The organism is Nocardia sp. CS682, from assembly GCF_004634405.1.
In the GTDB taxonomy this organism is placed as follows: Bacteria; Actinomycetota; Actinomycetes; order Mycobacteriales; family Mycobacteriaceae; genus Nocardia; species Nocardia ninae.
This window is the reverse complement of record NZ_CP029710.1, coordinates 5,151,170-5,206,473: the sequence shown is the minus strand read 5'-3', so window position 1 is coordinate 5,206,473 and position 55,304 is coordinate 5,151,170. Positions and strand designations below refer to the sequence as shown.

The window sequence follows — 55,304 nt, the reverse complement described above, 5'->3', positions numbered from 1 at the left end:
GTGGCGGTGAAGCGGCGTGCGAGGGTGGCTCGGGAGACGCCCGCGACGCCGCTGAGATCGGGGACGGTCCAGGACCGGGCGGGCTCCTCGTGCACGGCACGCAATGCTGCGGCTACCGCCGGGTCGGCGAAAGCGCCTGCCCAGCCGGTGGATCGGTCGTTGGACTGTTCGTCCAGCCAAGCACGCAGGATGAAGAGCAGCAGTGTTTCGAGTAGCGCCGGAACGGCGGCGTCGCTGCCCGGGCGCGGTTCAGCGATCTCGGCAGCGAGCAGATCGACGGCGCCGCGTAGGGCCGGATGCCTGCCGGGGCGGGCAGGCAGGTGGATGAACTCGGGCAGTTCGTCGAGCAGGGGGTGGCTGCGCTTCTTGCCGAGTTCGTATGCGCCGCACAGCAATGCGGTGCGCACCCCAGGCCCGGTGAGCTCCCTCGGCTCGCCCACCTGTGCCAGCTCGGTGACCGGACTGTCGAGACTGTCCACCAGGTCGTGGTCGGCACCGCGGGGCATGAACACGACGTCGCCGACGCCGAGTGCCAGCGGCGCGCCGGTCGGCGGCACCAGCCAGCACGAACCTTGCAGCACGACATGGAAACCGGCGCCGGGCACCACGGGGTAGCGGCGGCCCCACGGGGCGTGCCGGATGAACAGCCCGGAGGTCGGGCTGCCGGTGCGGATGGCCGCGATGGTTTCGCTGAGGATGTCCACTCGAACACCATAGCGCTTCTTGTGTGAGCGTTTGAGATATATCAGCGAGCAATACGGCCATTGGTTTACTCATCGCTGGATCATAAGTTTGTGTCATGACATCGACGAACAGCACCGAGACCATCGCCGTCTACGGCGCCACCGGCACCACCGGCGGCTACGTCCTCACCGAGCTGCGCAGGCGCGGCCTCACCCCGATCCTGGTGGGCCGCAACGCGGCTCGGATCCAGGCCGCCGCGGCGGCGGCGGACCTGCCGGACGCGCAGATCCGGGTCGCCGAGCTCACCGACCACGACGCGCTGGTGACCGCGTTCACCGGGGCCGACGTGGTGATCAGCAGCCTGCCCGCCTACGTGACACACGGGCCCGCGGTGCTGGCGGCGGCGATCGACGCCGGGGCGCACTACACCGATATGTCCGGCGAGCAGCTGTTCCTGAAGCAGGTGTTCGACGAGTTCGGACCGCGGGCCGAAGCAGCCGGGGTGACCCTGGTTTCCGGCGTCACCGACAGCAATCTGCCCGGCGACCTGCTCGGTTACCTGACCACCCGCCGGGTGGCAGGCCCGGCCGAGGTGGTGCTCAGCCATCTGAGCAAGAGCGGCGGCAACGGCTCCAAGGGCAGCGCGAAGACGGTGTTCGCCAGCCTGGACTGGTTCCGCAGCGGCGGCTGGAACTACGCGGACGGCGAATTGCGCACCGGCGCAACGGCTCGGCACGCCGAGATGACCTTCCCGGGTGACACCCAGCCGACCGCCGTCGCGAAATTCCCGCAGCCGCCGGTACTTACGATCCCGCGCCATTCGGATGTCTCCTACGTCGAGGGCGTGCTCGCCACCTCGATTCTGGACACGCTGAGCGGGTTCACCGAGGAGATCATCGACACGCTGCCCGACGCACCCAGCGCGAATCTGCGCTACGACCTGGTGGTCGACGCGTTCGGCGCGGACGGTCGCACGGCCCGCGGCGTGGTGAGTGGTGTGCACTCCTACCGTGATTCGGCGCTGATGGCGGTGGAGGTCGCCGTCCGGCTGGCCGACGGCACCGCAAAGCCGGGAGCGCTGGCGGTGGCCGAGGCCTTCGATGCCGCCGAATTCCTCGACACGCTCGCGCCTTTCGGCATCACCTGGCGCATCGAGGAGCGCTGATCCCGCTGTACGGAAGGTGCCGCAAGGGCGCCTTTTTCGGGCGAGTGACGGGGCTTGAACGCGGGACCTCCTGGACCACAACCAGGCGCTCTGCCGACTGAGCTACACCCACCGTGGTGTTCGGCTACGGTAGCGCGGCGGTCCGCCTCCGGTCACCTGATTTTCACCGCGGCCGTCCGGCGCCATCGGCTACAAATCAGGCATAGTCGAACGATGACCGACAATCGTCCCCCGCTCGCCGCAGCCCTCGATCTGGCGCCACACCCGGAGGGTGGTTGGTTCCGCGAAACCTGGCGCAGCGCCGTGGAATTCGAGCCGAAGGGCTATGAGGGTGCGCGCGCCAGCGCCACCGCGATCCACTTCCTGCTGATGCCGGGCGAGCAATCGGCGCCGCACACGGTCCGCTCCGACGAGCTGTGGCTCTGGCACCGCGGCGGACCGCTGGTGCTGAATATCGGCGGCGAGGAGGTCGTGCTCGGGCCCGATGTGGAGCACGGTCAGGTGCTACAGGCGGTGGTGCCGGGCGGGGTCAGCCAAGCCGCCCGACCGGCCGGCGACGAATACGTGCTGGTGAGCTGCTTCGTCTCCCCGGGTTTCGACTTTGCCGACTTCCAGATGGACTGAACGCCGCACGAGTTCGGCGACGCGGGCGGTCCGTGAGTTCAGCGACGCCGAACACGTCGGTGCCGTCGGACGCGGCGTGCCCGCCCGCTCGAAATCTGCGACTAGTCGGGAACCGGGACGACACCCTCGTCCACAGCCCACTTGATCGTCTTCTCCAGCTGCGGGCACGAGTCCGGCCGACCCGGACCGTGCCCCTTCTCGCTGAGCTCCGCGAACACCGGGCAGTGCGTCTGCGGCGGCTCGGTCCACTGCACCGAGGTCTGGTGCGAGCTGCTCTTGCGCACCAGCACCTGACTCTGGCAGGCCTGACACCGCAGCGGTGTCAGGCCCTGCTCCAGATACCGTTCCTTGTCGACCACGGTCTGGGCGCGCACTTCGGCCTGCCGCGCAGGCTGGTCGGCAAAGTCGGGTGCTTTCGCCCAGGTAGCCATCAGACTCCGGCCTCCGCTTGGTCGGTGGCGGCCTCGTCGGCCTCCCGCTTGCGCCGCAGGTTCTCGGCGACCTCGGCCTCCCACACCTCGTTGGCCTTGGTGGTGTCCACCTCGAACTCGAAGCGCTGGGTCATCTTCTCGGTGACGTCGGCGAGGTCGACGTAGAACTGGTCGTACCAGCGACGCAGCTGATAGACCGGGCCGTCTTCTTCACACAGCAGCGGGTTCTCGACTTTGGACTTGTGCTTCCAGATCTCGACGTCCTGCAGGAAGCCGACGCTGATGCCCTCGGTCATCTTCGCGGCCAGCTTGTCCGCCATCTCGCCGTCGACGCCCTGCGGCTTCTCCAAGGTGATGCCCCACTGCAGCACGAAGGAGTCCTGGGTCACCGGGTAGTGGCAGTTGATCAGGACGCTCTTGACCTCGTGGCCGCTGTAGATGTTGACCAGCGGATTGATCATGTAGGACGGCCCGAAGTAGGACGCCTCCGAGCTCAGCGTGGTGTCGCCGCCGTACTTGGACGCCATCCCGATATCCGGCCTGCCCTTGGTCTCCAGGAACTGGGTGGCGATATGCCCCTCGAAGACGTTCTTGAAGTAGGTCGGGAAGGCGAAGTGGATGTAGAAGAAGTGCGCCATGTCGACCACGTTGTCGATGATCTCGCGGCAGTTCGCGCCCTCGATCAGCATGGAGTTCCAGGTCCAGTCGGTCCAGCCGCTGTCGAGCTGCTCGCTCGGGTTGCCGTCCGCGTCGGTGTAAGGCCCCTTGATGTGCGGAATGGTCACTTCGGGCGGGGGCTGACTGCCCTCGACGTCGTGCCAGACGAACAGCTGACCGTTGCGCTCGAGCGTGGTCCACTTCCGGGTACGCGCCAGCGGCGGCACCCGCCGGCCATAGGGAATCGCGGTGCATTTACCGCTCGTGCCGGACCAGCGCCAGTCGTGGAACGGGCAGGCGATGTCGTCACCCTTGACCTCACCCATACTGAGATCGCCACCCATGTGCCTGCAGTAGGCGTCGAGTACGCGCAGCTCGTCGTTGCTATCGGCCCAGATCACGAGTTTGGTGCCGAACACATTCACCGCGTGCGGCTTGCCGTCGCGGAACGACTTGGCCAGACCGAGGCAATGCCATCCCCTCGCATAGCGGGTGGGTACGGTGCCGACGTCTAGCTCCCGGACCTTCGCACCGCTCCCCTGTGGGGTAACTGCCATCGCGAATCCTCCTCCTTCTGTACTAGAACACGTTACAAAAATGTCGCGTTCCACGCCAGCGATTCACGCCACTTCCTGCACATGTCCGTCTATGGCCACGGATAGACACCCGTTCTCGACAGAAATAGGAACCTGTTCTAGTCTCAGAGGCAAATGACTACCGGTTATCCAATTGACCAGGCAGGAGCAGGTCCCGAGATGACGCAAGAAGTGACCGAACGGGTCGACGCGCTGTTGCCGATGCTGCGCGAGCGCGCGCAGGAGGCCGAGGACCTGCGGCGCATCCCCGACGAAACCATGAAGGCCTTGCAGGAGACCGGATTCTTCCGGCTCCTACAGCCCAAGCAGTGGGGCGGCCACGCGGGTGACCCGGTCGTCTTCTACGACACCGTGCGCAAGCTGGCCAGCGCCTGCGGATCTACCGGCTGGGTGGCAGGCATTGTCGGCGTACACAATTGGCACCTGGCGCTGTTCGCGCAGCAGGCCCAGGAAGACGTCTGGGGCGAGGACACCGAGGTGCGGATCTCCTCGTCCTACGCGCCGATGGGCGCGGGCACGGTGGTCGAGGGCGGTTACCTCGTCAACGGCGCCTGGGCCTGGTCCTCGGGTTGCGACCACGCCACCTGGGCGGTGCTCGGCGGTCCGGTGATCAAGGACGGCAAGCCGGTCGACTTCGGCAGCTTCCTCATTCCGCGCGACGACTACCGCATCGACGACGTCTGGAACGTCGTCGGCCTGCGCGGGACCGGGTCCAACACCGTTGCGGTGAAAGACGTTTTCGTGCCGTCGCACCGGTTCCTGAGCTTCCGCAAGATGAGCGAGCAGAAATCACCCGGCCTCGAGCAGAACACCGATCCGGTGTACAAGATGCCGTGGGGCACTATCCATCCCACCACCATCGCGACGCCCATCGTCGGCATGGCCTACGGCGCATACGCGGCGCACGTCGAGCATCAGGGCAAGCGGGTGCGCGCGGCCTACGCGGGCGAGAAGGCGAAGGACGATCCGTTCGCCAAGGTGCGCATCGCGGAGGCGTCCAGCGATATCGACGCGGGCTGGCGTCAGCTTTCGGGCAATGTCGCCGAGGAATACGCATTGCTGGCCGCGGGCAAAGAGATCCCGTTCGACCTGCGGGTGCGGGCCCGGCGCGATCAGGTGCGCGCCACCGGACGGTCGATCGCCGCCATCGACAAGCTGTTCGAGAGCTCCGGCGCCACCGCGTTGGCGAACGGCACACCGCTGCAACGCTTCTGGCGCGACGCCCACGCCGGCCGGGTGCACGCGGCGAACGATCCCGAACGGGCATACCAGATGTACGGCCAGCACGAGTTCGGGCTGCCCGTCACCGACGCGATGGTGTAGGAGCTGCTGTGAGTGAGCGTCAGCGAATGAACCGAAATCACAGCGCCCCGGAGGGCACGGCGGAGCCGAGCGTCAGCGAGGTGGAGCTGTGAGTGAGCGTCAGCGAATGAACCGAAATCTCAGCGCCCCGGAGGGCACGGCGGAGCCGAGCGTCAGCGAGGTGGAGCTGTGAGTGAGCGTCAGCGAATGAACCGAAATCACAGCGCCCCGGAGGGCACGGCGGAGCCGAGCGTCAGCGAGGTGGAGCTGTGACCTCTACGGTGGAGATCACCGCCGAATCGACCTCCCGCTACGCGCAGGTGCGCCCGGATCTGCGGCTGCACTACCACGAGGCGGGTGTCGGCAACGGGCCGACGATCGTGCTGCTGCACGGCGGCGGGCCCGGCGCGTCCTCCTGGTCGAACTTCGGCCGCAATATCCCGGTGCTGGCGCAGAACTTTCACGTGCTCGCCGTGGATCAGCCCGGCTACGGACAGTCGGACAAGCCGACCGAGCATCCGCAGTACTTCGTGCACAGCTCCTCGGCGCTGCACGACCTGCTCGCGCACCTGGAGATCAGCGGTCGGGTGCACCTGCTCGGCAACTCGCTCGGCGGCGGCGCGGCCGTCCGGTTCGCGCTGGACTACCCGGATCGGGCCGGGAAGCTGGTGCTGATGGGTCCGGGCGGATTGAGCACCAACCTGTTCGCGCCCGACCCGACCGAGGGCGTGAAGCTGCTCGGCAAGTTCAACTACCAGCCGACCAGGGAAAACCTGGAGGCGTTCCTGCGGATCATGGTCTTCGACCAGTCGCTGATCACCGACGAGCTGATCGACAAGCGGTTCGCCGCAGCCAGTACGCCGGAGTCGCTCGCCGCGGCGCGGGCGATGGGGAAGTCCTTCGCCAGTGCGGATTTCGAGAAGGGCATGCTCTGGCGCGACGCCTATAAGCTGCGTCAGCCGGTGCTGCTGATCTGGGGGCGGGAAGACCGCGTCAACCCGCTCGACGGCGCACTGGTCGCGACCAAGCTGATCCCGCGCGCACAATTGCATGTGTTCGGCGGCTGCGGACACTGGGCGCAGCTGGAGAAGTTCCACGAATTCAACCGGCTGGCAATTGATTTCCTCGCCGGTTCCAAGGAGAAGTGATGGGAATTCGATCACTGGCGTACCTGCGCATCGAGGCGACCGACATGGCTGCCTGGCGCGAGTACGGGCTCAAGGTGCTCGGCATGATCGAAGGCAAGGGCGGGAATCCGGACGCGCTGTATCTGCGGATGGACGAATTCCCGGCCCGGCTGGTGATCTCGCCCGGCGAGCAGGACCGGCTGCAGATCTCGGGCTGGGAGACCGCCAATGCCCAAGAGCTGCAAGACATCCGGAGTCGGCTGGAAGCCGCGGGCGTGCCCTACAAGGAGGGCACCGCCGCGGAACTGGCCGATCGGCGGGTACACGAACTGATCCGTTTCGACGATCCCTCCGGCAACACCCTGGAGGCGTTTCACGGTGCGGCACTGGAACATCGGCGGGTGGTGAGCCCGTACGGGCATCGCTTCGTCACCGAGGAGCAGGGGCTCGGGCACGTCGTGCTCAGCACCAAGGACGACCAGGCCGCGCTGGAGTTCTACCGGGATGTGCTCGGCTTCCGGCTGCGTGACTCGATGCGGCTGCCGCCACAGATGGTCGGGCGCCCGGCCGACGGTGAACCCGCCTGGCTGCGCTTCTTCGGCTGCAACCCGCGGCATCACTCGCTGGCCTTCCTGCCCATGCCGACCCCGAGCGGCATCGTGCACTTGATGCTCGAGGTGGAGGCGGCCGACGATGTCGGGTTGTGCCTGGATCGCGCGCTGCGCAAGAAGGTGCCCATGTCGGCGACGCTCGGCAGGCATGTCAACGACAAGATGCTCTCCTTCTACATGAAGACGCCGGGCGGGTTCGATGTCGAATTCGGCTGCGAGGGGCTCGAAGTCGACGACAATGATTGGATTGCGCGCGAGTCGACCGCCGTGAGCCTGTGGGGTCACGACTTCAGCATCGGGCAGCGCCGGCAGTGAGTGAGAGGGCGAGCGAAACGATGACCCACCCTGAGATCGATGCGCGGGCCTTCCGTAACGTGCTCGGCCAGTTCTGCACCGGCATCACCGTCATCACCACCTTCGACGATGCCGCGGCGCCGGTCGGTTTCGCCTGCCAGTCTTTCGCCGCCCTCTCCCTCGACCCACCCTTGATCCTGTTCTGCCCCACCAAGACCTCTCGTTCCTGGGCGGCCATCGAGCAATCCGGCCGCTTCTGCGTCAACGTCCTCGCCGAAGAGCAGCGAGAACTCTGCGCCCGCTTCGGTTCCCGCGAACCCGACAAATTCGCGGGCGCCCCCTGGCACACCTCTCCGCTCACCCTCCCCGTCCTCGACGACGCTCTGGCCACCATCGAATGCACGGTGGACAGCGTCGTAGACGGCGGCGACCACTACATAGTCATCGGCCGAGTCCAGGCCCTCACCGAATCCACCACCACCGGCCGCCCCCTCCTCTTCTACCGCGGCCAATACACCGCCATAGAACCCGACAAAACCACCCCCGCCCCCTGGCGCGCCGACCTCGACCACTTCCTCACCACCACCACCCTCGACACCTGGCTGTAGCCATCCCCTACGGGCCTTGCCCTGCGGTGAACCGCAGGTCAGGGCCCGCTGGCGTCCCGCCCACGCTCCCGTATCCGAGTGCGTCTCGACCCGTCCGGTTTCGGATGGGGGGATGGGGGAATCGCGGTGGAGGGGCGATTTGTAGGAGGTGTCTGTGGCTGAGGACAAGAGGGCTGGGCCGGAGCGGGTCGTGATTGTCGGTAGCGGGTTTGCCGGGTTCACCTGTGCCAAGCGGTTGTGCAAGGTGTTGGGGCGGGCGGGGCGGGACGTGGAGGTCCTGCTGGTTACGCCCAACGACTACATGCTGTACACGCCGTTGTTGCCGGATGTGGCCGGCGGGGTGATCGATCCGCGGTTCGTCGCTGTTTCGCTGGCCGACGCGCTGCCGCGGGTGCGGTTGGTGATCGGTAAGGCCGAGACCGTCGATCTGGACAACAAGACGGTCAGGGTGCGCAGTGAGCATCAGCCCGATCGCGAATTGTCCTGGGATCGCCTGGTTCTGACGCCGGGTTCGGTGACGCGGCTGTTCGATGTGCCGGGCGTCGCCGAGCATGCGCACGGACTCAAGACGGTGGCCGAAGCGCTGTATCTGCGCGAGCAGTTGTTGCGGCAACTGGAGTTGGCCGACTTCGAGGATGATCCGGAGATGCGTAAGGCGCGCCGGACCGTGGTGGTCGTCGGCGCTTCCTATGCGGGAACCGAGCTGATCGCGCAGTTGCGGGCGTTGGCCGATGCGTATGCGGCCCGGCGCGGGTTCGATCCGGCCGAGGTTCGCTTCGTCCTGCTGGACACGGCCGAGCGGGTGATGCCGGAGGTCGGCGACCGGCTCAGCGACAAGGTGCTGGGCGTGCTTCGCGAACGGGGCATCGACATTCGGTTGCAGACCTCGCTGAAGGAACTCACGCAACGGCAGGCGGTGCTCACCGACGGGACCGTGGTGCCGACCCACACGGTCGCCTGGGTGACCGGTGTGACCGGCGCACCCATGTTGGAGTCGTTGGGCTTGCCGATGGAACGCGGACGCTTGGTGGTCGACGCGAACCTGACCGTGCCCGGTCATCCCGATGTTTTCGCCGGTGGTGACGCGGCGGCGGTGCCGGATCTCACCAAACCCGGCAAGATCACCCCGCCGACCGCCCAGCATGCCTCCCGGCAGGGTAAGGCGCTGGCCCGGAATGTGGCCGCCAGTCTCGGCATCGGCGGCGCCGCGCCGTACAAGCACCGCGATATGGGTTTGGTGGTCGACCTCGGACCGCACTTCGCGGTGGCGAATCCGTTGGGCGTCAACCTGTCCGGCTTCCCGGCCAAGGCCGTCACACGGGCATATCACACCATCGCCGTGCCACGACCGGTCAACCGCTGGGCGATCACGCTGGGCTATCTGACCAATTCGATTACCCCACGGCCGCTTTCGCTACTGGGGCTGGTGAGTCCCGAGGAAGCGAGCTTCGACAGCAGCGAAGGGATCCCGGCCCGGCGATAGGTAGCGGGCCGCGAACGGTATCCGTTCGCGGCCCGACCTACTCAGACGGAGACTGCCGCCTGCTCCCGCTGCAATTCCAGGGCGATGTCGATGAGCTGATCTTCCTGCCCGCCGACGAGTTTGCGCTTACCCGCGCGGACCAGCATCTCGGCGGCGGACACGCCGTACCGTTCGGCCTGCCGCTCTGCATGCTTGAGGAAGCTGGAGTAGACCCCCGCGTAACCCATCATCAGCGACGACCGGTCGAGCAGGCACTCCTGCGGCATCGCGGGACGGACCACGTCCTCGGCGGCATCGGCGATGGCGTAGAAGTCGATGCCCGTGGTGATGTCGAGCTTGTCGCAGACACCGACCAAAGCCTCGACCGGCGTATTGCCCGCACCCGCACCGAACCGGCGTGCGCTGCCGTCGATTTGGGTGGCCCCGGCACGGATGGCGTAGACGGAGTTGGCGACCGCCAGGTCGAGGTTTTCGTGACCGTGGAAGCCGACCTGGGCATCGGCGCCCAGCTCGGCGACGAGGGCGGCGACCCGATCGGTGACCTGGTCCAGCACGAGCGCACCGGCCGAGTCGACGACATAGACGCACTGGCAGCCCGCATCGGCCATGATCCGAGCCTGCTTGGCCAGCACCTCCGGCGGCTGCGAGTGCGACATCATCAGGAAGCCAACGGTTTCCAGCCCGAGTTCGCGGGCCAGGCCGAAGTGCTGGATGGAGACGTCGGCCTCGGTGCAGTGGGTGGCGATGCGGCAGATCGAGGCGCCGTTGTCCTGGGAGATCTTGATGTCTTCCTTGACGCCGACACCCGGCAGCATCAGCACCGCGATCTTGGCCTGGGTCGCCGTCTCCGCGGCGATCTTGATCAGTTCCTGCTCAGGGGTTTTGGAGAAGCCGTAGTTGAACGACGACCCGCCGAGGCCGTCACCGTGGGTGACCTCGATGACCGGCACCTTCGCGCCGTCGAGGGCGGCGACGATATCGCGGACCTCGGTGGCGGTGAACTGGTGGCGCTTGTGATGGGATCCGTCGCGCAACGAGGTGTCGGTGACGCGGATGTCGAGTTCTGCTGAGTAAGCCATGTTGTCGCTCCCTTACACCCGTGCCGCTGTGTCTGTTTGGTCGCCTCGCTGGGCTCCGCTCCGGATTTGCCCGGCGATGACCTCGCCGACTTGCGTTGCGGCAGCGGTCATGATGTCGAGGTTGCCCGCGTACGGCGGCAGGAAGTCGCCCGCCCCTTCGACCTCGACGAACACCGAAACCTTCGCCATCCCACCGGCGATCACCGACGGCGGGTCGAACTGCGGGTCGTTGAGCAGGCGATAGCCGGGCACGTACTGCTGGATGTCGGCCACCATCCGGTGGATGGAGTCGGTGATCGCCGCGGTGTCGGCGTCCTCGGGGATCGCACAGAAGATGGTGTCGCGCATGATCATCGGCGGCTCGGCCGGGTTCAGGATGATGATCGCCTTGCCACGCTGCGCACCGCCGATGGTTTCGACGCCGCGGCTGGTGGTCTTGGTGAACTCGTCGATGTTCGCCCTGGTACCGGGGCCGGCCGAGACCGAGGACACCGAGGCGACGATCTCCGCGTAAGCGACCGGCACCACCCGGGATACGGCGGCCACGATCGGGATGGTGGCCTGCCCACCGCAGGTGATCATGTTGACGTTCGGCGCATCGAGATTCGCGCCGAGGTTGACCGGCGGCACCACGGCGGGGCCGACGGCGGCGGGCGTGAGGTCGACCGCGCGGATGCCCGCTTCGGCGTACTTCGGCGCGGCCGCACGATGCACGTACGCCGAGGTCGCCTCGAAAACCAGTTCGGGCAACTCGGATTGGGCCAGCAGCCAGTCCACCCCTTCGGCGGAGGTCTCCAGCCCGAGCCCGCGGGCGCGCTTCAAACCCTCACTGTCGGGGTCGATCCCGATCATCCACCTGGGCTCGATACTCGCCGAGCGCAGCAGTTTGTAGAGCAGATCGGTACTGATATTGCCGGACCCGACGATCGCGGCGGTGACGGTCCCGTTGTCGGACACCACATGCCTCCTAGATGAATTGCAAACGGACAGAACCGAGCCCGGCGAACTCGGCATGGAACGCGTCGCCCGGACGGGCGTCGATGGCGCGGGTGCACGAGCCGGGCAGCACGATGTCGCCCGCCTTCAGCCGCACGCCGAAACTCGCGACCTTGCGGGCCAGCCAAGCCACCGCGATCACCGGATCGCCGAGCACGGCGTCGCTGCGCCCCTCGGCAACCACCTCGCCGTTGCGGGTGAGCACCGCGTCGATCGCCTTGATGTCGATGTCCTTCGGCGCCACCCGCTCCGGGCCGAGCACGAAGCCGGCGGAGGACGCGTTGTCGGAGATGGTGTCGGTCAGCCCGATCTTCCAGTCCTTGATCCGCGAGTCGATCAGCTCGATGGCGGGGGCGAAAGCGACTGTCGCGGCGAGCACGTCGTCCTCGGTGCAGTCCGCGCCGGGTAGGTCGGCGCCGAGCACGAAGCCGACTTCCACCTCGACACGGGGAAACAGATAGCGACCCGCCTCGACCGGGACGTCCTCGTAGACCTCCATTTCCGCGAGCAGATGCCCGTAATCGGGTTCGTCCACGCCCATCATCTGCTGCATGGCCTTGGATGACAGGCCGACCTTGTGCCCGACCACCCTGGCGCCGCTGTCGAGCCTGCGCCGGATATTGATCAGCTGGATCTCGTAGGCATCGACCACATCGATGTCCGGATACCGGGCCACCAGCGGATCGATCGCCACCCGATCCCGTTCGGCGAGCTCGAGCTCGTCGGCCAATTCGATTCGTACCGCGTCGGACAGCACGCTAGTTTCCTTCCACTTTTGCTTGATCGAGCGCCCCGAGCTGTTCGGACAGCACCGGCACCGTGCCCGCCGCGGCCCGACCGGCCCGGCGGCCGGAGAAGATGCAGTCCGACAGCGAGAGCCCGCTGACGTAGGACTCCGAGCAGATACCGACGGCCGTCCTGCCTGCGGCGAACAGCCCCGGAATGTCGCTCCCAGCAGTCGATTTCACCGCGCCGGTATCCTCGTCCACCACCACGCCGCCGAGGGTGAGCATCGGGCACGGGTTGGCCAGGCTCGGTCTGATGCCGACATCCAACAGCCAGAACGGCCCGGTATGCAGCAGTCTGGTGAACTCGGCCGGCTTGCCGACCGGGTCCGGCGTGCCGTGCTCGATCGCGGCGTTGTGCGCGTCCACCGTCGCCCGCAGCCCGGCCACGTCGATGCCGGCCCGTGCCGCGACGGCTTCGAGGGTGGCGCCGCGAATCGCGGAGCGCCGCATCGCCTCGAACTGGCCGCGCTGGAACCAGGCGCCCTGTTTGCCGATCTGGTCGATCGCGGTGCGCATCAGCTCGTCGTCGGCGAGCAGCCAGCCCTTGCCGCCGTGCTCGGTGATCAGCGCGTGCCCGACGGCCGCGCCGTACCTGGTCTCGTCGATGACCCGGCGGCCCGCCGCGTCGACCAGCACCGCGCCGGTAAACGCGCTGGGCGGCAACAGGAAACGCCACGCGGAGACATTGCCCATCCGGTCGGTGACCGCACCGGCCCGCTGCGCGAGCAGGATGCCGCTGCCGTCGTCGCCGGTGGTGCCGAGCGCGAGGCCGCCGCGATAGTCCGGCGCGTATTCGCGCAGCATCGCGCGGTTGGCGATGAAGCCGCCGGCGCTCAACACCACCCCGCGGCGGGATAGTACGCGAATTGTCTTGCCGTACTGGCGATCCAGCCGAACGAGGCGCTTCTCCAGCGCGGCGCGCAGCGGCGGATAGTAGATGCCGGGTTTGGCGGCGACCTTCGCCAAGCGGGTGTATCTATCTCGGACCCGGCCCGGTGCGTCGCGCAGCGTCCGGCACTCGACACCGATCACCGTGCCCGTCTCGTCGGTGATGAGTTCGGTTGCCTGCGTGAGCGTTTCGACCCATACGCCGAGCCGGGAAGCTGCGGCCGCGAGCGGGCCGGTCAGCTGCTTGCCGGAGGTACCCTTGCCCTTGACCCGATGCCCTCGCTGCGCCGCCGGAATATCCCGGAACGCACCGGAGATCTCGCTGCCCGAGTAGTACAGGTAGTAGCTGTCGTTCGGGTACGACGTCTTGTACGGGCACAGCGACGCCTCGAACGGAACGCCATGGCCCTTCAGCCACTCGATCATCGCCGGGCTGCCGTCCACGAAACGGCGCAGCGTCGCGGGCGACACCGCGCCGCCGACCTCGCGCTCCAGATACGCGAGCATCGCCTCGGGCGTATCCGCGACGCCGGCCTCCTGCTGCACCGACGTCCCGCCACCGGCGTAGATGATGCCGCCAGACAGCGCCGATGCCCCGCCACCGGCGAACCGCTCCAACGCGAGCACCTGCGCGCCGTCGGCCGCCGCTTCCAGCGCGGCGGCGGCACCGGCCGCGCCGAAACCGACAACGACCACGTCGGCGACCAGGTCCCAATCGAACCCCATGTAGTTCACTCCGGTCTGAAACTGAAACGAGTTTCTCGGTAGATGAGAAGCCGAGTAAGTCTTCTGCCACACAACATAGACCAATGGCCGCATCATTCTATAACGTGTTCTACATGATTGATCGGGAATACGATGTGGTGGTGGTCGGCAGCGGCGCTGCGGGCATGACCGCCGCCCTCACCGCCGCCCATCACGGGCTCAGCGTGGTGCTCATCGAGAAGGCCGCGCACTACGGCGGGTCCACCGCCCGCTCCGGCGGTGGTGTCTGGATCCCCGGCAACAAGGCGCTGCGCGCCTCCGGCCGACCGGACGACCGCGAGGCAGCGCGCACCTACCTGCACAGCATCATCGGCGACGTGGTGCCCAAGGACCGGATCGATACCTACATCGACCGGGGTGCGGAAGCCTTCGACTTCGTGCTCGACCACACCCCGCTGAAGATGAAATGGGTGCCGGGCTACTCCGACTACTACCCCGAGGCGCCCGGCGGTCTCGGCGCGGGCCGTTCCTGCGAGCCCACCCCGTTCAACGCCAAGGTGCTCGGCGCGGAGCTGGCCAACCTGGAGCCGCCGTACGCCAAGGCGCCGCTGAACGTGGTGGTCATGCAGGCCGATTTCGTCCGGCTCAACCTGATCCGCAGGCACCCGAAGGGCATCATGCGCGCGCTGCGGGTCGGGGCGCGCACCTACTGGGCCAAGCTCACCGGCAAACACATCCTCGGCATGGGCCAGGCGATCATCGCCGCGATGCGCAAGGGGCTGCTCGACGCGAATGTGCCGGTCCTGCTGAACACTGCGCTGACCGGCCTGGTGGTGCAGAACGGCGTGGTCACCGGGGTCGAGGCGGAGCACGAGGGCGAGCAGGTCACCTTCACGGCACGCTACGGCGTGGTGCTTGGCAGCGGCGGTTTCGAGCACAACGCCGAGCTGCGCACCAAGTACCAGCGCCAGCCCATCACCACCGAGTGGACCACCGGCGCGGCCGCCAATACCGGCGACGGCATCTTGGCGGGCATGGCAGCGGGCGGCGACGTCGGCTTCATGGAGGACGCCTGGTGGGGACCGACGGTGTTCAAGGGCGGGCGGCCGTGGTTCGCGCTGGCCGAGCGCAACCTGCCGGGCACCATCATGGTCAACGCCGAGGGCAAGCGGTTCGGCAACGAGTCCGCGCCCTACGTCGAGGCCGTGCACACCATGTACGGCGGCGAGTACGGCCAGGGCGAGGGACCGGGCGCCAACATTCCGGCCTGGCTGGTCTTCGACCAGCGCTACCGCAACCGCTACATCTTCGCCGGATTGCAGCCGGGCCAGCGCTTTCCCAAGCGCTGGATGGAGAACGACAACATCGTGCAGACCGACACCCTGGACGAGCTGGCCGACAAGATCGGCGTCCCGGCGGCCAACCTCGCCGCCACCGTCGCCAGGTTCAACACCTTCGCCGAGACCGGCAAGGACGCGGACTTCGGCCGCGGCGACAGCCATTACGACCGGTACTACGGCGATCCGACGGTGAAGCCGAACCCGTGCCTGGCCGCGCTGGTGCAAGGCCCGTTCTATGCCGCGAAGATCGTGCCCGGCGATCTCGGCACCAAGGGCGGTCTGGTCGCCGACACGGCGGGCCGGGTGCTGCGCGAGGACGGCAGCCCGATCGAGGGCCTGTACGCCTCGGGCAACTGCTCTACCCCGGTGATGGGTCACACCTACGCGGGCCCCGGCGCCACCATCGGACCCGCGCTCACCTTCGGATACCTGGCCGTGCTCGATATCGTCGAGAAGAAGGCCGCGCAGCCGACCCGCCCGCTGCCGAGCAAGGAGTCCTGATGCCGATCGATCCGAAAATCGCACTCTGGGCCGAACTTCCGAGCCGCGAGTTCTCCTGGACGCCCTCCGACGTCCAGCTGTACCAGCTGGGACTCGGTGCGGGCACGCGCTGGACCGAGCCCGCCGAGCTGCGGTACCTCGACGACCGCATACCCCAGGTGCTACCGACGTTCGCGACCGTGGCGCCGACCCTGCACGAGACCGAGCCGCCGCGAGTCAGCTTCCCCGGCATCGACATCGACCTGGCGAAGGTGGTGCACGGCCATCAGGAGGTCGAGGTGCACCGCCCGATTCCCGCCGCGGGTAAGGCCACGAGCACCGGCCGGATCAGCGAGCTGTGGGACAAGGGCTCCGCGGCGGTGGTGGTCCAGGAGCAGACCGTCACCGGTTCCGACGGCGCACCGCTGTGGACCGCGCGTTCCTCGATCTTCGCCCGTGGCGAGGGCGGCTTCGGCGGTGAGCGCGGACCGAGCACCAAAACCGAACTGCCGGATCGGGCCCCGGATTTCGACGTGACCACGCCGACCCTGCCGCAGCAGGCGCTGCTCTACCGCATGTGCGGCGACCGCAATCCGCTGCACTCGGATCCCGAATTCGCCCGCGCCGCCGGGTTTCCCGCACCCATCCTGCACGGGCTGTGCACGTACGGCATCGTCTGCAAGACGGCTACCGACACGGTGCTCGGCTCGGATGCGAGCCGGGTCACCGGTTTCCGTGCTCGCTTCGCCGGTGTGCTCTACCCGGGCGAGACGATCCGGACCCGGATCTGGCGGCAGGACGACGAATTGACCATCGCCGCAACGGTGGTCGAACGCGCGGACGCTCCGGTGCTCGGCGACGTCACCCTACGGTTCAGCGCCGCCTGACGCTCCTTCGGTCTGCCGCAGGTGGTTCGCTATGCGGCAGATCCGGGGGTGTTCGGCTGCGTTTGTGTGGCACCCGACGGGCCGGGCCCGGTGCGGCCCCGACGGACGGCGGCGCCCTGGACTATCAACGCGTACAACACCAGCACCAGAATCGGGGCGGCGAGCGGCGCCCAGGCCAGGCGCAGCGGGAGCAGCGCGGCCCCGACGGCCACGGCGGCGAAGCCGACCGCACCCGCCACCGAGGGGACGGTGGTGGGTACGACGCCGTGCGGCGCGGTGACGGTGGCGGCGTTCAGCAGGTAGGTGGTGGCGACCAAACCCATTGCCGCGGCGGCGAGTACGCCGGGATTCGCGACGGCGAGCACCCCGACGGCCAGTAGGACGGCGAGCACCGCGCACGGGCGGAACCACCAGCCGAGGGCGACCACGACCAGCGCGGGGACGGCGGCCCACGGTTCCAGCAGCGCGACCGAGGTCACCAGGAGTACGCCCGAGAGGACGGCCAGGAATCGGGTCATCGGCGCACCCGGACGGTGCGGCGGTGTTCGGGCAGCACGCGCATGATCTGGTCGAGCCGGGTTTCCGCGGGCCAGGCCACGATGTCGACGCCGACGGTGCCCATGTCGCGATACATCGAGGCACGCTCCAGCTGCCACATCTTGGCCAGCGTCGGATCGAGATCGTCGCGGAACGGCGTGCCGCGCAGAACATCCACCACCACCACGACGTGTCCGCGCTTGCGCAGATCGATCAGCGCGAGCGCGAACTGAGTGTCCAGCAGCGTGGAGAAGGCGACCACGATGGCGCCGAGCGGGACCGCCGAGTGCGGCGCCAGGGTCCCGGTGGTCGGGATGTACTCGTCGCCGACGTCGAGCACCGTGTCGACGATCCGATAGAACTGACGGCGGCCGATATCCGGGCGCAGCCAGCGCGGCTGCTGCCCGAGGCAGACGACGGCGGTGCGGTCGCCTGCTTGCAGGGTGGACTGCACCACCTGCGCCGCGCCGCGCACGGACAGTTCCAGGGAGTCGGTGGCGGGCCCCGGCGCCTGCTGCGAGGTATCCACCAGCACAACGACGTCCGCGGAACGGTTGGTCAGCCGCTCGGTGACGTAGAGCCTGCCGCGGCGCGCACTCACCGGCCAGTTCACGATGCGCAGCTGATCGCCCGGCGCGTAGGCGCGGATGTCGGCGTATTCGACGCCGGGGCCGTGTCTACGGGTCAGATGGGTGCCGAGCCGTTCGGGTAGTTCGGTGCGCGGCAACCGCATTCGCTGTGGATCGGTGATCGGGTAGACGAACAGTTGCCCGGCGGGCAGTACCGCGGTGGCGACGGCGAGCCCCGCCGGACTGAGCGCGGAAACCCGCACCGACACCGGGTAGCGACCCCACCGATCCGCGGACAAGGCCAGCCGCAGACCGGCGGGTGCGCTGCCGGAATCGTTGGCCTCCTCGACCTCGATAGCCAGTGCCGCAACCGGTTCCGGCGTCAACCGCAGCAGCGCGTGCCCCTGCTCGACGAAGGCGGCGACGGTCAGCACCACCTCTTCGGACTCGAAACACCGCAGCGTGCCGCCGCCGTCGACCTGGATCTTGGTCGCGGACTGCTGCCACCGCGCGGTCGCCAGCACGCCGAGCAGTGGTGCGGCGAAGACCACCAGCTGCCACCGCCCGAGCACGATCGCGACCACCAGCGCCACCCCGGCGCAGATCGCCAGCATGAAGACCAACGGAGCAGGGCGCCACCGCAGTTCGGCCTCGACCGCGGTGCTCGCGTCGCGGTGTCTCATGATTTCGCCTCGCCGGTGCTCGGCTCCGTCATGGACACGGCCCGCCGGCACCCGATTCGCTCGCCGCGTTCATTCATGTCACGGTGGCGCGCGGCACGGGCAGGCGGCGCAGCAGTTCGGTGATCACGTCCTCACCGCGGATCCGGCGCACCCACATCTCCGGGCGCAGCGTGATCCGGTGCGCCATGGCCGGAATCGCCAGGGCCTTCACGTCTTCCGGAATCACGTAGTCGCGCCCGAGCAGCAGCGCCCTGGCCCGCGACATCTGCACCAGGTCCAGCTCCGCGCGCGGACTCGCGCCGACCTCCACCTGCGGGTGCGCCCGGGTGGCCGAGGCGAGCGCGACCACGTAGCTCACGACATCCGGATGCACCGTGACGTACTCGACCGATTGGCGCATCTCCAGCAGTCCGTTCGCGTCCACCACCTGGTTGACCTGCGGGGTCGTCGAACCGCGCTCCAGCCTGCGCCGGATCATCTGCTTCTCGTCGTGTTCGGACAGGTAGCCGAGCCTGAGCTGGATCGCGAACCGGTCCAGCTGCGCCTCCGGCAGCGGGTAGGTGCCCTCGTACTCGATCGGGTTGTCGGTCGCGAGCACGATGAAAGGCTGTGGCAGCTGGAAGGTTTCGCCGTCGATGCTGACCTGGCCCTCGGCCATCGACTCCAGCAGCGCGGCCTGCGTTTTCGGCGGTGTCCGATTGATCTCGTCGGCGAGCAGCACATTGGTGAAGACCGGGCCGCGACGGAAAGTGAAGCGGCCCGAGGACATGTCGTAGATGGTGGACCCGAGTAGATCGGCGGGTAGCAGGTCGGGCGTGAACTGCACGCGGGTGAACTGCAAGCCAAGCGCCGCGGCGAACGATCGGGCGATCAACGTCTTACCCAGGCCGGGGAGATCCTCGATCAGCACGTGTCCGCCGGCCAGCACCGCGATCATGATCAATCGCATCTCTTCCTGCTTGCCGACGATCACCCGGGATAGCTCCCTGAGCACGGCGTCGCTGCGCTGGACCGTGACATCCATCGGCATCGTCATGTATGTACCCGCACTTGCCTCAACCCATTTCACATTCTCTGCAGGCGGCTCAGGATTTCGTCCAGCGCCGCCCGTCCCGGTGCCCTAGTGGTCTGATCACGCAATGCCGAGTTGGCCGGGTCCACCCAGCGCCACAGTTCCGGCCCGAACAGATGAATACCGGCGGCCTCGGTCGCCTTGCGGTTCTTCGCGACCCGCTGCCCGCTGGACAGCTCGAACTCCTTGGCCAGCAAGGGGCGCAGGTGCCGGTCCCAGTCGGCGCGGGTGCCCTCGGCGCGGTCGGCGAGCATCTGCGCCCTGGCGTGCCAGCGGCGCAGCATCTCGGCGGGGCCGTTCTCGATCTCGTCGATATCCTGGTAGGCCCTCGGTTCGGCGCGGTCGCGCAGCGACCAGACCAGCCAGGCCAGGGCCACCGCCACCGGGACCGCCGCGACGAGCAACAGCACCCCGCGCGCCCGGTCGAGGGTGACGAGCTCGATCAGCGCGACGACGGTCGCGGCGCCGAGGACGATGGCCGTTCGGTTCAAGCCGCCGCCTCTCCCTGCAGGTCCGCCAGGACGATCCGCAGCAGCTGCTCGGCCCGCATCCGCTGCCACGCGAGCATCGCGTGCGGGCTGAACCTGGCCTCCTCGAACAGCGCGACCAGCTCCCTGGCGGACGCGTCGTGCAGCGCGCCGCGTTCGAAGGCGCGCGCGAGCACCTCCATCGGGGTGTCCGAAATCAGCGGTGCGGCAGCGCGATCGAAGGCGAGTCCGCGTTCCATCGCGACATAGCAGGCGATGATCGCGGTGCGCGGGTCCTGACCGGGCACATTCATTGCCGCCAAACCCATTTCGGCCGCCCTGGCGAGTGAGTCCACCGCGGTCGGTGGGACCGGGACCAGCGGCGCCTGCGCCGGTGCAGGCTTGCGGCGGGCGGCCACCGCGACCACGACGAGGCCGGCGATGGCCACCGCGATCAGCGCGAGCGCGGCGATGGCGGTCAACAGTAAGGCGGTGCCGGTCAATTCGGCCGGGGTGGTGCCGGGATCAGGCGTCGCGGTGGCGAAGTCGTCGACCGGCTGGCCGGTGGCGGGCGCAGATGCCGGTGGCGGAGGCGCACTTTCGCGTCCGACACCGACGAAGAACACCGCCGAGGCGGCCGCCAGCACCAGGGCGAGCACCGCGAGCCCGGCCAGCACCAGCAGGCCGACGCGGCCGAGGCGCCACTGCTGCCGGTCGGTGTCGCGGTCGGGTTCGGGCATGGCCAGCGGGAGGCGGTGCTGGCTGGCGATCACGCCCGCGATGAGGATGACCATGGACACCATGAGCAGCACCGGCATGAGCGCCACCGACAGCGCCGACGGCGCCGGGCGGCTGTCCCCTCGCGATTCGGTCACGCCGGGCAGGTAGCCGCGCAACGCGATCGCGGCAGCGGCGAGCAGCGTGATCAGCACGATCACGCGCAATATCGGCGCTCGCGCCCCAGCCACTGATTACCACCAAATCTGAGTACTGCACAAAACAGCCACATAGTTACATGCCGGATGGTCCGCTCGGGAGGGAATCGAATACTTCGGAATACATCCTCTTTAACAGCGTGCGGTGCCGCTTCGGTGCAGGTCGCCGACTTGTTGCACAACTATCCGATGCGCGACGGTACCAATTGGGATAGTTCACAAAGGCGGCTGGCGAGTCGCGCAATATCGAGGACGCCGCGGACGCCGTCGACCAAGTCCGCCAACGGGACCCGGGCGCGCACGGTGAGTTCGCGATCGGCGTCGTAGAGCACATCGACCACGTTGACGAAACGCATCGCCCAGTCCGGTGGCACATCGCGTAACGGCGGGACGTCGCAGATGATCCAGCGCCGGAAGCGTCGGGAAAGTTCGACATAGTCGGCGGCGGCGGTGGATGTGCCGCAGAGTGCGGCGAATTCGATGGTGAGTGTGGTGTCGTCGGCGGATAGGGCGGTCAGCCGACGGGTGCCGATTTGCACCGATACCGAGTCGGCAGTCAATTTTTCGCTGCTCGGATGTTCGACCGGTAGCGGTGGGGTGTCGTGCGGCAGTTCCGTGGAAACAATTCGGTATGCACCGGCGGCGAAACCCGTACTGCGGGTGATTGTTCGGTCTGCCCGAGTGCGATAGTCCACCGGACCGTCCACCGAGACGACCGCCAGGTTGGCGGCGATACGGGCGATCGTCGGCAGGAACCTATCGTGAAACAGCGGATTCGGCAGTAGCTGCTCCGGTGGATAATTCGACGTCACCACCAGCGTCACCCGGCGCGCGAACAATGCGTCGAGCATTCGCGCGATCAGCATCGCATCGCCGATGTCGTGCACATGGAATTCGTCGAAGCAGACCAGCCGAGCATCACCGAGCAACGCCGCGACAGCCGCGTCGATCGAACCGGTCGCATGCGCGGCTTCGTGCAACCGGACAAAGAACTGATGAAAGTGAAAGCGCCGCTTACGATCCGACCCCACCCCGGCGAAGAACCGATCCATCACCATCGTCTTCCCCCGCCCCGGCCGCCCCCACAGATAAACCCCCCGCCGCCCCTTGACCGGCCGCCCCCGCCGATCCACCAACTCCCCCAACCGCCCCACTGCCCGCACCTGCTCCGCGTCCAGGACGACCTTCGATGCCGCGTCGCTGTCCATGAGACCTCCTTGTCCTCTACATTTGTAGAGGACAAGGTCAGGCCGAGCCAGGAAAGGTGAGCATGTCCACAACCGACCGGCGCGAACTCATCGTCGATGCCGCCATCGAACTGATTGCCACCCAGGGGATCCGATCACTGACCCACCGCGGCATCGATGCCGCGCTCGGTCTACCCGCAGGTTCTGCCTCGTACTACTTCCGCACGAAACGCGCCCTCATCGAGGCCATCGTGGACCGGATCACCGACCGCTCCCGCGCGGACTTCATCGCGGCCCAGCTCGGCCCGCCCGGACCCGCGGATCCCGAGGGCACCGCGCGCGGAATCGCCAGCTGGTTGGATCGCCTACTCAGTGAACGCCGCAGTCACCTGATCGCTCGGCACACCCTGATCCTCGAATTGTTGTCGGACCCCGACCTGCACGCCCGCCTGGCCCGCAGCCTTTTCTCCACCGAACGCGCCCGAGACTTGTTCCACGCCATGGACTGCGCCGACCCCGCGACCACAGCCGCCGACTTCGTCGCCCTCCTCGAAGGCGCGGTCTTCGATCGATTCGCGGGCGGCCGGGCCGATCTCGCGCCGGGCACCCCCGACAGCGTCCGCCAGCTCAGCACCCTGCTGGGGAGCTTCCTCCGCGGCGTCAGTCCTCAGGCAGGCCAACCGCGTTCGCTGTAGGGGGCGCCGGTGAAGTGGGCTCGGATGCCTGCGGCGGAGTAGGGGATGATGTCGGTGGGGAGGGCGTCGAGGGGGAACCAGCGGAGTTCGTGGGATTTGTCGGGTTCGCGGTTGGTGGGGGTGCCGGTCCAGTGCTGGGTTTCGAAGAAGAGGCCGAGGCGGGGGTCGCGGCCGGAGCCGACTACGTGAGCGGTGTGGATGTGGCGCAGGTCGGCGGGGTCGATGTGCACGCCGGTTTCTTCGTTCGCCTCGCGGGTCGCGGCGGCGGTGGCGGATTCGCCCGCTTCCAGTTTGCCCGCGGGCAGGTGCCAGCGGCCGTCGAATTCGTCGTCGCTGCGGCGCTTGCTGAGCAGCAGTCGGCCGTCGCGGATGAGCAGGATGTGCACATCGACCAGGTGCCGGGCGGTCATGCGGCCGCTCCCGTGCCGAGCTCGCGAGCGACTGCGCCGCTGACCAATTCGCGGGCACGCGCTAGTTCGAGCGTGCCGCTGAGCCAACGCATGCTCACGCCTTCGATGAGCGCGGTGAGGCGTTCGGCGGCGTCGGCGGGTGCGACATCGGCGGGCACGGTGCCCTGCTCCTGGGCACCGCGGATGAGCCAACTCAAATAGTCGGTCCAGCGGACGGTGGCCTCGCGAAGTTGTTCGCGCAGCTCCGGCTGGAAGATCGCGGACGCGCAGAACTCGCCCCACGCGATGCTGTTCTCGATGACCAGCGGGGTGTCCTGGAGTTCGAGCAGCAGCAGTTGCTCGAGGTGGGCGACCGGGTCGACGGCGGGGTCGATCTCGGTTTCGGTGTAGCGCTCGGCCCGGGTGCTGATGAAGTCCAGCGTCTGCTCGAGCAGGCCGGCGCGGTCCTTGAAGTGGTAGTAGATCAGCGAGGTGGACACACCGGCCGCCTCGGCCAGCTCCTCCACCCGCAGACCACGGACACCGCGCTGGGCGACCACGCGGGCGGCCGACTCCAGGATCGAATCACGACGAGACATGCGGTCAATGGTACCGTGAAATCCTGACTGAAATTTCAGTCAGGATCATTCAGCAGAATCATCGACTCCCGGAGCCCGTGATGGAGACCCACTTGTCCCGCCGATCCGCCTTCAGCGTCCTCGCCGGCCTGCTCGCCGCGGGCGTCTCGGCATGCGGGTCAGCCGACCCGTCCCGACCCGGGCAAACGGGGCCCGGCGGCCGGTTCGGCGCCGAGTGGGAGAGCCATGCGCGTACCTACATGGCGTGGCCCGCGCAGGATGCGGTCTGGGGGCCGTACCTCGACGACGTGCGTAAGGACATCGCCGGGCTGGCCCGGGCGATCGCCGAGTACGAGCAGGTGGTGCTGCTCGCACGGGACAGTCAGCGCGACGCGGCGCAGCGGGCGTGCGGCAGCGGTGTCGAGGTGATTTCGCTTGCGGTGGACGACCTTTGGGCCCGGGACACCATCCCCGTCTTCGTGGAACAGCACGGCAAGGTCGTCGGCGTCGACCTGAACTTCAGCGGTTGGGGCAACAAGCAACCGCACGACAATGACGGTCCACTAGGCCGGAAACTGCTGTCGCGCTACGGCATTCCCCGTTACCAAGCCCCTTTCGTGGCCGAGGGCGGCGCCCTGGAGACCGACGGCCAGGGCACCCTGCTGGTCACCGAGAGCTCGATCGTCAACGACAACCGCAATCCCGGCAAGAGCCGCGACCAGCTCGAAGCCGAACTGCGGCAGACCCTCGGCGTCGAGAAGGTGATCTGGTGCGCGGGCGTGCGCGGCGAGGACATCACCGATGCCCACATCGACTGCCTGGCCCGCTATGTCGCGCCCGGAGTCGTCTTGCTGGACACCGCGTTTCCCGGATCGCCCGCCGACTCGTGGTCGCGGTCGAGCGAGCAGGCCCGCCGGGTGCTCGCCGAGGCCACCGACGCGCGCGGTCGCAAGCTGGAGGTCGTCGACCTGCCGCAGCCCGACCCCGATCGGATCACCGGCTACGGCGACCAGTTCGTGTCCAGCTACGCGAACTTCTACATCGCCAACGGCGCGGTGATCGTGCCGGAGTTCGGCGACCGGCAGGCCGATGACCGCGCGCAGGGCATCCTGCGGGACCACCTGCCCGGCCGCGACGTGGTCCCGGTGCCGATCGATGAGATCGCCGCGGGCGGCGGTGGCATCCACTGCGCGACGCACGATCAGCCGGGCACACCGCCGCGTTAGCCCACCGGTTCAGTTGGCGCTGAGCACCAAGCCCGAGGTCGGTACGCCGGTACCCGCCGTGACCACGATGTTCTCCAGGCCGTCCACCGGGTTCACCGAGGTGCCGCGAATCTGGCGGACCGCCTCGGCGATGCCGTTCATGCCGTGGATGTACGCCTCGCCGAGCTGCCCGCCGTGGGTGTTCAGCGGGAGCCTGCCACCGACCTCGATGGCACCGTCTGCGATGAAGTCCTTGGCCTCGCCACGACCACAGAAGCCGAGCTCCTCCAGCTGCATGAGGACGAACGGAGTGAAGTGGTCGTAGAGGATGGCGGCCTGCATATCCTCGGGCCGCAAACCACTCTGCGCCCAGAGCTGGTCGCCGACCAGGCCCATCTCCGGCAGGCCGGACATCGCGTCGCGGTAGTAGCTGGTCATCACGTACTGGTCGGCGCCGGACCCCTGTGCGGCGGCGGTAATCACCGCCGGACGCTGCGGTAGGTCCCGCGCCCGTTCGGCACTGGTGACCACGATGGCGACACCGCCGTCGGACTCCTGGCAGCAGTCGAGCAGGTGCAGCGGTTCGGCGATCCACCGCGAATTCTGGTGATCCTCCAGCGTGATCGGCTTGCCGTAGAAAAAAGCGTCCGGGTTCACCGCCGCGTGCTTGCGGTCGGCCACCGCTACCGCGCCGAAATCCGCACTGGTGGCGCCGTATACGTGCATGTAGCGCCTGGCCACCATGGCAACCTGCGCGGCCGGGGTACCCAGACCCTGCGGGTAGGACCAGCCCGCGTCGATCCCCGACGAGGTGGGCGCGGACGCCAAAGCCGTGGAGAACTGGCCGAATCGGGACACCGAGCGCTCGTTGAAGGCGCGGTAGGCCACCACCACATCGGCGACGCCGGTGGCCACCGCCATCGCGGCCTGCTGGATGGTGGCGCAGGCCGCGCCGCCGCCGTAACCGATGTGGCTGAAGAACTTCAGCTGCGGAATACCCACGGCGCGGGCCACGGCGGCCTGGGTATTGGTGTCCATGGTGAAGGTGGTCAGGCCGTCGACGTCGGCCGGCGTCAAACCCGCGTCGGCCAGCGCAGCGGTGACCGCCTCGGCGGCCAGGCGCAGTTCGCTGCGGCCGGAATCCTTGGAGAAGTCCGTCGCGCCGATGCCGACGATGGCCGCCCGGCCCGAGATACTCGGCATCGCGGAGCGATTCGCTGAGGGGTGGTGGCCGAGGGACGGGTGGGCTCTCTCACTCATGCGAACTCCGGTAAGCGATAACGGCTTTCGCCGTGATGTGGTCGCCGAGGCTGTCCTTGCCGACCACGTCGATGTGGATGTCGTCGCCGTCGATGGCGGCCACGGTGCCGGTCAACGTCAGGGTGTCCCCGGCGTACAGCGGCACCCCGAGGCGCAGCGCGATCGACTTCACCACCGCGCGCGGCCCGGCCCAGTCGGTGACGAAACGCTGCACCAGCCCGGTGTCGGTGAGGATATTGACGAAGATGTCTTTGGAACCGCGGGCCACCGCCTTGTCCCTGTCGTGGTGCACATCTTGAAAGTCCCTGGTGGCCAACGCGGTACTGATCACGAAGGTCGGATCGGCGGTGATCACCAGCTCGGGCAGCACGGTACCGACCTGCACCGACGTCGGCTCGACGGTCGCAGTCATGCCATCACCTGCCAGTACGGCAGCGTCGCTTCGTCATCGAGCTTCTCGAACGCCACCTGGACGGGCAGACCTACCTGCACCTCGGCGGGTTCGATGCCGCGTAGTTCGCCGAGCATCCGCACCCCTTCCTCCAATTCGACCAGCGCGACGACGAAGGGCAGTTGCCGCCCCGGCACTTTCGGCGCGTGGTGCACGACATAGCTGAATACGGTGCCGCGCCCCGCGGCGACGACGTAGTCGGTCTGCTCCGACTTGTCCTTCCACAGGGCCGGGATCGGCGGATGGCGCAGCGAACCGTCGGGCAGCTTTTGGATGCGCAGCTCGCCCGCTTTGGCGCCCTCCCAGAAGAATTCGGTATCCCAGGAGACCAACGGCTTGACCCGTTCTCCCGCAGGAGCTTTCGGCGCGGCACCGGTGCCGGGCGCGAATTTCAGCAATCGGAACAGCATTTCGGCGACCAGTTCGTCGCCGACGTGCCAGCTGGTCTGGAAGGTGACGAACCAGCCCTCCCCCAGCGCCGTCCGCTTCGGACCGCGAATCTCGGACAACCTGCTGGTCACCGACACCTGCTCGCCGACATTCAGATACCGGTGATAGGTCTGCTGGCAATCGGTGGCGACGACCGAGGTGTACCCCGCCGCATCGAGCAGCTCGGTCGCCTTGCCCAGCGGATCGTCGGACGGCCGGAAGCCGTTGAGCCCGAACATGGTCCACACCTGAGCCATGGCGGGCGGGGCGACGATGCCCGGGTGCCCCGCCGCCTTGGCGGCCGCCTCGTCGACGTAGATGGGATTGGTGTCGCCCAGCGCCTCGACCCAGTTGTTGATCATCGGCTGGTTCACCGGATCCCGCCCGAGGCGGGGCGCGCAATCACCGGCCGCCTTGATCTGTTCGGCCTCGGCGACTATCGCCTCCGGACTCATGGTTTCCGGCACGCGCGGCTCCTTCTCGACTAGCAATGTCTGGGGCTATCTGGGTACTCGCGGCAGCTTCAGCCCGGCCGTGGCGACCAGCTCGCGCATCACCTCGTTGACGCCGCCGCCGAAGGTCACCACCAGGTTCTGCTTGGTCCGCCGGTCCAGCCAGGTGAGCAGCTCCGCGGTGCCGGGCTCGGCGGGATCGCCGTAGCGGCCGACGATCTCCTCCGCCAATCTGCCCGCCTCCTGCAATGATTCGGTGGAGAACACCTTGGTGGCCGACGCGTCGGCGATCACCCCGGCCTGGTCGCCGTCCACGGTGGCGGCAACCTGCCAGTTCAACAGCTCGTTCAACCGGACCATGGCGTGGATGCGGCCGAGCGAGCGCCGCACATCGGTCTCGCCGAGCACACCGCGCGGCTGCGCCCAATCGCGCACCCGGTCGTAGAGCTGCTCGATCTTGCCGGACGGACCGAGGCTGACCCGCTCGTGGTTGAGCTGGGTGGTGATCAGTCGCCAGCCCGCGTTCTCCTCGCCGACCAGCATGTCCGCGGGCACCCGCACGTCGTCGAAGTAGGTCGCGTTGGTGTGATGCGCACCGTCGCAGGTGATGATCGGCGTCCAGGAGTAGCCGGGATCGGTGGTGTCCACGATCAGGATGGTGATACCCCGGTGCCGCGACTCGACCGAGCCGGTGCGGCAGGCCAGCCAGACGAAGTCGGCTTCGTGTGCGCCGGTGGTGAAGATCTTCTGCCCATTGACAACCCAGTCACCGGAGTCGTCCCGCACGGCCGAGGTACGCAGCGACGCGAGGTCCGTGCCCGCCTCGGGCTCGGAGTAGCCGATGGCGAAATGGATGTCGCCGGACAGGATTCCGGGGAGGAACTTCTTCTTCTGCGCGTCGGTGCCGAACTGTTGCAGCGTCGGGCCGACCGTCAGCAGGGTGACCAGCGGCAGCGGCACATCCGCCCGCACCGCCTCATTGAAGAAGATCTGCTGTTCGACGGGGCCGAAACCCTGCCCGCCGTACTGCTTGGGCCAGCCGACGCCGAGCCAGCCGTCGCGGCCCATCCGGCGCACCACATCGCGGTAGGCGTCGCCGTGCCGGTTCACCGCCATCGCGGCTTCCTCGTCGGGCGTCACGAGACTTGCGAAGTACGAACGTAATTCGTCGCGCAGCCGGCGTTGCTCGGTGGTCAGGTCGATGAACATCTGGCCCCCAATCGATCGAGTCGGAACGATGCGCCGCCGAGCCAGCGTGCGATGTCCTTGGCCTGTGAGTAGTAGCGGTGCATCGGGTGGGTGATGTCCACGCCGAGACCGCCGTGCAGGTGGTGACACTTCTGCATGGCGGCGGGGAGGTCGGCGGCCACGCTGTAGGCGAGGACGTCGAGATCGTCGTCGATCCGGGCCTGATGTTGCGGGCTGGAATCGTCTTGCGCCAGCGCCCAATTCGCCGAGACCGCGGCCACGTGCAGGGTGCGCGAGACCACGTACAGGTCGGCGATCTGCTGGGCGACGGCCTGGAACTCGGCCAGCGGCCTGCCGAATTGGCGCCGGGTACGCAGGTGTTCGGCGGTGAGCACGAGTGCGCCCTTCAGCAGTCCGTCCGCGACGGCGCCGATCGACGCGAGGGCTAGTCGGTGCAGCTCCGCGAGCCCGCCGGGCAACAGTTGCTCGGCCGGAATCAAGACCCGGTCCAGCCGCACGGTGCACTCGGGGATGCCGCCGGAGACCGGCGACGGTACCCGGATCAGCCCCTTGGCATCCGAATCGATCAGCGCGATACCGGAATTCGTCGGGACCAGCAGCCAGCGGGCCTCCTCGCCGTAGGGCACGGCGACCTTGTGGCCGGTGACCCGCACCGAGTCGCCGTCGACAACGGCGGCCGTCTCCGGCTTGACCGCGAACGGGGCGGCCGGCTCGCTGAGCGCCGCGGTGAGCACCGCGCCCTTGGCCACCTCCGGGTACACCCGCTCGGCGAGACTGTCCGGCAGCAGCGACAACAGCGGCAGCAGGCCGAAGCCGAGCGTGGGCAGGGCGGGCACCGCCACCGCGTCCATCGCCAGCTCGGTCAGCAGCACCGATACCTCGGGCAGGCCCATACCGTCGCCGCCGAATCGCTCCGGCAGTGCGACCGAGAGTAGACCGCTCTCCACCAGGCTCGGCCACAACGCGTAGTCACGGGCCGGTTCCCGCTCCAATAAACTCACGACGACCTCGGCCACCGCGTCCTGGCCTTCGTCTCTGGTGAAATCCACAATTACTCCAGTCGATTCAGTATCGCTCCGCGATTCGATGGGGGGCGGCGGGCGGGCTAGTCGCTAGCTGTCTGTGTCGCGGGGTAGTCCGAGAATTCGCTCACCGGCCACGGTCAGCAAGATCTGTTCGGTACCACCGGCGATCGATAAACAGCGTGTGAGCAGGAATTCTTTTACCACTTCGGAGTCCTGCGCACCGGCGGGACCTGCCGTCTCCGCGGCGAATTCCGCGACCGCCTGGCGATGCCGCACGCCGACCAGTTTGCGCACGCTGCTCTGCGCGCCGGGGTCGGCGCCCGCCAGCATCTTGACGGCGGCGCGCTGCTCCAGCAACAGGCCCCCGATCGCCTCCGCGACGAATCCGCCCAACCGGTCGTTCACCAGTTCCGCGCCAGGCCCGGTGGCGGGCGACTTCGCGATCAGCTCTTCGAGCACCGGACCGATCCCGTTGCCGCCCATCGCCACTCGCTCGGTCGACAGCGTCGAACGGGCGATCTTCCAGCCGTTGTTCAGCGCGCCGACCACGTGGTCGTCCGGGACGAAGACGTCATCGAGGAACACCTCGCTGAACCGCGCCTCGCCGGTGATCTGCACCAGCGGACGCACCTGCAGGCCAGCGCCGGCCATGTCGACAAGGAAGTAGCCGATGCCGCGATGCTTCGGCGCGTCAGGATCGGTGCGGGCCAGGCAGATCCCCCAGTTCGCCCGATCACCGAGCGAGGTCCACACCTTCTGCCCGCGCAGCACCCAGCCGCCGTCCACCTTCTTGGCGGTGGTGCGCAACGCGGCCAGATCCGACCCGGCCTCCGGCTCGCTGAACAGCTGACACCAGACCACCTCGCCGCGCAGCGTCGGCCAGGCGAAGCGATCGATCTGCTCCTGGGTGCCGTGCTGCAACAGCGTGGGGACGGCCCAGCCGCCGATCGCCAAGTCGGGCGCGGCGAGTCCGGCCCGCCGCAGTTCTTCCGAGATCAACAGGCCCGTCATCGGATCCGCGCCGCGACCGTACGGGCGCGGCCAGTGCGGCATGACCAGGCCCGCCTCGACCATGGCACCGCGCTGCTGGTCGGCGGGCAGCGCGGCGATCCGAGCCACCTCCGCCGCCAACTCGCCTGCGCTGTCGCCGTCCACCGCCGCAACGCCTTCGGCCGCGAAGACCCGGTCGGCGCCGGTGGTGCGCCGCTGACCCGCGCGGGTCAGCTCGGTGACCCTGGCCCGCCAGCGCGCCGCCCCACCGAGCAACTGGCGCAACGCCACCGCCCGGCGCAGGTACAGATGCGCGTCGTGCTCCCAGGTGAAGCCGATGCCACCCAGCACCTGGATGCAGTCCTTCGCGGTATCGACCGCGGCGTCCAGCGCGGTGGCCGCGGCGATCGCGGCGGCGATGGGCAGCTCCGCGCCGCCCTCGTCCACGGCGGCCGCGGCGTCGGCCGCGACGGCTCGGATCAGTTCGGTCCGGCAGAGCATCCAGGCGCAGATGTGCTTGACGGCCTGGAACGAGCCGATCTTGCGACCGAATTGCTGACGGACCTTCGCGTATTCGACCGCGGTCGTCAGGCACCAGCCGGCCAGGCCGGCCAGTTCGGCGGCCGCCAGGACCACGAGCAGATCCTGCACCGCGTGCGGTGACACGAACACCTGATCGGCCGGTACCCGCACGTCGGCGCAGTGCACCCGGGCCAGCGGCGTGCTCAAGTCGAGCGGCGAAAGCGGTTCCACCCGAAGCCCTTCGGCCTCCGGCGGCAGCAGCACCCAGCGCTGCCCGTCCGGCGTGGAAACCGGAAGCAGCACGGCGGTTTCCGGCGCCGCACCGAGCACCGAATCCCAGGAACCCGTGAGCAACAGTTCATCGGCTGCGGCGGGTACGCTGACCTCCGCGCCGACAACGAAGTCGAGCGCAACCCCGCACGGCATCTGCTCGTCGAGCCGCCCGGCGGTGATCACATTGGCCAATGCTGTTGCCAGCACGGGCCCGCCGACCAGATCGTGCGCGGCCTGCTCGACCAGCACGGCGAGATCGGCCACCGAACCGCCCGCGCCGCCGGAATCCTCGGCGACGGCGACCCGGAAGATGCCGAGATCGGCAAGGCCCGGCCAGTATGCGCGCCAGAAGGTGCTCGGATCGGTTCGCATTGTTGCAATTGGACGCACCGAACCGGCCCATCCGCGCATCGACTCCTGGACGGCTTTATGCTCGTCAGTGGTGGCGATGGTCACACTCCGTACCGCCTTCCCGGCGTGACTCCCACACCTAGAACATGTTCTAATATCCTAGCTGTGCGGAAGTCAAGAGACGACCGCCGAGCCGATACTCGGGCCAGATCCACGAACGACGTTTCCGGAAAGGACTCTCACCAATGGCCAGTCCCTCCCGATCGCAGCCGGCCGATTCCAACGCGGCACCGGCTACCGCGACGGTCACGACACTCAGCGAGGACGAGCTGAGTTCGGCCGCGCAGCGGGAACGGCGTAAGCGCATCCTGGACGCGACGCTGGCGCTGGCCTCGAAGGGCGGATACGACGCGGTGCAGATGCGCGCCGTGGCCGAACGCGCCGATGTCGCAGTCGGGACGCTATATCGGTATTTCCCCTCGAAGGTGCACCTTTTGGTGTCGGCGCTGTCCCGCGAATTCGAGCAGATCGAGGGCAAGCGCAAGCCGCTTGCCGGCCAGTCGCCGCAGGAGCGCATGCACCTGCTGCTCACCCAGATCACCCGGATGATGCAGCGCGACCCGTTGCTCACCGAGGCGATGACGCGTGCGTTCATGTTCGCCGACGCGTCCGCGGCCGCCGAGGTCGATCGGGTCGGCAAGGTGATGGATCGGGTCTTCGCCCGCGCCATGAACGACGGCGAACCCACCGAGCGTCAGTTGGCCATCGCGAGGGTGATAAGCGATGTGTGGCTGTCGAACCTGGTCGCCTGGCTGACCCGGCGCGCCTCCGCGACCGACGTGACCGAGCGCCTCGAACTGACCGTCGACCTTCTGCTCGGCGACCGCAGCTAGCACTCGGACAGCCAGCGCATTCCCGGCAAATCGGGGTCGCGCGCCGCATTCGTGCGGAAAATCACATTCACGTCGAGAGTCGGGCGGGCGCACCGAATTCGCGCCCGCCCGGTCTGCTCGGCCAGGGCGGGTAGCGCGGGTTTTGCGCGCACCACCGGGGACCCGTAGCGCTTCGGCATGATCGCAGCGCACGCGTCGAACCGAGCTCTCCGGGCCGCTCGGACCCGAGTTCGCGTGCTCGGCACCCACGCCGGGTCGATGTCGCGGAAAATCGGATACAGCGCACGCACAGCGGCGGGCGTCGGTGCGGCAAATTAAACCCAGTATTGTTCTGCCCGCCCATGAAAAAACTCCTCCGATCACTAGGTTGGATGCGTGAGCGCACAGGATCTGCCACTGGAACTTCGTCGTGCACTGTCGACGGTCGCGCGAGTGCCAAGACTGTTGGTCGCATCGGACTATGACGGGACGCTTGCGCCCATCGTGTCCGACCCGGCGAAGGCCTTTCCGCACCGGGAATCGGTGAGCGCATTACGCGCGCTCGCCGGGCTGACCGGCACTACCGCCGCGGTCATCTCCGGCCGCGCGCTGCGAGACCTCGCCGCGTTGTCGAGACTTCCGGTCGAGGTGCAACTGATCGGTAGCCACGGCTCGGAATTCGACGTCGGCTTCGTGCACGCCATCGACAACGACGCCAAACAACTGCTCCAAGAGGTGCAGACCGCGCTGACCCAGGTCGCCGCGGAGAACCCGGGCGTCACCGTCGAGATCAAACCGGCCAGCGTCGCGCTGCACGTGCGCAACGCCAGCCCGGAGATCGGGCACCGGGCCTTGATGCAGGTCCGGCAGGGCCCGGCGTGCTGGTTCGGCGTGCAGGTGACCGAGGGCAAGGCCGTCATCGAACTGGCCGTGGTGCAGACCGACAAGGGCACCGCGCTCGACACCATCCGGCATCAGGCCGCCGCCTCGGCCGCGGTGTTCTTCGGTGACGACGTGACCGACGAGAAGGCCTTCCGCGTGCTGTCGGGCCCCGACCTCGGCATCAAGGTCGGCGACGGCGAGAGCCAGGCCAAGCACCGGGTCGACAGCACCGAGGACGTGTCCTGCGCGCTGGCCTACCTGCTCGAAGAGCGGCGCACCTGGCTGGCCGGCGCGAGCGCGCCCCGGATCGAGCGGCTGACCATGCTGGCCAGCCCGCGCTCGGTGGCGCTGCTGACCCCCGACGCGACGGTCACCTGGTTCTGTCATCCGGAACCGGATTCGGCCGCGGTGTTCGCGCATCTGCTCGGCGGACCGCAGGCCGGGCACTTCACCATCGAGCCGGAGCGCCCCGGCCTGCCGCTCTCGCAGCGCTACATCGACAGCACCATGACGGTCGAAACCCGTTGGGCCAAGCTGCAAGTGGTGGACTACCTGCCCCACGATGTGGCCGCCACCCGCACCGACCTGACCCGGGTGATCACCGGTGACGCCAAGGCCGTCGTGACCTTCGCACCGCGCCCGGAATTCGGTCAGGTGCCGGTGAGCATCGAGGCCTCGGAGAACGGCCTGCGGGTGCTGGGCACCAACGATCCGATGGTGCTGCGCTCCCCCGGCCTGACCTGGGAGATCCTCAGCGACGGCACACACGACTCGGCGCGCGCCGTGGTGGACCCGTCGAAGGGTCCGATCGTGCTGGAAATGCGTTGCGGCACCTCCGATCTCACGCCGGCCAAGACCGACGAGCTGGAGCGGCGGCGGGCGGCGGAGAGCTACTGGTCGCAGTGGGCCGGTACGTTGCAGCTGCCGTCGCTGAAGCCGGACCTGATGAAGCGCTCGGCGCTGACCCTGCGCGGGCTGGTGCACGCGCCGTCCGGCTCCATCCTGGCCGCGGCCACCACGTCGCTGCCGGAAGACATCGGCGGCGTGCGTAACTGGGACTACCGGTACTGCTGGTTGCGCGACGCGTCGCTGACCGCGCAGGCGCTGGTGTCGCTCGGCTCGCTCGGTGAGGCCGAGGACTTCCTCGGCTGGGTGCACCGGGTGCTGGAGACGCTGCCCGGCCCCGAGCGCCTGCACCCGCTGTACACGCTGTACGGCGAGACACTGCCGCCGGAAGCCGTGATCGACCAGCTGCCCGGTTACGCGGGTTCGCGCCCGGTCCGGGTCGGCAACGCGGCCAACATGCAGGTGCAGCTGGACGTGTTCGGCCCGATCGTCGATCTCATCGCGAGCCTGTCGCACGCGCGGGAGGTGCAGGGCATCACCGATCCGGCCCAGGCCCTGCCGGACGCGGACTGGGAACTGGTGCGCGCCATGGTCTCCGCGGTGCAGCGGCGCTGGCAGGAACCCGACCACGGCATCTGGGAGATCCGCGGCAACCCGCGCCACCACGTGTACTCGAAGGTGATGGGCTGGCTGACCGTCGACCGGGCGCTCACGCTGGCGCAGAAGTTCGCCCGCGAGGTCGACCCGGCCTGGACGGTGCTGCGCGACACCATCGCCGAGGAGGTGAAGTCCAAGGGCTGGAACGACGAGGTCCAGTCGTTCACCGCGGCCTACGACGGCACCGATCTGGACGCGGCGACCCTGCACATCGGGTTGAGCGGGCTGATCGATCCGTCCGATCCGCGCTTCGCCGCGACCGTCGTCGCGACCGAGGCCGAATTGCGCAGTGGCTCAACGGTCTACCGGTACCACCACGACGACGGCCTGCCCGGCGGCGAGGGTGGTTTCCACCTCTGCGCGGCCTGGCTGGTCGAGGCGTACCTGCTGATCGGTAAGCGTTCGGACGCCGAGGCGCTGTTCGCTCAGCTGGTCGACGTGGCGGGGCCGACCGGTCTGCTCAGCGAGGAGTACGACCCGGTTGCCGAGCGCTCGCTCGGCAACCACCCGCAGGCCTACAGCCACCTCGGCCTGCTGCGCTGCGCCCAGTTGCTCGGCCAGCCGGTGGAGGCGCTCGTCTGAGCCGATTTCCACCCGTTTTTCCCGGACCGGGCCCGCCGACGATCGACGTGTCGGCGGGTCCGGCTCGTGTCGGCGGCGCGCGGTTGCTAAAGTGAAACAGAAACCATTTCCATTAAGCTGCGTCGTGTCACCGCTCGAGTGCGTCACCAGCTGTTGAGCGTCACAGGAGTACCCCAGCATGCAGACAAGCCTTGCCAGACGGTTCGCCGTCGTCGCTGTCGGGGTAACCGCCACGCTCGCGCTCACCGCCTGCGGCAGCGACGCGAAGGATTCGGGTAAGCCGACCGTCATCGCCTCCACCGACGTCTGGGGCAATATCGCGGCCACCATCGCCGGACCGGACGCCTCGGTCGAGTCGATCATCACCGACCCCGCCGCCGACCCGCACTCGCACGAGACCTCCGCCGTCGAGTCCGCCAAGCTGCGCGACGCCGACCTGGTCGTCTACAACGGCGGCGGCTACGACGAGTTCGCCGAGAAGGCGGTAGCCGGTCGCGACAAGCGCACCGTCGACGCGTTCGCATCCCGGCCGAACAAGGCCGATGAGAACGAGCACGTCTTCTACGACCTGAACACGGTCGCCGCGGTCGCCGACCAGATCGCCACCAGCCTCGGCGAACTGGCCCCCGGTGCCGCGAGCGCGTTCACCGAGCGCGCGGCCACCTTCAAGAGCGGACTGGCCGGGATCACCGCCCTCGCGACCAAGTTCGCCGCCGAACACCCGCAGACGCCGGTACTGCAGACCGAGCCGCTCGCGCACTACCTGCTGCTCGCCGCCGGTGTGACGGATCGGACGCCGCACGAGTTCCAGGAGGCGATCGAGCAGGAGACCGATCCCGCCCCCGCCGCGGTCGCCGCGACCCGGGAGCTGTTGACCGGCAAGCAGGTTCGCGCGCTGGTCTACAACGTGCAAACGCAGGACAAGATCACCAAGGAGCTGCGCTCGGTCGCGCAGTCGAACGGTCTGCCGATCGTCGAGGTGACCGAAACCCTGCCCGCAGGCACCGATTACCTGCAATGGCAGACCAAGAACGCTCAGGCACTGACCGCGGCATTGAGTTGAGCGGTAACGGACCGACCAAGGGGGCCGCGCTGACCGAATACACGCAACGGCAGGCACTGTCGAACGGCGCCTCGGCGGTCCGGCTCGACGGTGCCCGGTTGTCCTTCGGCGACCGCACACTCTGGCAGGACCTGGCGCTCGACGTGGCGCCCGGGGAATTCGTCGCGGTCCTCGGACCCAACGGATCCGGCAAGACCTCGCTGCTGAAGGTGCTGCTCGGCCAGCTCGGGCTCAGCGCGGGCACCGCCGAGATCGCGGGCGCGCCCGCACGCACCGGCAATCCCGATATCGGCTATGTGCCGCAACAGAAGACGATCGACGCCGGGGTGCAGCTGCGCGGCGTCGACCTGGTCGGCCTCGGCTACGACGGTCACCGCTGGGGGCTCGGGCTGCGGGCGCGGGCCGACCGCAAGCGCGCGGTCGCGGCCGCCATCGCCGATGTCGGCGCGCAGCGGTTCGCGCACGCGCCGCTGGAGACCATGTCCGGCGGTGAACAGCAGCGACTGCGGGTGGCGCAGGCGCTGGTCGGCGATCCGAAGGTGCTGCTCTGCGACGAACCGCTGCTCAGCCTGGATCTGGCCAACCAGCGTCTGGTGGCGGATCTGATCGACCAGCGCAGGCGGACGCATGACACCGCAGTGCTTTTCGTGACGCACGAGATCAATCCGATTCTGCCGCTGGTGGATCGGGTGCTGTACCTGGTGGACGGCAAGTTCCGGATCGGCACGCCAGATGAGGTGATGACCTCGGCCGTGCTGTCGGAGCTGTACCAGACCGAGGTCGATGTGCTGCGGGTGCGCGGCCGACTTGTGGTCGTCGGAACCGGCGACACGATGGATGCGCTCGGCACGGCGGGGGCGCACTGCCACGGTGCCGCAGGCGACGGCTTCCGTGCCGAAGCGCCGGAAATCGTCGGCGCCGAACGGGATTCGCGTGAGGTCCGCTCGTGATCGACAAGCTGTCCGGTGTGCTCGGCAAGATGTTCGACTTCAGTACCACCGCGAACCTGCTCTCCTACGACTTCGTACAGCAGGCTGTCCTCGCCGCCGCGCTGCTCGGGCTGCTGTCCGGGGTGATCGGCCCGCTGATCATCAGCAGGCAGATGTCGTTCGCCGTGCACGGCACCAGCGAGCTGTCGCTGACCGGTGCGGCCGCGGCGCTGCTCGCCGGCATCGGGGTGGGCGTCGGCGCCATCGCCGGGTCGGTGGTCGCGGCGGTGTTGTTCGGCCTGCTGGGAACGCGTGCCCGCGAACGTGATTCGGTGATCGCGGTGGTGCTGTCGTTCGGGCTCGGTTTGTCCGTGCTGTTCCTGTGGCTCGGGCCGGACCGGGCGGGATCGAAGTTCTCACTGCTGACCGGGCAGGTCGTCAGCGTGGGCAACGGCGGGATCACCCTGCTCGCCGCCTGCACCGTCGGCGTGCTGGCCGTGCTCGCGATCGTCTACCGGCCGTTGCTGTTCGCCAGCTCGGACCCGGAAGTGGCGGTGGCGCGCGGCGTTCCGGTGCGCGCCCTCTCGATCGTGTTCGCGGTGCTGCTCGGCATCACGGCCGCCTTCGGCGTGCAGATCGTCGGAGCGCTGCTCGTGCTCGCCCTGCTGATCACGCCCGCCGCGGCGGCCGCGCAACTGACGGCGGATCCGGTGCGGGCCACCGTGCTCGCCGTGGTCTTCGCCGAGATCGCCGCGGTAGGCGGCATTCTGCTGTCGCTGGCGCCCGGCGTCCCGGTGTCGACGTTCGTCACCACGATCTCGTTCCTGCTCTACCTCGGCTGCCGGGTAGTGGGTACCCGGCGTCGTCAGGCCGCCCGCGCCCGCTGAGCGTGCGCCGCCAACGGCATCCGCCCCGTTCGTAACGCCTCTCGGGATCCACACCCCCTCGGAGGTCCCCGAGGAGTGCAGGTCCAGAGAGCCGGTGCGGGTCTCGGCTGGGTGGCGCGCAGACAGGCCGAAACATGGCCGCAGATCTCTACGCATCTGCGGCACGGGGTGCATAACGTTCGGGTAACGGGCCGGGCGAGCGGCTGCCGTTCCATTGAGGGCGGGTGCCTTCAGTCGCTCGACCGGGGTTTCGTATGCTCGACCCAAGCACCCCCGAACGATTGGTGACCAACGATGATCGACTTCTCGATACCCGCCGAGCTCGCCGCCGAACGCGATCGAGTGCGCCGGTTCGTCATCGACAAGATCGTGCCGTTCGAGCGGGATCCCCGGCTCACCGCGCACGGGCCGACCGATGAGCTGCGGCAGGAACTGGTGGAGCTGGCGCGCGAGGAGAAGCTGCTCACCGTGCAGGCGCCGGAAGCGCTCGGCGGGCGCGGGCTCTCGCACCTCGAGCAGGCGGTGCTCTACGAGGCGGCGGGCTGGTCCACCCTCGGGCCGATCGCGATGAACTGCGCGGCGCCCGACGAGGGCAACATGTTCCTGCTGTCGAAGGTGGCGAACCCGGAACAGATCGAGCGCCACCTCGCGCCGATGATCGCCGGACAGCACCGCTCGGTGTTCGCCATGACCGAACCCGACGGCGCGGGCTCGGACCCGGCGCAGCTGGCCACCACCGCCACCTTCGACGGCGAGAACTTCACCGTCAACGGCCGCAAGTGGCTGATCACCGGGGCCAACGGCGCCAAGACGTGGATCATCATGGCGCGCCTCGGGGAGAACCCGCACCTGCCCGCGGGGCCGACGCTGTTCCTCACCGACGGCGATCAGCCGGGCATCGTCATCGAACGCACCATGAACACCATGGACCGCAATTACGTTGCCGGACACGGCGTTGTCCGCTTCGACAACCTCACCCTGCCGCAGTCCGCGCTGCTCGGCGACGCCGGTCAGGCGTTGCGCTACGCCCAGCTGCGGCTGGCCCCGGCCCGGCTCACCCACTGCATGCGCTGGCTCGGTGCGGCCGAGCGCGCGCAGAGCATCGCCGTCGAGCACGCACGCACCCGCACCGCCTTCGGCAAGCCGATCGGCGAGCACGAGGGCGTGTCGTTCATGTTGGCGGACAACGAGATCGCGCTGCATCAGTGCAGGCTCACCATCTGGCACGCCTGCTGGCTGATGGATCAGGGCGAGAAGGCGCGGCACGAGAGCTCGATCGCGAAGTCCTACGTCTCCGAGGAGCTGTTCAAGGTGGCCGACCGGTGCGTGCAGGTGCTCGGCGGCATCGGCATCAGCGACGAGACGGTGGTCGAGATGATCTTCCGCGACATCCGCGCCTTCCGCCTGTACGACGGCCCGACCGAGGTGCACAAGTACGCCATCGGCCGCAAAGTACTGCGTGGCTGAGTGAGGTTTTTCCGGGCCGGGTCGGTCCGGGCCAGGCTCGACTAACATCGCTGGCATGAGTTCGGAACTGCACGTCGATGTCTCCGCGGGCATCGCCGTGCTCACGCTCAATCGGCCCGCTCAGCAGAACGCCTTCACCCCGACGATGGCCGCCGAACTGGGTGCCGCACTGCGCCGCTGCGATGCGGAAGACGCCATCCGGGCCGTCGTCATCACCGGCACACCGCCCGCGTTCTGCGCGGGCGCGGATCTATCGAGCCGGGTCGGCGATGTCAGCGCCACCATCGAGCCAGCGCCGTGGCGGGTGCGCAAACCGGTGATCGCCGCGGTGAACGGGCACGCGGTGGGCATCGGGCTCGCCCTCGCACTGCAGTGCGACCTGCGGTACATGGCGCGCGACGCGGTCTACGGACTCAATCAGATTCGCCGTGGCGTGCTCGCCGACGGCTACTCGCACTGGACGCTGCCCCGGTTGGTCGGCATGGCCAACGCCGCCGACATCATGCTCACCGGCCGCACCTTCGACGGTGACGAGGCCAAGGCGATGGGCCTGGCCAACGGCTGCCTGCCCGGCGGCGAGGTACTGCCGATGGCACTGGCCGTCGCGCACGACATCGCCAACGGGTCCGCGCCGCTGCCGGTGGCGATGTCCAAGCGCCTGCTGTGGGAGGGGCTCGGCATGAGCCCGACCATGGTCGGGCAGTTGGAGACCGACCTGAACGAGCACGTCGGCAAGAGCATCGACGGCGGCGAGGCGATGGCGGCGTTCAAGGAACGCAGGCAACCCCAGTGGACCGGCAGCGTCAGCGAGGAATGGCCGGCCTGGGACGACAAGGACGAACGGCCGAGCCTCGATTAGGCGTTGCCGCCCAGCAGGATCATCAGATAGAGCAGCGCGAAGATGATCATGAAGACGGTGCCGATGATGCCGAGGATGTACCCGACCACCACCTGAACGCGGCCACCGTAGGCGCCGTTGGATTCCTCGATCTGATCCAGCGCGCGTTTGCCCATCGCCCATGCCACCGGCCCGAGCACGCCACAGCAGAGCACACTCGCGACGCCGAGCCACAGCACCGCCGTCGCGTTCGGGTGCTCGACCGGACTCCCGATGGGCTGATTGGGTATGACCACACGCCGAATTCTACGGGGGTGTAGTCCATTTGCCGCCCAATGCCGTGGCCCGACTTCGCGTCGACCGGCCGACGTCCATGACGCGACCGATCGGCCCGACTGCGGATTTCGAGCGGAGCGGGACCGGGCGTCGCCGTTCCCGCGGCGGATCAGACCCTGCGCTGCCGGGCGATCTCGGCGAGGACGACGCCCGCGGCGACCGAGGCGTTGAGGGATTCGACCGGGCCTGCCATCGGGATGCCGAGGATCGAGTCGCAGTTCTCGCGCACCAGACGGGACAGGCCCTTGCCCTCCGAACCGACCACGATGACGGTGGGTTCGCGGCCGTCGAAGTCGTCGAGGGTGGTGTCGCCGCCGGCGTCGAGGCCGACGATCTGGATGCCCTGCGAGGCCCAATCCTTCAGCGTGCGAGTCAGATTCGTGGCCCGCGCGACGGGCAGCCTGGCGGCGGCACCGGCGCTGGTGCGCCAGGCGACCGCGCTGACACTGGCGCTGCGGCGCTGCGGGATCAGCACGCCATGGCCACCGAAGGCGGCCACCGAGCGGATCACGGCACCGAGGTTGCGCGGATCGGTGATGTTGTCCAGCGCCACCAGCAGGGCGGGCTCCGGCGTATTGCGGACCTCGGCGAGCAGGTCGTCCGGGTGGGCGTAGCGGTACGGCGGCACCTGCAGGGCGACGCCCTGGTGCAAACCGTTGGCGCTCAACCGATCCAGGTCACCGCGCGGCACCTCGAGAATGGAGATGCCCGTGTCGGCGGCCAACTTCACGCTCTCGGTCAGCCGCTCGTCGTTCTCGGCGCCCAGGGCCACGTACAGAGCCGAGGCGGGCACGCCGGCGCGCAAGCATTCGACCACCGGGTTGCGACCGAGCACCATCTCCGGGCTGTCGTCGTCCTTGCGACCGGCCGCCCGACCCGCGCTACCCCGGGGACCACCGCCACCTTTGGCCGCGGCCTTGGCGGCAGCGGCGGCCCGCTTGGCGGCGGGATGCTTGGTGCGCGCCTCGGCAGGCGGGGTCGCGCCGCGGCCTTCGAGCCCGCGCCTGCGCTTACCGCCGGAGCCGACGACGGCACCCTTCTTGGTGCCGCCCTTACGAATCGCACCACGACGCTGCGAATTGCCTGCCATTACCCGGCCTTTCCAGATTGTGACGCGTCCGGCCCCGTGTGCGGCGCAGCGCCAAGGGCCCATTCCGGCCCATTTTGCGTGTCGGTGACCTCGATTCCGGCTGCCTGCAATCGATCGCGGGCGGCGTCGGCGCTCGCCCAATCCTTGTCTGCTCGCGCCTGTTGACGGCGGTCGAGCTCGGCGCGCACCAGCACGTCGAGCGCGCCGAGTGCCGCCGACGAGTCGCGTGGGGTGAACCAGTGCGGATCCAGCGGGTCGACACCGAGGATACCGAGCATGGCGCGGACCTGTCCGGCCAGGCCCCGTGCGCTGTCGATCGCGCCCGCTTCGAGCGCCTTGTTGCCCTCGTGCACGACGCGATGGATCTCGGCCAGCGCCTTCGGCACGGCGAGGTCGTCGTCGATGGCCGCGGCGAACGCGTCGGTCCACTTGCCGACCGGCACCTCGCCCGCGCGATCCACGGTGCGGTGCACGAACGCCTCGATACGCTGATAGGACTGGGCGGCATCGTGCAGCGCCTTGTCCGAGTACTCCAGCTTCGAGCGGTAGTGCGCGCTGCCGAGGTAGAACCGAAGTTCCACGGCGCGAACGTGTTTGAGCACGTTGGGTACCGAGAGCACGTTGCCGAGCGACTTGGACATCTTCTCGCCGCCCATGGTCACCCAGCCGTTGTGCAGCCAGTAGCCGGCGAAACCGTCACCGGCGCACTTGGATTGGGCGATCTCGTTCTCGTGGTGCGGGAACACCAGATCCATACCGCCGCAATGGATATCGAATTCGGGGCCGAGATAGAACTCGGCCATCGCGGAGCATTCCAGGTGCCAGCCCGGCCTGCCCGGCCCCCACGGCGACGGCCAGATGGGCTCGCCCGGCTTGGCGGCCTTCCACAGGGTGAAGTCGCGCGGGTCGCGCTTGCCTTCGCCCGCGCTCTCGCCCTGGGCCACGTCCTCGAGCCGATGCCCGGACAACCTGCCGTAGTCGGGGTAGCTCAGCACGTCGAAGTAGACGTTGCCCTCGGACGGGTATGCGTGCCCGCGGTCGATCAGCCGCTGCATCATCTCGATCATCTGGGTGATGTGGCCGGTGGCCCGCGGTTGCGCGGACGGCGGCAGCACACCGAGCGTCTCGTAGGCGTTGTCGAAGGCGCGCTCGAAGGTGGCCGCCCACTCCCACCACGGCCTGCCCGCCTCGGCGGCCTTGATCAGGATCTTGTCTTCGATGTCGGTGACATTGCGGATGAACCACACGTCGTAGTCGTGCGCGAGCAGCCAGCGGCGCAGCACGTCGAAGGCGACGCCGCTGCGCACATGGCCGATGTGCGGCGCGCCCTGCACGGTGGCGCCACACAGGTACACCGACGCGCGGCCGGGGACCAGGGGCGCGAAGTCGCGCATGGTCCGCGTATCGGTGTCAAAGAGGCGCAATGTCACGGCGTTCGATCCTAGCTGGTAGATAGGCCTGTATCCGGACCCGGTTCAGATCCGTCGGAGCTGGGTCAGCGACAGGCTTGGAGAAGGGCGGTCGCTATCGCGGCGACGCCCTCGCCGCGGCCGGTGAGGCCGAGGCCGTCGGTGGTGGTGCCGGAGACCGAGACCGGCGCGTCGAGCAGTTCGCCGAGCACCTGCTGGGCTTCGCCGCGGCGCGGTCCGATCTTGGGGCGGTTGCCGATCACCTGGACCGCCGCGTTGACGATCTCGAAACCGGCCTCGTCGAGCAGCCTGCGCACTTCCTTCAGCATGGCGGCGCCGGAGACGCCCGCCCACTCCGGACGGCCGGTGCCGAACACCGCGCCGACGTCGCCGAGCCCGGCCGCCGACAGCAGCGCGTCGCAGAGGGCGTGCGCGGCGACGTCGCCGTCGGAGTGTCCGGCGCAGCCGTCGTCACCGTCGAAGAGCAGGCCCGCCATCCAGCAGGGGCGGCCCGCTTCGATCGGGTGCACATCGCTGCCGATGCCGACTCGCATGGTCACGACTCCGCCTCGCTGACGCTCGGCTCCGTCGTGGCCATGGCCAGGCTGGGTCTCTTGTTCGCTCGCTGACGCTCGCTCACTGGGCCACCGCCCGCCGGGAGTCGGCGCCGTCGAGCACCGCGTGCGCGAGCACCAGGTCGAGCGGGGTGGTGATCTTGAAAGCCAGGGGGTCGCCCGGAATGGTGTGCACCTGGGTGCCGAGCAGTTCGACGAGCCCGGCGTCGTCGGTGGCCTGGACGCCCTCGGACAGATAGGCCGAGCGCAGCAGTTCGGCGGCGAAGCCCTGCGGAGTCTGGATGGCGCGCAGTTGCGCGCGGTCCGGGGTGCCGGTGACCGCGCCTGCCGCGTCGACGGACTTGATGGTGTCGGTGACCGGCAGCGCGGGGACCACGGCGAGATGTCCGGCGCGCAGCTCGGCGGCGACCCGGGCGATGAGCTCGGGTGGCGTCAGGGCGCGCGCCGCATCGTGTACGAGGTAGAAGGCGGCCTCGGGTGCGGCGGCGATGCCTGCCCGCACCGAGTCGATGCGTTCGGCGCCGCCGACGACCACGTGTACCGAATCCGAGGGCGGCAGCAGGGCAACGGCGCTCTCGACGAATTCGGCGGGAACCATAACGATGATCCGGTCGACCGCGCCGGAGGCGATCAAGCCTTCGACGGCGAGCCGGACCATAGGGCTGCCGCCGACCGGGACGAACGCCTTGGGTGTGGCTTCACCCAGGCGCACGCCACGACCGGCGGCAGGCACCAAAGCAACGACGGTTCCGTCGGTGAGACGAGCACCGTTGTCGAGTTTGTTCACGGTCAGGAAGCCGCGGCGAGGACCTCGTCCAGCAGCGTCTCGGCCTTGCCGTCATCGGTGCCTTCGGCGAGCGCGAGCTCACCGACGAGGATCTGACGGGCCTTGGCGAGCATCCGCTTCTCGCCGGCGGACAGGCCGCGATCCTGCTCACGACGCCACAGGTCGCGGACGACCTCAGCCACCTTGTTCACATCGCCGGAGGCGAGCTTCTCCAGGTTGGCCTTGTAACGGCGGGACCAGTTGGTCGGCTCCTCCGTGTGCGGCGCGCGCAGGACCTGGAAGACTCGATCGAGACCCTCCTGGCCGACGACGTCACGTACGCCGACGTATTCGGCGTTCTCAGCGGGAACCCGAACAGTCAGATCGCCCTGGGCGACCTTCAGGACCAGATACTCTTTTTGCTCACCCTTGATGGTGCGAGTCTCGATAGCTTCGATCAGCGCCGCTCCGTGGTGGGGGTAAACGACGGTGTCTCCGACCTTAAAAATCATGTGTCCCGTGCCCCTTTCGATGTTCACAGTTTAACATGCGACTCGGTAACGGCGCGATCAACTGTGCAGGTCAGGGCCACAACGAGGCAGCCGTGGGGCTTGACAGAACCCGCCTGGTGTGCATTACGTTGTGCCAGAACAGGTTAACTCCCCGCACTGTCCCCGTCCCGGCCCCCCACCTGAGCTGGCAGTGCGTCCGCGATCCCGGCGGCGCTCGTCCGATCTGTTATCAACGACCCGCGCGTCGCGAGCCCCGGCTCCCGGTCCGCAACGGGAACTACTACGCTCCCTAGTTATTACTCTCCCTTGCGGAGTGAGCCCGGTCGACATGGAGGGACAACCCGTGACTGCCCTGAAAGCTGTGACCGCCCTGAAAAAGGTGCGACGTCGCATGGTGCCGGTTGCCGCACTCGCCGCAGGCGCGGCGATCGCGCTCACCGGCTGTAGCTCGGGCCAGATCTCGCAGACCGCCGACCAGGTGGCCGCGATCAACGGCAACAACGCCGACGTCGGCAAGATCGCGCTGCGCAACGTGCACATCGTCTATCCCGCCGGTGGCACCGAGTACACCAACACCAAGGGCGGCAAGGCGGTCATCGCCCTGTCGATCATCAACAACAGCCCGTCCGTGCCCGACGAGTTGACCAGCCTCACCTCCGACCTCGGCACGGTGAAGATCACCCCGGCCGTGGGCAAGTCGAAGGTCGAGCTGGCCCCGCAGCAGACCGTGGTCGCGGCCACCAAGCCGGTCAAGCCCGCGACGCAGGCGGGCGACTCGCACAGCGCGGCGCCGACCTCGGCCAAGCCAGGCACGCCGGACGCGCACGGCGACGACCACGCCACCGCCCCCGTGGCCACCGACGATCCGGCGGCCCAGCCGATCCTGATCGAGATCACCGGACTGACCAGGGACATCACCCCTGGCCTCACCTACAACGTGGCGTTCAACTTCAAGCAGAACGGCACCGTCCAGGTCCAGGTGCCGGTCGACGCGGGCACGCACACCGAGCGGCACGAGTCGGACCTTTCCGGCCCGGCCGAGGTCGAGCACAAGGGCGGACACTGACCGTCTAGCCCCCTTTACGAAAACGGCTGCCGCACCGCTCGGGTGTGGCAGCCGTTCGTTCATACCGCCACGCGGGTCCGACGGCGGCCTTGTTGTCGGATGCGGTACGTAAGGTGCGCGTGTGGCAAAGACCAAGTCGATCTTCCGGTGCTCCGCCTGCACGCACGAGGTCGCCAAGTGGGTGGGTAAGTGCCCCGACTGCGGGGCGTGGGGCACCGTCGACGAGGTCGCCGTCGCGGCTACGGGGGCAGGCTCCCCCGCGCGGCGCGCGATGCTGCCGAGTACCGCCGCCGCCCCGATCTCCACCATCGACTCCAAGATCACCCAGGCGCGGTCGACGGGGGTCAGCGAGCTCGACCGGGTGCTCGGCGGCGGTGTCGTGCCCGGCTCGGTGGTGCTGCTGTCCGGCGAGCCCGGCGTGGGCAAGTCGACGCTGCTGCTCGAGGTCGCGCACCGCTGGGCAAGACAGAACGACGCGAAGGCGCTCTACGTCACCGCCGAGGAATCGGCGGGCCAGGTGCGGCTGCGGGCCGACCGGACCGGCGCGGTGCACGAGCGGGTGTATCTGGCCGCGGAGTCCGATCTGTCGATCGTGCTCGGGCATGTCGAGCAGGTGCAGCCGACGCTGCTGGTGGTCGACTCGGTGCAGACCATGCTCGCGCCCGAGGTGGACGGCGTGATCGGCGGCGTCACCCAGGTGCGCGCGGTCACCGCAGCGCTGACCTCGCTGGCCAAGGCGACCGGGATCGCGGTGCTGCTGGTGGGCCATGTCACCAAGGACGGCAATGTCGCGGGCCCGCGCACGCTGGAACACCTCGTCGACGTGGTGCTGCAGTTCGAGGGCGACAAGAACTCGACGCTGCGCATGGTGCGCGGCATCAAGAACCGCTTCGGCAGCGCCGACGAGGTCGGCTGTTTCGAACTACACGAGGACGGCATCGCCTGCGTCGACGACCCGTCCGGGTTGTTCCTGCACCACCGCACCGATTCGGTGCCTGGCACCGCGGTCACCGTGGCAATGGACGGCAAGCGGCCGCTGGTCGCCGAGGTGCAGGGCCTGACGGTGGAGACCGAGATCCCGAATCCGCGCCGCGCGGTCAGCGGCCTCGACTACAACCGGGTCGCGATGGTGCTCGCCGTGCTGCAGAGCCGGGGCAAGGTGTTCATCGGCAAGTCCGATGTGTACGCCGCGACGGTCGGCGGCATGCGCCTGCTGGAGCCCGCCGCCGACCTGGCCATCACGCTCGCCATCGCCAGCGCCAATTCGGAGGTGGCGATTCCGGCGGGCTGGGTGATCCTCGGCGAGGTCGGGCTGGCCGGCGAGGTACGCAAGGTGACCGGACTGGAACGCAGGCTGGCCGAGGCCGAGCGACTCGGCTTCACCACCGCGCTGGTGCCGCCGGGTTATGCCCCGCTCAAGCGCGGCGGCATGAAGATCCACGAGGTCGCCGACGTGCGCGCGGCCATCCGCATCACCGGCACCCGCAAGCGGCGCGCGACGAAGGAGGCGACCGATGTGGCACCCGATTTCTAACGGGGCCAACCGAATTCGCGGCGGCTCAGGTGGTGGTCAGGTTGAACGGCTCCGGCGAACTGTGCAGCGAACCGAACTGCGCGATGACCTGATAGGCGCCCGCGGGCACCGGCACTCGCTCGCCGACGCAGCCCTGCTGCGACGTGGTGCCCGACCAGCGCACCGTGAACAGCGCCTGCTCACCGGGTTTCAGGTTGCGCGCGTTCGACTCGTCCACGGGCGAACAGTCCGAACTCGTCCAGAACCGGCGCTGGCCGTCCAGCGAGAGCACCGAGGCCTGGATCTGCGCCAGGTTCATGTCCCGCTGGCACTGCACGCTGGAGATGTTGGTGATGACGATCCGGAAGTTCGGCTGCTCGCCGACCCGGTAGGTCGGCTGATCCACGCTGATCTTGATGGCCAGCGACTGATCGGGGCACTGACCCGTCCCCGCGGCGGGCTCGTTCGACGCGGACGAGGCGACACTCGACGGTGCGGGCGTGCCGGATTCGCTCGGCTCCGCGGCCTTCGTCGTCGAGGCATCCGCGGGCTTGCTCGCCGTGCTGGACGACGAGCTCGCCGCGACGGGCTTCGAGTCACCGGGCGAGTCGCCGCCGCGGGAGACCGTCAGTACCAGCCAGATGACCAGCGCCAGCGCGACGACCAGGGCGCCGATCGCCAATGCGCGACGACGCCAATAGATCTCCGGTGGCAGCGGTCCATTCGGTTCCAGCACGCCTCAACGGTAAGGGCACCATCGGGCGCAGCGACTCATGCCTGCGGCGTGTCGGTCCGGAATAGGTGATCGTGGCGAGTAAATTCCGGCCCGCACGCAGGGGAAACTCCGGCGACCCCGGCTCAGGCGAGCTCGCCGATGTTGCCGACGACACGCTGCAACTTCACCTGGCCGTCGGCGAGCTTGTATGTGACACAGGCGATCGCGAGCTCACCGGTCGCCACCCGCTGCGAGATGATCATCGATCGCTGCATGAGCAGCCTGCTCGTCTCCACCACGTGCCTGGCCTCCATCTCGTCGACGGTGGACAGGCCCTCCCTGCGGCCGATCAGAATGGACGGCGTGACCTTCTCGACCACGCTGCGGATGAATCCGCCGGGCACCTCGCCGCCGTCGAGCGCGTCGATGGTGGCCTTCACCGCGCCGCAGCTGTCGTGACCGAGCACCACGATGAGCGGTACGTCGAGCACCTGCACCCCGTACTCGATCGAGCCGAGCACCGAACTGTCGACGACATGGCCCGCGGTGCGCACCACGAACATGTCACCGAGTCCCTGATCGAAGATCAGCTCGGCGGCGACTCGGGAGTCGCCGCAACCGAACAGGATTGCGGACGGGTGCTGGCCGCTGACGAGCTTGGCTCGGTCGTTGGCGCCCTGGCTAGGATGCAGCAGCGCACCGGAGACGAAACGGTCGTTGCCTTCACGCAAGGACTTCCAGGCACTGACCGGATTGGAATCAGGCATACCGATCATTGTGCACAAGGCTCGTGTTACCAGCCAGTTCGTTTGGTTACAGGTCGGCAAATACCGACCGGCAGCAGTAGGACAGGAACAGTGAGGAAAGCTCCGAACAGCATCGATGCGGACGTGTTGCTCGACTGGTACGCCGAGACCGCGCGCGACCTGCCGTGGCGTCGGGCCGAGGTCACCGCGTGGCAGATCCTGATGAGCGAGATCATGCTGCAGCAGACGCCGGTGGTCCGGGTCGAGCCGATCTGGCGCGAGTGGGTGGCGCGCTGGCCGGTGCCGTCGGCGATGGCGGCCTCCTCGCAGGCCGAGGTGCTGCGGGCCTGGGGCAAACTCGGCTATCCGCGCCGCGCGCTGCGGCTGCACGAGTGCGCCAGGGTGCTCGCGGCCGAGCACGGCGACGAGGTGCCCGCCGATGTCGAGGTGTTGCTGAGCCTGCCCGGCATCGGGGCGTACACCGCGCGCGCGGTCGCGTGTTTCGCCTACGGGCAACGGGTTCCGGTGGTCGACACCAACGTGCGCCGGGTGGTCGCCCGCGCCGTGCACGGGCGAGCCGAGGCCGGAAACCCGTCCTCGCGCGACCTGCCGGAGACCGAAGCCCTACTGCCGCAACAGATCGACCGCGCCGCGGTGTTCTCGGCCGCGCTGATGGAGCTGGGCGCGACCGTGTGCACCGCCCGCACACCGGACTGCACCCGCTGCCCGCTGCCGACCTGCGCGTGGGTCACCGCGGGCCGCCCGGCCTCCGAAATCGTCCGCCGCACACAGAAATACGAGGGCACCGACCGCCAAGCCCGCGGCCGCCTGCTCGACGTACTGCGCGGCGCGACCGGCCCGGTGGAACGGGTACGGCTGGATCTGGCGTGGCCCCGCGACCCCGGCCAGCGGGCCCGCGCGCTGGACTCGCTGCTGGTCGACGGGCTGATCGAGCAGACCGTCGACGGCCTGTTCGCCCTCGCCGGCGAAGGGGGCGCCGGCGCCTGACCGTGTGCGGCGGTGCCGAGCGTTATGGGTTCAGGACGCGGCGGAGGAAACGTTCGACCTCGGCGCGGTAGTGGTCGGGTTGATCGTCGTGCACGAGATGCGCTGCGCCGGTGACGAGTACGTGCTCGGCATCGGGATGAACCTCGGCCATCCGACGCATCTGGCCCGGCGGGGTGATGGTGTGCTCGCCCTCCAGCAGCAGGGCGGGCACGCGGATGGCATGCCACTGCGGCCAGAAGTCGCGACTGCCCCATTCCTCGGAGATATCGCGGAAAGTCGCGACCGAGCCGTGCAGCCGGTAACCGTCCGGACCGTGCTCGAACGAGTTCAGGAAGTACCGCCCGGCGACCGGCCCGAAGAACTTCAGCACCGCCGCCGCGTCCGGAAACGGTTGCGGCCACGCCTCGATCATCGCCGCCCAGTCCGCCGCCGTGCGGCCGGTGAAATCCGGGGCGATGTCCTCGATCACCAGCGCGCGCACCCGACCGGGGTGCGTCGCGGCGAAGACCCAGCCGTGCAGCGCGCCCATCGAATGCCCGATCACCACCATCGGCTCGGTGATGCCTGCGGTGGCGGCGGCCAGATCGGCGACGAAGGCCTCGGTGGTCAGCTCGGCAGGCGCCGGTCTGCCGTGCCCGGCGGCATCGAAGGTGTAGACGTGGCCGTAGTCGCGCAGCCAGTCCAGTTGGTCGTGCCAGGTCCGGGCGCTGCCCATCAGTCCGTGCAGCAGCAGGATCGGCACCCCCGCTCCGCCTTCGTCGTGCAACACCCCGCCGATTCTGCCGGGCTCGCGCGTGGCGTGCGCACTGCCCCCGGATACGGCCCATACCGAGTGGCCGCTCGCGGGTCGTATTGTCGAGGCCATGGCTGTTGTGAAGATCAACGCGATCGAGGTTCCCGAGGGCGCAGGCCCCGAGTTGGAGAAGCGGTTCGCCCACCGTGCGCACGCGGTCGAGGGTTCGCCCGGCTTCCTCGGCTTCCAGTTGCTCCGGCCGGTCGCCGGGGATAACCGGTACTTCGTTGTCACCCAGTGGGATTCGGAAGAGTCGTTCGCGGCCTGGCGGGACGGGCCCGCGCGCGAGGCGCACGCGGGTGAGCGGCAGAAGCCGGTCTCCACGGGTGCTTCGCTGCTCGAATTCGAGGTGGTTCTCGACGTGGCCGCGAAGCCGGCGAGCTGACGTAGTTCAGGGATGGCCGGGTGGGCCGGCCTGCCCGGCGACTCGCCCGACGGCGGGGCGCGGTCCGCGCTGGTCATATTGACGTCGGGTGCCTCCAGGTGTCACAGTTCGAAGGACAAAACGCGAGGGTGATGCGGTAATCCGGTGTGATTCCGGAGCGGTCGCGCCACTGTGTTCCATGCATCGAGCCCCTGGGTGCCGGACAGCCAGACACCGGCACCCTCGCCCCCATTCGACGGGACGCGCATCCCTAGGAGGACTCGCATGGCTATCGCGCATTCGCCGAGCCGGGCAACCGATTCACTCGCCACTGTGCTCGTCACGGTAGGTGTCGTTCTTCTCGCATTGCTCACGCTGTACCTGGTCGGCTTCGACCAGGGCGTCATCTCGCGCAGCGGGATGTACCTGCACGAGCTGATGCACGACGGACGTCACCTGCTGGGGCTTCCGTGCCACTGATTGGTTCGCTCAAAACCCTTCTACTGCGCGGACTATTGGCAGGCTTGATCGCGGGCCTGCTGGCCGCATCGGTCGGCTACTTCGTCGGCGAGCCGAAGGTCGACGCCGCCATCGCCATCGAGGAAGCCGGTTCCGCCGCGGATCATCCGCACGGCGCGGAACCGGAGGCGAGCGGCGGACATTCGCACGGCGGCGAGGAAGAACCACTGGTCAGCCGCGCGGGGCAGAAGGCGGGACAGTTCCTCGCCCTCGGCCTGGCCGGCCTGGCGCTCGGCGCGATCTTCGCCTCGGTCGCGCACTTCGCGCGGCGCTACACGACGTTCTCCGGGCCAAAACTCGCACTCGCGCTCGGCCTCGGCGGCTGGGCCGCGATCGTCGCGGTGCCGTTCTTCAAATATCCGGCGAACCCGCCCGCGGTCGGTGATCCGGACACGATCAACCAGCGCACCCTGCTGTGGTTGGCGGCGGTACTGCTCGGCCTCGTGGCGGTCGGTGTCGGCGTGTACGTCTACAAGGTGCTGCGCGGGCGGTTGAGCATGCTGCGGCTGATCGCCGGAGTCGCCGCGTTCGTCCTCGTCACGGCGGTGGGCTACATCCTGCTGCCCGGCGTGGACGAGGTGAAGGCGGACTTCCCGGCCAGCCTGCTGTGGCAGTTCCGGGTGGCGTCGCTGGCCCAGACCGCGACACTGTGGGCCTGCCTGGCCCTCGGCTTCGCCGCACTCACCGAATTCGCCACGCGCACTGATACTCCGGTACGAGAGTCGATCGCTACCGCGGGCTGATCCGCATCCGGAAGACGAGGGGCAGTGTCGGTGTCATGACCGACACCGCCCTTTCTCTTTGGCCCGCACCGCTTCGTTCGGGTGCGCCCGTCGAGCCGCCACGCGCCATCCGCATCGCCTACCTCGGCTTGGTCGCCGCACTGCTCGCCGGGGTCGCCGAGGCTATTGTTCAGATCGCCGCACTGCTCGAACGTGAAGAGGTCGACGTGGCGGGCCTGGCGACGGGTCTCGCCATGCGGCTGGGCATCTACCTGGTCGTGCTGCTGGTCGCCATCCGGATGACGCACGGCGCCCGCTGGGCCCGGCTGGTACTGACCTTCGGCATCGGCGTGATCGGCCTGCTGTCACTGGTCATCGAGCCGCTGGCCGCGCTGCTGTCCGCCGACAAGATCGGGGACCTGTTCGCGAATATCACGGTCGAATCCGCGACGATCGGCCTGTTCCGCGCGATCCATATAGTCGCGGTCCTGGTCGCCATCCCTGCCATGTACCACCCGGAAGCCCGTCGCTTTTTCTCCCCCGCCTCTCCGAGTCTTCAGGCCAGGCTCACGCACAACGGCAGTGACGTTGGCGGCCGGCGGTAATCCGGCAGGTGGGTTAGCTGGTACCCGACGAGTTACCCATGTAGTCACGAAATCTGTTGTCACCTAATGCGACTGCCCGGCTCGCGCACGAGGATGCGCAGGCCGGGCAGTTGTGCGCGCTGAACTCAGGCCAGGGCCGCGTCGAGCAGGATGTGGTCGACGCCCGCGAGCGCCTTGCTGACCGGGCAGCCCGCCTTGGCGGCCTCCGCGGCGGCGGCGAAGGCATCGGCGTCGATACCGGAGACCTTGCCGCGGACGGTCAGCTTGATACCGGAGATCCGGAAGCCGCCGGCCGGGTCGGGGCCGAGGGTCACGTCAGCGGTGACGTCCAGGCTCTCCGGGGTGCCGCCCGCATTGCCGATCTGCGCCGAGAGCGCCATCGCGTAGCAGGACGAGTGCGCGGCCGCGATGAGCTCCTCGGGGCTGGTGGTCCCGTCGGCCTCGTCGGCGGAACGCTTGGGGAACGACACGTCGTACTTGCCGACCCCGGAACTGGCCAGCTCGACCTGCCCCGACCCCTCCTGAAGAGAGCCGGTCCAAGCGGTACGCGCGGTACGTGTAGGCATTAAAATCCTTTCGCTGGTAAGCAATTTCCGATGCAGCCCCCGAGCTTAGCCAGCCCGCCGCCCCACGTCTCGGGGTCAGACTAGAGCGCCGCATTAGCAACCTAAGCGACGCGGCGCAGGCGTGATCTGTCCCCGATAAGTGGCCTCGCAGCACGAAACATGTTGCCGCGTCGACGCTTCGGAGTCCTGCCTATTCCGGATTGGTGACCCGCGCCAGCACGATTCCGCCGAGGATCAGCGAGAGCGCTAGCACCCGCCCCGCACTGAGCGGGTCCTTGTGGACCACGATCCCGAGGCCGATGGCCCCGATCGCGCCGATTCCGGTGAAGACCGCGTACGCGGTACCGACGGGCAGCGTCTGCATGGCCCTGGACAGCAGGTACACCGCGGTGACGCCGAGCACGAAGCAGATCACCGTCGGCACCAGCCGGGTGAAGTTCTCCGTCGGTTTGATGCTCTGCGACCAGACGATCTCCACCAGGCCCGCGATACCGAGCAGCACCCAGTTCATGTCAGTACTCCTTCGCGAGGGCGCGAGCGGTCTCCATCGCCAGCGCGTAGGACTCGTCGTGCTTGCCGCGCAGGTGTGCCAGCGCGGGATCCTGCCTGGCATTGGCCAGCTCCGCATTCACGAAAACGGTGTCCTGGACGGCGAAGTGGCCCGCGAAGAAGTCCCGCAGGAAACGCTCCTGATAGTCGAAGGCGGCCTTCGGAGCGCCGGGTGAGTACGCGCCGCCCCGGGCGGTCATCACGACGAAACGACGGTGCCCCAGCGACATTCGCGGGAAGGTCACCTGGTCCAGCCAGGCCTTGAGCGAGGCCGGAATCGAGTAGTTGTACATCGGGGTGCCGATCAGGATGACGTCCGCGGCCAGCACCTCGGCCAGCAGCGGCTCGACGATCGCCCAGGCCGCGGCCTGCTCCGGTGTGCGCACCAACTCGGCGAGCCGGT

Annotated in this window: 58 protein-coding genes and 1 riboswitch (2 of these 59 running past the window's edge); of the genes, 25 read left to right on the top strand and 33 right to left on the bottom strand. The window is 68.4% G+C overall.

Features of this window, described 5'->3' with window-relative positions; all coding sequences use genetic code 11:
- Positions 1-704, bottom strand: the 5' portion of a protein-coding gene (locus tag DMB37_RS23515) for an AraC family transcriptional regulator (protein ID WP_135234544.1). Its footprint begins 214 nt before the window's first position; the window shows 704 of its 918 coding nt (coding positions 1-704); its start codon is at positions 702-704; its stop codon lies beyond the left edge, outside the window.
- Positions 705-799: 95 nt separating this feature from the next.
- Here DMB37_RS23515 and DMB37_RS23510 point away from each other — a divergent pair, with 95 nt between their 5' ends.
- Positions 800-1,849, top strand: a complete 1,050-nt coding sequence (locus DMB37_RS23510; RefSeq protein WP_135234543.1) for a saccharopine dehydrogenase NADP-binding domain-containing protein — start codon at positions 800-802, stop codon at positions 1,847-1,849.
- 213 nt (positions 1,850-2,062) lie between these two features.
- A complete protein-coding gene (locus tag DMB37_RS23500; RefSeq protein ID WP_135234542.1) occupies positions 2,063-2,473 on the top strand; it encodes a cupin domain-containing protein in 411 nt (136 codons plus the stop codon).
- A 101-nt stretch (positions 2,474-2,574) separates the two neighbouring features.
- On the opposite strand, the gene DMB37_RS23495 is transcribed toward DMB37_RS23500, so the two are convergent.
- On the bottom strand, positions 2,575-2,904 hold the full coding sequence (locus tag DMB37_RS23495; RefSeq protein ID WP_135234541.1) for a hypothetical protein: 330 nt from the start codon (positions 2,902-2,904) through the stop codon (positions 2,575-2,577).
- Positions 2,904-4,118: a Rieske 2Fe-2S domain-containing protein gene (locus DMB37_RS23490; protein WP_135234540.1), complete on the bottom strand. Its 1,215-nt coding sequence runs from the start codon at positions 4,116-4,118 to the stop codon at positions 2,904-2,906. Before DMB37_RS23490 ends, DMB37_RS23495 begins: the two co-directional genes overlap by 1 nt.
- A 198-nt stretch (positions 4,119-4,316) precedes the next feature.
- Here DMB37_RS23490 and hsaA point away from each other — a divergent pair, with 198 nt between their 5' ends.
- From hsaA to DMB37_RS23465, 5 genes are all read left to right on the top strand, one after another.
- Positions 4,317-5,480 carry a 3-hydroxy-9,10-secoandrosta-1,3,5(10)-triene-9,17-dione monooxygenase oxygenase subunit gene (gene hsaA / locus DMB37_RS23485; RefSeq protein ID WP_107653887.1) on the top strand — a complete coding sequence of 388 codons (1,164 nt, stop codon included), beginning with the start codon at positions 4,317-4,319 and terminating at the stop codon, positions 5,478-5,480.
- A gap of 248 nt (positions 5,481-5,728) precedes the next feature.
- Positions 5,729-6,607 (top strand): 4,5:9,10-diseco-3-hydroxy-5,9,17-trioxoandrosta-1(10),2-diene-4-oate hydrolase, encoded by an 879-nt coding sequence (gene hsaD, locus DMB37_RS23480; RefSeq protein WP_135234539.1) that lies wholly within the window; start codon positions 5,729-5,731, stop codon positions 6,605-6,607.
- Positions 6,607-7,512, top strand: coding sequence for an iron-dependent extradiol dioxygenase HsaC (gene hsaC / locus DMB37_RS23475; RefSeq protein ID WP_135234538.1), 906 nt, complete (start codon positions 6,607-6,609; stop codon positions 7,510-7,512). Before hsaD ends, hsaC begins: the two co-directional genes overlap by 1 nt.
- A 20-nt stretch (positions 7,513-7,532) precedes the next feature.
- Positions 7,533-8,099, top strand: coding sequence for a 3-hydroxy-9,10-secoandrosta-1,3,5(10)-triene-9,17-dione monooxygenase reductase subunit (hsaB, locus tag DMB37_RS23470; protein ID WP_135234537.1), 567 nt, complete (start codon positions 7,533-7,535; stop codon positions 8,097-8,099).
- 154 nt (positions 8,100-8,253) lie between these two features.
- Complete coding sequence (locus DMB37_RS23465) at positions 8,254-9,582, top strand: NAD(P)/FAD-dependent oxidoreductase (protein ID WP_240771633.1); 1,329 nt, start codon at positions 8,254-8,256, stop codon at positions 9,580-9,582.
- Positions 9,583-9,623: 41 nt separating this feature from the next.
- Here the strand turns inward: DMB37_RS23465 and dmpG are convergent, their stop codons facing one another.
- The 4 genes from dmpG to DMB37_RS23445 are packed head-to-tail and all read right to left on the bottom strand — an operon-like array spanning position 9,624 to position 14,059.
- Complete coding sequence (dmpG, locus tag DMB37_RS23460; protein ID WP_135234536.1) at positions 9,624-10,661, bottom strand: 4-hydroxy-2-oxovalerate aldolase; 1,038 nt, start codon at positions 10,659-10,661, stop codon at positions 9,624-9,626.
- A gap of 12 nt (positions 10,662-10,673) precedes the next feature.
- The gene (locus DMB37_RS23455; RefSeq protein ID WP_135234535.1) at positions 10,674-11,618 is read right to left on the bottom strand and encodes an acetaldehyde dehydrogenase (acetylating); all 945 of its coding nucleotides are present in this window, start codon (positions 11,616-11,618) and stop codon (positions 10,674-10,676) included.
- Between the two features lie 10 nt (positions 11,619-11,628).
- The gene (locus DMB37_RS23450; RefSeq protein ID WP_135234534.1) at positions 11,629-12,414 is read right to left on the bottom strand and encodes a 2-keto-4-pentenoate hydratase; all 786 of its coding nucleotides are present in this window, start codon (positions 12,412-12,414) and stop codon (positions 11,629-11,631) included.
- A gap of 1 nt (position 12,415) precedes the next feature.
- Entirely contained in the window at positions 12,416-14,059 is a 1,644-nt protein-coding gene (locus tag DMB37_RS23445; protein ID WP_240771632.1) for an FAD-binding protein, read from the bottom strand.
- Positions 14,060-14,172: 113 nt separating this feature from the next.
- Between DMB37_RS23445 and kstD the strand changes: the two genes are divergently transcribed.
- Both kstD and DMB37_RS23435 read left to right on the top strand, forming a co-directional pair.
- Positions 14,173-15,879, top strand: a complete 1,707-nt coding sequence (gene kstD, locus DMB37_RS23440; protein ID WP_135234533.1) for a 3-oxosteroid 1-dehydrogenase — start codon at positions 14,173-14,175, stop codon at positions 15,877-15,879.
- Complete coding sequence (locus DMB37_RS23435) at positions 15,879-16,745, top strand: MaoC family dehydratase (protein ID WP_135234532.1); 867 nt, start codon at positions 15,879-15,881, stop codon at positions 16,743-16,745. The genes kstD and DMB37_RS23435 overlap by 1 nt, the downstream gene beginning before the upstream one ends.
- Before the next feature lie 29 nt (positions 16,746-16,774).
- Here DMB37_RS23435 and DMB37_RS23430 read toward each other — a convergent pair whose 3' ends face one another.
- From DMB37_RS23430 to zapE, 6 genes are all read right to left on the bottom strand, one after another.
- Positions 16,775-17,263 (bottom strand): hypothetical protein, encoded by a 489-nt coding sequence (locus DMB37_RS23430; RefSeq protein ID WP_135234531.1) that lies wholly within the window; start codon positions 17,261-17,263, stop codon positions 16,775-16,777.
- Complete coding sequence (locus tag DMB37_RS23425; RefSeq protein ID WP_135234530.1) at positions 17,260-18,534, bottom strand: DUF58 domain-containing protein; 1,275 nt, start codon at positions 18,532-18,534, stop codon at positions 17,260-17,262. Before DMB37_RS23425 ends, DMB37_RS23430 begins: the two co-directional genes overlap by 4 nt.
- Before the next feature lie 73 nt (positions 18,535-18,607).
- Complete coding sequence (locus DMB37_RS23420) at positions 18,608-19,570, bottom strand: MoxR family ATPase (RefSeq protein WP_135234529.1); 963 nt, start codon at positions 19,568-19,570, stop codon at positions 18,608-18,610.
- Between the two features lie 29 nt (positions 19,571-19,599).
- Complete coding sequence (locus DMB37_RS23415; RefSeq protein WP_135234528.1) at positions 19,600-20,097, bottom strand: hypothetical protein; 498 nt, start codon at positions 20,095-20,097, stop codon at positions 19,600-19,602.
- Positions 20,094-21,041, bottom strand: coding sequence for a DUF4129 domain-containing protein (locus tag DMB37_RS23410; RefSeq protein WP_206055006.1), 948 nt, complete (start codon positions 21,039-21,041; stop codon positions 20,094-20,096). The genes DMB37_RS23415 and DMB37_RS23410 overlap by 4 nt, the downstream gene beginning before the upstream one ends.
- A gap of 149 nt (positions 21,042-21,190) precedes the next feature.
- On the bottom strand, positions 21,191-22,216 hold the full coding sequence (gene zapE, locus DMB37_RS23405; protein WP_135234527.1) for a cell division protein ZapE: 1,026 nt from the start codon (positions 22,214-22,216) through the stop codon (positions 21,191-21,193).
- 62 nt (positions 22,217-22,278) lie between these two features.
- Between zapE and DMB37_RS23400 the strand changes: the two genes are divergently transcribed.
- Complete coding sequence (locus tag DMB37_RS23400; protein ID WP_135234526.1) at positions 22,279-22,890, top strand: TetR/AcrR family transcriptional regulator; 612 nt, start codon at positions 22,279-22,281, stop codon at positions 22,888-22,890.
- Here the strand turns inward: DMB37_RS23400 and DMB37_RS23395 are convergent.
- Together DMB37_RS23395 and DMB37_RS23390 are read right to left on the bottom strand one after the other, a co-directional pair.
- Complete coding sequence (locus tag DMB37_RS23395; RefSeq protein ID WP_135234525.1) at positions 22,863-23,300, bottom strand: NUDIX domain-containing protein; 438 nt, start codon at positions 23,298-23,300, stop codon at positions 22,863-22,865. The two genes, DMB37_RS23400 and DMB37_RS23395, sit on opposite strands and share 28 nt — an antisense overlap.
- Positions 23,297-23,878, bottom strand: coding sequence for a TetR/AcrR family transcriptional regulator (locus DMB37_RS23390; RefSeq protein ID WP_135234524.1), 582 nt, complete (start codon positions 23,876-23,878; stop codon positions 23,297-23,299). Before DMB37_RS23390 ends, DMB37_RS23395 begins: the two co-directional genes overlap by 4 nt.
- A gap of 80 nt (positions 23,879-23,958) precedes the next feature.
- Between DMB37_RS23390 and DMB37_RS23385 the strand changes: the two genes are divergently transcribed.
- A complete protein-coding gene (locus DMB37_RS23385) occupies positions 23,959-25,083 on the top strand; it encodes an agmatine/peptidylarginine deiminase (RefSeq protein ID WP_135234523.1) in 1,125 nt (374 codons plus the stop codon).
- A 9-nt stretch (positions 25,084-25,092) separates the two neighbouring features.
- On the opposite strand, the gene DMB37_RS23380 is transcribed toward DMB37_RS23385, so the two are convergent.
- The 6 genes from DMB37_RS23380 to DMB37_RS23355 all read right to left on the bottom strand — a co-directional run bounded on the left by DMB37_RS23380 (position 25,093) and on the right by DMB37_RS23355 (position 32,129).
- Positions 25,093-26,265 carry a lipid-transfer protein gene (locus DMB37_RS23380; protein ID WP_135237783.1) on the bottom strand — a complete coding sequence of 391 codons (1,173 nt, stop codon included), beginning with the start codon at positions 26,263-26,265 and terminating at the stop codon, positions 25,093-25,095.
- A 49-nt stretch (positions 26,266-26,314) separates the two neighbouring features.
- A complete protein-coding gene (locus DMB37_RS23375; RefSeq protein WP_135234522.1) occupies positions 26,315-26,734 on the bottom strand; it encodes a MaoC family dehydratase in 420 nt (139 codons plus the stop codon).
- Positions 26,731-27,657, bottom strand: coding sequence for a bifunctional MaoC family dehydratase N-terminal/OB-fold nucleic acid binding domain-containing protein (locus tag DMB37_RS23370; RefSeq protein WP_135237782.1), 927 nt, complete (start codon positions 27,655-27,657; stop codon positions 26,731-26,733). The genes DMB37_RS23375 and DMB37_RS23370 overlap by 4 nt, the downstream gene beginning before the upstream one ends.
- Before the next feature lie 45 nt (positions 27,658-27,702).
- Positions 27,703-28,863 carry an acyl-CoA dehydrogenase family protein gene (locus tag DMB37_RS23365; protein ID WP_135234521.1) on the bottom strand — a complete coding sequence of 387 codons (1,161 nt, stop codon included), beginning with the start codon at positions 28,861-28,863 and terminating at the stop codon, positions 27,703-27,705.
- Positions 28,848-29,912 carry an acyl-CoA dehydrogenase family protein gene (locus DMB37_RS23360; protein WP_135234520.1) on the bottom strand — a complete coding sequence of 355 codons (1,065 nt, stop codon included), beginning with the start codon at positions 29,910-29,912 and terminating at the stop codon, positions 28,848-28,850. The genes DMB37_RS23365 and DMB37_RS23360 overlap by 16 nt, the downstream gene beginning before the upstream one ends.
- A gap of 63 nt (positions 29,913-29,975) precedes the next feature.
- The gene (locus tag DMB37_RS23355) at positions 29,976-32,129 is read right to left on the bottom strand and encodes an acyl-CoA dehydrogenase (protein ID WP_135234519.1); all 2,154 of its coding nucleotides are present in this window, start codon (positions 32,127-32,129) and stop codon (positions 29,976-29,978) included.
- Positions 32,130-32,269: 140 nt separating this feature from the next.
- Between DMB37_RS23355 and kstR the strand changes: the two genes are divergently transcribed.
- The 7 genes from kstR to DMB37_RS23320 all read left to right on the top strand — a co-directional run bounded on the left by kstR (position 32,270) and on the right by DMB37_RS23320 (position 41,068).
- On the top strand, positions 32,270-32,917 hold the full coding sequence (kstR, locus tag DMB37_RS23350; protein ID WP_107653867.1) for a cholesterol catabolism transcriptional regulator KstR: 648 nt from the start codon (positions 32,270-32,272) through the stop codon (positions 32,915-32,917).
- Positions 32,918-33,292: 375 nt separating this feature from the next.
- The gene (gene otsB / locus DMB37_RS23345; protein WP_135234518.1) at positions 33,293-35,863 is read left to right on the top strand and encodes a trehalose-phosphatase; all 2,571 of its coding nucleotides are present in this window, start codon (positions 33,293-33,295) and stop codon (positions 35,861-35,863) included.
- A 178-nt stretch (positions 35,864-36,041) separates the two neighbouring features.
- Positions 36,042-36,926: a metal ABC transporter solute-binding protein, Zn/Mn family gene (locus tag DMB37_RS23340; protein ID WP_135234517.1), complete on the top strand. Its 885-nt coding sequence runs from the start codon at positions 36,042-36,044 to the stop codon at positions 36,924-36,926.
- Positions 36,923-37,876 (top strand): metal ABC transporter ATP-binding protein, encoded by a 954-nt coding sequence (locus DMB37_RS23335; protein WP_370465185.1) that lies wholly within the window; start codon positions 36,923-36,925, stop codon positions 37,874-37,876. The genes DMB37_RS23340 and DMB37_RS23335 overlap by 4 nt, the downstream gene beginning before the upstream one ends.
- Before the next feature lie 29 nt (positions 37,877-37,905).
- Positions 37,906-38,742 (top strand): metal ABC transporter permease, encoded by an 837-nt coding sequence (locus tag DMB37_RS23330; RefSeq protein WP_135237781.1) that lies wholly within the window; start codon positions 37,906-37,908, stop codon positions 38,740-38,742.
- A gap of 294 nt (positions 38,743-39,036) precedes the next feature.
- Positions 39,037-40,209, top strand: coding sequence for an acyl-CoA dehydrogenase family protein (locus DMB37_RS23325; RefSeq protein ID WP_135234516.1), 1,173 nt, complete (start codon positions 39,037-39,039; stop codon positions 40,207-40,209).
- Between the two features lie 55 nt (positions 40,210-40,264).
- The gene (locus DMB37_RS23320) at positions 40,265-41,068 is read left to right on the top strand and encodes an enoyl-CoA hydratase/isomerase family protein (RefSeq protein WP_135234515.1); all 804 of its coding nucleotides are present in this window, start codon (positions 40,265-40,267) and stop codon (positions 41,066-41,068) included.
- Here DMB37_RS23320 and DMB37_RS23315 read toward each other — a convergent pair.
- From DMB37_RS23315 to carD, 6 genes are all read right to left on the bottom strand, one after another.
- Positions 41,065-41,343: a DUF4190 domain-containing protein gene (locus DMB37_RS23315; RefSeq protein WP_135234514.1), complete on the bottom strand. Its 279-nt coding sequence runs from the start codon at positions 41,341-41,343 to the stop codon at positions 41,065-41,067. The two genes, DMB37_RS23320 and DMB37_RS23315, sit on opposite strands and share 4 nt — an antisense overlap.
- Positions 41,344-41,492: 149 nt before the next feature.
- The gene (gene rlmB / locus DMB37_RS23310) at positions 41,493-42,473 is read right to left on the bottom strand and encodes a 23S rRNA (guanosine(2251)-2'-O)-methyltransferase RlmB (protein WP_135234513.1); all 981 of its coding nucleotides are present in this window, start codon (positions 42,471-42,473) and stop codon (positions 41,493-41,495) included.
- Positions 42,473-43,903 (bottom strand): cysteine--tRNA ligase, encoded by a 1,431-nt coding sequence (gene cysS / locus DMB37_RS23305; RefSeq protein WP_135234512.1) that lies wholly within the window; start codon positions 43,901-43,903, stop codon positions 42,473-42,475. The genes rlmB and cysS overlap by 1 nt, the downstream gene beginning before the upstream one ends.
- Positions 43,904-43,968: 65 nt before the next feature.
- Positions 43,969-44,436, bottom strand: coding sequence for a 2-C-methyl-D-erythritol 2,4-cyclodiphosphate synthase (gene ispF / locus DMB37_RS23300; protein WP_135237780.1), 468 nt, complete (start codon positions 44,434-44,436; stop codon positions 43,969-43,971).
- An 82-nt stretch (positions 44,437-44,518) separates the two neighbouring features.
- On the bottom strand, positions 44,519-45,244 hold the full coding sequence (ispD, locus tag DMB37_RS23295) for a 2-C-methyl-D-erythritol 4-phosphate cytidylyltransferase (RefSeq protein WP_135234511.1): 726 nt from the start codon (positions 45,242-45,244) through the stop codon (positions 44,519-44,521).
- 2 nt (positions 45,245-45,246) lie between these two features.
- Positions 45,247-45,735, bottom strand: a complete 489-nt coding sequence (gene carD, locus DMB37_RS23290; protein WP_011206964.1) for an RNA polymerase-binding transcription factor CarD — start codon at positions 45,733-45,735, stop codon at positions 45,247-45,249.
- Positions 45,736-46,126: 391 nt separating this feature from the next.
- On the opposite strand from carD, the gene DMB37_RS23285 reads away from it, so the two are divergent.
- Positions 46,127-46,801, top strand: a complete 675-nt coding sequence (locus tag DMB37_RS23285; RefSeq protein WP_135234510.1) for a hypothetical protein — start codon at positions 46,127-46,129, stop codon at positions 46,799-46,801.
- A gap of 121 nt (positions 46,802-46,922) precedes the next feature.
- Positions 46,923-48,335: a DNA repair protein RadA gene (radA, locus tag DMB37_RS23280; protein ID WP_135234509.1), complete on the top strand. Its 1,413-nt coding sequence runs from the start codon at positions 46,923-46,925 to the stop codon at positions 48,333-48,335.
- A gap of 25 nt (positions 48,336-48,360) precedes the next feature.
- Here radA and DMB37_RS23275 read toward each other — a convergent pair whose 3' ends face one another.
- Positions 48,361-49,050 carry a hypothetical protein gene (locus DMB37_RS23275; RefSeq protein ID WP_135234508.1) on the bottom strand — a complete coding sequence of 230 codons (690 nt, stop codon included), beginning with the start codon at positions 49,048-49,050 and terminating at the stop codon, positions 48,361-48,363.
- Between the two features lie 122 nt (positions 49,051-49,172).
- The gene (locus DMB37_RS23270) at positions 49,173-49,796 is read right to left on the bottom strand and encodes a carbonic anhydrase (RefSeq protein ID WP_107659967.1); all 624 of its coding nucleotides are present in this window, start codon (positions 49,794-49,796) and stop codon (positions 49,173-49,175) included.
- Positions 49,797-49,886: 90 nt separating this feature from the next.
- On the opposite strand from DMB37_RS23270, the gene DMB37_RS23265 reads away from it, so the two are divergent.
- On the top strand, positions 49,887-50,783 hold the full coding sequence (locus DMB37_RS23265) for an A/G-specific adenine glycosylase (protein WP_135234507.1): 897 nt from the start codon (positions 49,887-49,889) through the stop codon (positions 50,781-50,783).
- Between the two features lie 22 nt (positions 50,784-50,805).
- On the opposite strand, the gene DMB37_RS23260 is transcribed toward DMB37_RS23265, so the two are convergent.
- Entirely contained in the window at positions 50,806-51,552 is a 747-nt protein-coding gene (locus DMB37_RS23260) for an alpha/beta fold hydrolase (protein WP_135234506.1), read from the bottom strand.
- Between the two features lie 94 nt (positions 51,553-51,646).
- Between DMB37_RS23260 and mhuD the strand changes: the two genes are divergently transcribed.
- The 4 genes from mhuD (at position 51,647) to DMB37_RS23240 (ending at position 53,786) form a co-directional block, all read left to right on the top strand.
- Positions 51,647-51,961, top strand: a complete 315-nt coding sequence (gene mhuD, locus DMB37_RS23255) for a mycobilin-forming heme oxygenase MhuD (protein ID WP_135234505.1) — start codon at positions 51,647-51,649, stop codon at positions 51,959-51,961.
- 71 nt (positions 51,962-52,032) lie between these two features.
- Positions 52,033-52,198: riboswitch (cobalamin riboswitch) on the top strand.
- Positions 52,199-52,225: 27 nt separating this feature from the next.
- The gene (locus DMB37_RS23250) at positions 52,226-52,420 is read left to right on the top strand and encodes a CbtB-domain containing protein (RefSeq protein ID WP_039794710.1); all 195 of its coding nucleotides are present in this window, start codon (positions 52,226-52,228) and stop codon (positions 52,418-52,420) included.
- Positions 52,411-53,202 carry a CbtA family protein gene (locus DMB37_RS23245; protein ID WP_135234504.1) on the top strand — a complete coding sequence of 264 codons (792 nt, stop codon included), beginning with the start codon at positions 52,411-52,413 and terminating at the stop codon, positions 53,200-53,202. The genes DMB37_RS23250 and DMB37_RS23245 overlap by 10 nt, the downstream gene beginning before the upstream one ends.
- Before the next feature lie 35 nt (positions 53,203-53,237).
- Entirely contained in the window at positions 53,238-53,786 is a 549-nt protein-coding gene (locus DMB37_RS23240; protein ID WP_135234503.1) for a hypothetical protein, read from the top strand.
- 125 nt (positions 53,787-53,911) lie between these two features.
- Here the strand turns inward: DMB37_RS23240 and DMB37_RS23235 are convergent, their stop codons facing one another.
- The 3 genes from DMB37_RS23235 to DMB37_RS23225 all read right to left on the bottom strand — a co-directional run.
- Positions 53,912-54,352 carry an OsmC family peroxiredoxin gene (locus DMB37_RS23235; protein WP_107653849.1) on the bottom strand — a complete coding sequence of 147 codons (441 nt, stop codon included), beginning with the start codon at positions 54,350-54,352 and terminating at the stop codon, positions 53,912-53,914.
- 190 nt (positions 54,353-54,542) lie between these two features.
- The gene (locus DMB37_RS23230) at positions 54,543-54,863 is read right to left on the bottom strand and encodes a multidrug efflux SMR transporter (protein WP_135234502.1); all 321 of its coding nucleotides are present in this window, start codon (positions 54,861-54,863) and stop codon (positions 54,543-54,545) included.
- Position 54,864: 1 nt separating this feature from the next.
- Positions 54,865-55,304 carry the 3' portion of an FMN-dependent NADH-azoreductase gene (locus DMB37_RS23225; protein WP_135234501.1) on the bottom strand. It continues 208 nt past the right edge of the window, so only the last 440 of its 648 coding nucleotides appear in the window; its start codon lies off the right edge, out of view; it ends in the stop codon at positions 54,865-54,867.

Excerpts from the sequence above, each read along its gene's own strand:
- DMB37_RS23510 (WP_135234543.1), top strand. The coding sequence starts at position 800 with ATGACATCGACGAACAGCACCGAGACCATCGCCGTCTACGGCGCCACC.
- DMB37_RS23500 (WP_135234542.1), top strand. The coding sequence starts at position 2,063 with ATGACCGACAATCGTCCCCCGCTCGCCGCAGCCCTCGATCTGGCGCCA.
- DMB37_RS23495 (WP_135234541.1), bottom strand. The coding sequence starts at position 2,904 with ATGGCTACCTGGGCGAAAGCACCCGACTTTGCCGACCAGCCTGCGCGG.
- DMB37_RS23490 (WP_135234540.1), bottom strand. The coding sequence starts at position 4,118 with ATGGCAGTTACCCCACAGGGGAGCGGTGCGAAGGTCCGGGAGCTAGAC.
- hsaA (WP_107653887.1), top strand. The coding sequence starts at position 4,317 with ATGACGCAAGAAGTGACCGAACGGGTCGACGCGCTGTTGCCGATGCTG.
- hsaC (WP_135234538.1), top strand. The coding sequence starts at position 6,607 with ATGGGAATTCGATCACTGGCGTACCTGCGCATCGAGGCGACCGACATG.
- hsaB (WP_135234537.1), top strand. The coding sequence starts at position 7,533 with ATGACCCACCCTGAGATCGATGCGCGGGCCTTCCGTAACGTGCTCGGC.
- dmpG (WP_135234536.1), bottom strand. The coding sequence starts at position 10,661 with ATGGCTTACTCAGCAGAACTCGACATCCGCGTCACCGACACCTCGTTG.
- DMB37_RS23445 (WP_240771632.1), bottom strand. The coding sequence starts at position 14,059 with ATGGGGTTCGATTGGGACCTGGTCGCCGACGTGGTCGTTGTCGGTTTC.
- kstD (WP_135234533.1), top strand. The coding sequence starts at position 14,173 with ATGATTGATCGGGAATACGATGTGGTGGTGGTCGGCAGCGGCGCTGCG.
- DMB37_RS23435 (WP_135234532.1), top strand. The coding sequence starts at position 15,879 with ATGCCGATCGATCCGAAAATCGCACTCTGGGCCGAACTTCCGAGCCGC.
- DMB37_RS23430 (WP_135234531.1), bottom strand. The coding sequence starts at position 17,263 with ATGACCCGATTCCTGGCCGTCCTCTCGGGCGTACTCCTGGTGACCTCG.
- DMB37_RS23425 (WP_135234530.1), bottom strand. The coding sequence starts at position 18,534 with ATGAGACACCGCGACGCGAGCACCGCGGTCGAGGCCGAACTGCGGTGG.
- DMB37_RS23420 (WP_135234529.1), bottom strand. The coding sequence starts at position 19,570 with ATGACGATGCCGATGGATGTCACGGTCCAGCGCAGCGACGCCGTGCTC.
- zapE (WP_135234527.1), bottom strand. The coding sequence starts at position 22,216 with ATGGACAGCGACGCGGCATCGAAGGTCGTCCTGGACGCGGAGCAGGTG.
- DMB37_RS23400 (WP_135234526.1), top strand. The coding sequence starts at position 22,279 with ATGTCCACAACCGACCGGCGCGAACTCATCGTCGATGCCGCCATCGAA.
- DMB37_RS23395 (WP_135234525.1), bottom strand. The coding sequence starts at position 23,300 with ATGACCGCCCGGCACCTGGTCGATGTGCACATCCTGCTCATCCGCGAC.
- DMB37_RS23390 (WP_135234524.1), bottom strand. The coding sequence starts at position 23,878 with ATGTCTCGTCGTGATTCGATCCTGGAGTCGGCCGCCCGCGTGGTCGCC.
- DMB37_RS23385 (WP_135234523.1), top strand. The coding sequence starts at position 23,959 with ATGGAGACCCACTTGTCCCGCCGATCCGCCTTCAGCGTCCTCGCCGGC.
- DMB37_RS23380 (WP_135237783.1), bottom strand. The coding sequence starts at position 26,265 with ATGCCGAGTATCTCGGGCCGGGCGGCCATCGTCGGCATCGGCGCGACG.
- DMB37_RS23375 (WP_135234522.1), bottom strand. The coding sequence starts at position 26,734 with ATGACTGCGACCGTCGAGCCGACGTCGGTGCAGGTCGGTACCGTGCTG.
- DMB37_RS23370 (WP_135237782.1), bottom strand. The coding sequence starts at position 27,657 with ATGAGTCCGGAGGCGATAGTCGCCGAGGCCGAACAGATCAAGGCGGCC.
- DMB37_RS23365 (WP_135234521.1), bottom strand. The coding sequence starts at position 28,863 with ATGTTCATCGACCTGACCACCGAGCAACGCCGGCTGCGCGACGAATTA.
- kstR (WP_107653867.1), top strand. The coding sequence starts at position 32,270 with ATGGCCAGTCCCTCCCGATCGCAGCCGGCCGATTCCAACGCGGCACCG.
- DMB37_RS23340 (WP_135234517.1), top strand. The coding sequence starts at position 36,042 with ATGCAGACAAGCCTTGCCAGACGGTTCGCCGTCGTCGCTGTCGGGGTA.
- DMB37_RS23330 (WP_135237781.1), top strand. The coding sequence starts at position 37,906 with ATGTTCGACTTCAGTACCACCGCGAACCTGCTCTCCTACGACTTCGTA.
- DMB37_RS23325 (WP_135234516.1), top strand. The coding sequence starts at position 39,037 with ATGATCGACTTCTCGATACCCGCCGAGCTCGCCGCCGAACGCGATCGA.
- DMB37_RS23320 (WP_135234515.1), top strand. The coding sequence starts at position 40,265 with ATGAGTTCGGAACTGCACGTCGATGTCTCCGCGGGCATCGCCGTGCTC.
- rlmB (WP_135234513.1), bottom strand. The coding sequence starts at position 42,473 with ATGGCAGGCAATTCGCAGCGTCGTGGTGCGATTCGTAAGGGCGGCACC.
- ispF (WP_135237780.1), bottom strand. The coding sequence starts at position 44,436 with ATGCGAGTCGGCATCGGCAGCGATGTGCACCCGATCGAAGCGGGCCGC.
- carD (WP_011206964.1), bottom strand. The coding sequence starts at position 45,735 with ATGATTTTTAAGGTCGGAGACACCGTCGTTTACCCCCACCACGGAGCG.
- DMB37_RS23285 (WP_135234510.1), top strand. The coding sequence starts at position 46,127 with ATGGTGCCGGTTGCCGCACTCGCCGCAGGCGCGGCGATCGCGCTCACC.
- DMB37_RS23270 (WP_107659967.1), bottom strand. The coding sequence starts at position 49,796 with ATGCCTGATTCCAATCCGGTCAGTGCCTGGAAGTCCTTGCGTGAAGGC.
- mhuD (WP_135234505.1), top strand. The coding sequence starts at position 51,647 with ATGGCTGTTGTGAAGATCAACGCGATCGAGGTTCCCGAGGGCGCAGGC.
- DMB37_RS23250 (WP_039794710.1), top strand. The coding sequence starts at position 52,226 with ATGGCTATCGCGCATTCGCCGAGCCGGGCAACCGATTCACTCGCCACT.
- DMB37_RS23240 (WP_135234503.1), top strand. The coding sequence starts at position 53,238 with ATGACCGACACCGCCCTTTCTCTTTGGCCCGCACCGCTTCGTTCGGGT.
- DMB37_RS23235 (WP_107653849.1), bottom strand. The coding sequence starts at position 54,352 with ATGCCTACACGTACCGCGCGTACCGCTTGGACCGGCTCTCTTCAGGAG.
- DMB37_RS23230 (WP_135234502.1), bottom strand. The coding sequence starts at position 54,863 with ATGAACTGGGTGCTGCTCGGTATCGCGGGCCTGGTGGAGATCGTCTGG.